Source organism: Herbaspirillum sp. B65 (genome assembly GCF_000333555.1).
Classification (GTDB): domain Bacteria; phylum Pseudomonadota; class Gammaproteobacteria; order Burkholderiales; family Burkholderiaceae_D; genus Herbaspirillum; species Herbaspirillum rubrisubalbicans.
Map to the genome: position 1 here is coordinate 1 of NZ_BADI01000775.1, position 57,243 is coordinate 57,243.

46 protein-coding genes and 4 pseudogenes (1 of these 50 only partly in view) are annotated in these 57,243 nt (G+C 63.5%); 22 read left to right on the forward strand and 28 right to left on the reverse strand.

From position 1 onward, the window contains the following. Nucleotides 1–27: 27 nt before the first annotated feature. Together lgt and I5W_RS18300 are read right to left on the reverse strand one after the other, a co-directional pair. On the reverse strand, nucleotides 28–864 hold the full coding sequence (gene lgt, locus I5W_RS18295) for a prolipoprotein diacylglyceryl transferase (RefSeq protein ID WP_044530298.1): 837 nt from the start codon (nucleotides 862–864) through the stop codon (nucleotides 28–30). 89 nt (nucleotides 865–953) lie between these two features. Further along, entirely contained in the window at nucleotides 954–1,856 is a 903-nt protein-coding gene (locus I5W_RS18300; protein ID WP_199901764.1) for a LysR family transcriptional regulator, read from the reverse strand. Between the two features lie 232 nt (nucleotides 1,857–2,088). Between I5W_RS18300 and I5W_RS18305 the strand changes: the two genes are divergently transcribed. The 3 genes from I5W_RS18305 (at nucleotide 2,089) to I5W_RS18315 (ending at nucleotide 3,157) form a co-directional block, all read left to right on the forward strand. Further along, nucleotides 2,089–2,403, forward strand: a complete 315-nt coding sequence (locus I5W_RS18305) for a c-type cytochrome (RefSeq protein ID WP_044530300.1) — start codon at nucleotides 2,089–2,091, stop codon at nucleotides 2,401–2,403. A gap of 140 nt (nucleotides 2,404–2,543) precedes the next feature. Continuing rightward, nucleotides 2,544–2,837, forward strand: coding sequence for a type II toxin-antitoxin system RelE/ParE family toxin (locus tag I5W_RS18310; RefSeq protein WP_044530301.1), 294 nt, complete (start codon nucleotides 2,544–2,546; stop codon nucleotides 2,835–2,837). Nucleotides 2,838–2,851: 14 nt separating this feature from the next. Beyond that, entirely contained in the window at nucleotides 2,852–3,157 is a 306-nt protein-coding gene (locus tag I5W_RS18315) for an addiction module antidote protein (protein ID WP_044530302.1), read from the forward strand. Between the two features lie 35 nt (nucleotides 3,158–3,192). On the opposite strand, the gene I5W_RS18320 is transcribed toward I5W_RS18315, so the two are convergent. The 5 genes from I5W_RS18320 to I5W_RS18340 form a co-directional block, all read right to left on the reverse strand. After that, complete coding sequence (locus I5W_RS18320; RefSeq protein WP_017453819.1) at nucleotides 3,193–4,197, reverse strand: transketolase family protein; 1,005 nt, start codon at nucleotides 4,195–4,197, stop codon at nucleotides 3,193–3,195. Continuing rightward, on the reverse strand, nucleotides 4,194–5,039 hold the full coding sequence (locus tag I5W_RS18325; protein WP_017453820.1) for a transketolase: 846 nt from the start codon (nucleotides 5,037–5,039) through the stop codon (nucleotides 4,194–4,196). The genes I5W_RS18320 and I5W_RS18325 overlap by 4 nt, the downstream gene beginning before the upstream one ends. Nucleotides 5,040–5,074: 35 nt before the next feature. Continuing rightward, nucleotides 5,075–6,931: a TRAP transporter large permease gene (locus I5W_RS18330; RefSeq protein WP_017453821.1), complete on the reverse strand. Its 1,857-nt coding sequence runs from the start codon at nucleotides 6,929–6,931 to the stop codon at nucleotides 5,075–5,077. Continuing rightward, on the reverse strand, nucleotides 6,928–7,974 hold the full coding sequence (locus tag I5W_RS18335; RefSeq protein ID WP_044530303.1) for a TRAP transporter substrate-binding protein: 1,047 nt from the start codon (nucleotides 7,972–7,974) through the stop codon (nucleotides 6,928–6,930). Before I5W_RS18335 ends, I5W_RS18330 begins: the two co-directional genes overlap by 4 nt. A 68-nt stretch (nucleotides 7,975–8,042) precedes the next feature. After that, complete coding sequence (locus I5W_RS18340; protein ID WP_017453823.1) at nucleotides 8,043–8,792, reverse strand: SDR family NAD(P)-dependent oxidoreductase; 750 nt, start codon at nucleotides 8,790–8,792, stop codon at nucleotides 8,043–8,045. 213 nt (nucleotides 8,793–9,005) lie between these two features. Here I5W_RS18340 and I5W_RS18345 point away from each other — a divergent pair, with 213 nt between their 5' ends. Further along, nucleotides 9,006–9,893 (forward strand): LysR substrate-binding domain-containing protein, encoded by an 888-nt coding sequence (locus I5W_RS18345; protein ID WP_044530304.1) that lies wholly within the window; start codon nucleotides 9,006–9,008, stop codon nucleotides 9,891–9,893. 18 nt (nucleotides 9,894–9,911) lie between these two features. Here I5W_RS18345 and I5W_RS18350 read toward each other — a convergent pair whose 3' ends face one another. The 3 genes from I5W_RS18350 to I5W_RS18360 form a co-directional block, all read right to left on the reverse strand. Next, on the reverse strand, nucleotides 9,912–10,826 hold the full coding sequence (locus I5W_RS18350; RefSeq protein WP_044530305.1) for a hypothetical protein: 915 nt from the start codon (nucleotides 10,824–10,826) through the stop codon (nucleotides 9,912–9,914). Nucleotides 10,827–10,850: 24 nt separating this feature from the next. Next, complete coding sequence (gene cls, locus I5W_RS18355) at nucleotides 10,851–12,287, reverse strand: cardiolipin synthase (RefSeq protein ID WP_044530306.1); 1,437 nt, start codon at nucleotides 12,285–12,287, stop codon at nucleotides 10,851–10,853. Nucleotides 12,288–12,520: 233 nt separating this feature from the next. Continuing rightward, entirely contained in the window at nucleotides 12,521–15,076 is a 2,556-nt protein-coding gene (locus tag I5W_RS18360; RefSeq protein ID WP_044530307.1) for a PepSY domain-containing protein, read from the reverse strand. 77 nt (nucleotides 15,077–15,153) lie between these two features. Here I5W_RS18360 and I5W_RS31470 point away from each other — a divergent pair, with 77 nt between their 5' ends. Together I5W_RS31470 and I5W_RS18365 are read left to right on the forward strand one after the other, a co-directional pair. After that, nucleotides 15,154–15,381: a hypothetical protein gene (locus I5W_RS31470; protein WP_148289145.1), complete on the forward strand. Its 228-nt coding sequence runs from the start codon at nucleotides 15,154–15,156 to the stop codon at nucleotides 15,379–15,381. A gap of 144 nt (nucleotides 15,382–15,525) precedes the next feature. Continuing rightward, complete coding sequence (locus tag I5W_RS18365) at nucleotides 15,526–15,939, forward strand: XRE family transcriptional regulator (RefSeq protein ID WP_044530308.1); 414 nt, start codon at nucleotides 15,526–15,528, stop codon at nucleotides 15,937–15,939. Between the two features lie 89 nt (nucleotides 15,940–16,028). On the opposite strand, the gene I5W_RS18370 is transcribed toward I5W_RS18365, so the two are convergent. Continuing rightward, complete coding sequence (locus I5W_RS18370) at nucleotides 16,029–16,874, reverse strand: alpha/beta hydrolase (RefSeq protein WP_044530309.1); 846 nt, start codon at nucleotides 16,872–16,874, stop codon at nucleotides 16,029–16,031. A gap of 40 nt (nucleotides 16,875–16,914) precedes the next feature. Further along, nucleotides 16,915–17,829, reverse strand: a complete 915-nt coding sequence (locus I5W_RS18375; RefSeq protein WP_044530310.1) for a LysR family transcriptional regulator — start codon at nucleotides 17,827–17,829, stop codon at nucleotides 16,915–16,917. Between the two features lie 254 nt (nucleotides 17,830–18,083). Here I5W_RS18375 and I5W_RS18380 point away from each other — a divergent pair, with 254 nt between their 5' ends. From I5W_RS18380 to maiA, 4 genes are read left to right on the forward strand one after another with little or no spacing between them, the layout of a single operon-like run. Continuing rightward, nucleotides 18,084–19,427, forward strand: a complete 1,344-nt coding sequence (locus I5W_RS18380) for an MFS transporter (protein WP_044530311.1) — start codon at nucleotides 18,084–18,086, stop codon at nucleotides 19,425–19,427. Beyond that, entirely contained in the window at nucleotides 19,424–20,761 is a 1,338-nt protein-coding gene (gene hmgA / locus I5W_RS18385; RefSeq protein WP_044530312.1) for a homogentisate 1,2-dioxygenase, read from the forward strand. Before I5W_RS18380 ends, hmgA begins: the two co-directional genes overlap by 4 nt. After that, nucleotides 20,758–22,104, forward strand: a complete 1,347-nt coding sequence (gene fahA, locus I5W_RS18390; protein ID WP_044530313.1) for a fumarylacetoacetase — start codon at nucleotides 20,758–20,760, stop codon at nucleotides 22,102–22,104. The genes hmgA and fahA overlap by 4 nt, the downstream gene beginning before the upstream one ends. 12 nt (nucleotides 22,105–22,116) lie before the next feature. Continuing rightward, nucleotides 22,117–22,764 (forward strand): maleylacetoacetate isomerase, encoded by a 648-nt coding sequence (gene maiA, locus I5W_RS18395; protein ID WP_017453836.1) that lies wholly within the window; start codon nucleotides 22,117–22,119, stop codon nucleotides 22,762–22,764. A gap of 18 nt (nucleotides 22,765–22,782) precedes the next feature. On the opposite strand, the gene I5W_RS18400 is transcribed toward maiA, so the two are convergent. From I5W_RS18400 to I5W_RS18440, 9 genes are all read right to left on the reverse strand, one after another. Next, on the reverse strand, nucleotides 22,783–23,238 hold the full coding sequence (locus I5W_RS18400) for a MaoC family dehydratase (RefSeq protein WP_017453837.1): 456 nt from the start codon (nucleotides 23,236–23,238) through the stop codon (nucleotides 22,783–22,785). Nucleotides 23,239–23,384: 146 nt separating this feature from the next. After that, nucleotides 23,385–25,406, reverse strand: a complete 2,022-nt coding sequence (gene fliD, locus I5W_RS18405; RefSeq protein WP_044530314.1) for a flagellar filament capping protein FliD — start codon at nucleotides 25,404–25,406, stop codon at nucleotides 23,385–23,387. Between the two features lie 309 nt (nucleotides 25,407–25,715). Next, entirely contained in the window at nucleotides 25,716–26,210 is a 495-nt protein-coding gene (locus I5W_RS18410) for an Lrp/AsnC family transcriptional regulator (RefSeq protein ID WP_017453840.1), read from the reverse strand. Between the two features lie 144 nt (nucleotides 26,211–26,354). Further along, complete coding sequence (locus I5W_RS18415) at nucleotides 26,355–27,731, reverse strand: aspartate aminotransferase family protein (RefSeq protein ID WP_044530315.1); 1,377 nt, start codon at nucleotides 27,729–27,731, stop codon at nucleotides 26,355–26,357. A gap of 177 nt (nucleotides 27,732–27,908) precedes the next feature. Then, complete coding sequence (locus I5W_RS18420) at nucleotides 27,909–28,829, reverse strand: GNAT family N-acetyltransferase (protein WP_017453843.1); 921 nt, start codon at nucleotides 28,827–28,829, stop codon at nucleotides 27,909–27,911. Between the two features lie 36 nt (nucleotides 28,830–28,865). Next, nucleotides 28,866–30,347: an NAD-dependent succinate-semialdehyde dehydrogenase gene (locus I5W_RS18425; RefSeq protein ID WP_171940170.1), complete on the reverse strand. Its 1,482-nt coding sequence runs from the start codon at nucleotides 30,345–30,347 to the stop codon at nucleotides 28,866–28,868. A gap of 42 nt (nucleotides 30,348–30,389) precedes the next feature. Continuing rightward, complete coding sequence (locus I5W_RS18430) at nucleotides 30,390–31,682, reverse strand: NAD(P)/FAD-dependent oxidoreductase (RefSeq protein ID WP_044530317.1); 1,293 nt, start codon at nucleotides 31,680–31,682, stop codon at nucleotides 30,390–30,392. A 191-nt stretch (nucleotides 31,683–31,873) separates the two neighbouring features. Further along, nucleotides 31,874–32,800 (reverse strand): 2-hydroxyacid dehydrogenase, encoded by a 927-nt coding sequence (locus tag I5W_RS18435; protein WP_044530318.1) that lies wholly within the window; start codon nucleotides 32,798–32,800, stop codon nucleotides 31,874–31,876. 19 nt (nucleotides 32,801–32,819) lie between these two features. Beyond that, complete coding sequence (locus I5W_RS18440; protein WP_044530319.1) at nucleotides 32,820–33,707, reverse strand: GNAT family N-acetyltransferase; 888 nt, start codon at nucleotides 33,705–33,707, stop codon at nucleotides 32,820–32,822. Nucleotides 33,708–34,272: 565 nt separating this feature from the next. Between I5W_RS18440 and I5W_RS18445 the strand changes: the two genes are divergently transcribed. The 5 genes and pseudogenes from I5W_RS18445 to I5W_RS18465 form a co-directional block, all read left to right on the forward strand. Beyond that, nucleotides 34,273–34,941 (forward strand): haloacid dehalogenase type II, encoded by a 669-nt coding sequence (locus I5W_RS18445; protein WP_017453848.1) that lies wholly within the window; start codon nucleotides 34,273–34,275, stop codon nucleotides 34,939–34,941. Between the two features lie 186 nt (nucleotides 34,942–35,127). Then, nucleotides 35,128–36,750 carry an ABC transporter substrate-binding protein gene (locus tag I5W_RS18450; RefSeq protein WP_017453849.1) on the forward strand — a complete coding sequence of 541 codons (1,623 nt, stop codon included), beginning with the start codon at nucleotides 35,128–35,130 and terminating at the stop codon, nucleotides 36,748–36,750. Nucleotides 36,751–36,847: 97 nt separating this feature from the next. Then, nucleotides 36,848–37,804, forward strand: a complete 957-nt coding sequence (locus tag I5W_RS18455) for an ABC transporter permease (protein WP_017453850.1) — start codon at nucleotides 36,848–36,850, stop codon at nucleotides 37,802–37,804. After that, a complete protein-coding gene (locus I5W_RS18460) occupies nucleotides 37,801–38,700 on the forward strand; it encodes an ABC transporter permease (RefSeq protein WP_017453851.1) in 900 nt (299 codons plus the stop codon). The genes I5W_RS18455 and I5W_RS18460 overlap by 4 nt, the downstream gene beginning before the upstream one ends. Before the next feature lie 4 nt (nucleotides 38,701–38,704). Further along, nucleotides 38,705–39,688 (forward strand): annotated as a pseudogene (locus tag I5W_RS18465) (ATP-binding cassette domain-containing protein); the annotation flags it as partial. Here I5W_RS18465 and I5W_RS30160 read toward each other — a convergent pair. Beyond that, nucleotides 39,678–39,899, reverse strand: a pseudogene (locus I5W_RS30160) (GGDEF domain-containing protein); the annotation flags it as partial. The pseudogenes I5W_RS18465 and I5W_RS30160 overlap by 11 nt on opposite strands. A 119-nt stretch (nucleotides 39,900–40,018) precedes the next feature. Beyond that, nucleotides 40,019–40,213, reverse strand: coding sequence for a hypothetical protein (locus I5W_RS18470; protein WP_044530320.1), 195 nt, complete (start codon nucleotides 40,211–40,213; stop codon nucleotides 40,019–40,021). A gap of 260 nt (nucleotides 40,214–40,473) precedes the next feature. Here I5W_RS18470 and I5W_RS18475 point away from each other — a divergent pair, with 260 nt between their 5' ends. From I5W_RS18475 to I5W_RS18490, 4 genes and pseudogenes are all read left to right on the forward strand, one after another. After that, nucleotides 40,474–42,435, forward strand: coding sequence for a putative bifunctional diguanylate cyclase/phosphodiesterase (locus tag I5W_RS18475; protein WP_252717102.1), 1,962 nt, complete (start codon nucleotides 40,474–40,476; stop codon nucleotides 42,433–42,435). Between the two features lie 112 nt (nucleotides 42,436–42,547). Then, nucleotides 42,548–43,567 (forward strand): annotated as a pseudogene (locus I5W_RS18480) (bifunctional enoyl-CoA hydratase/phosphate acetyltransferase); the annotation flags it as partial. Continuing rightward, nucleotides 43,564–44,745: an acetate/propionate family kinase gene (locus tag I5W_RS18485; RefSeq protein WP_044530322.1), complete on the forward strand. Its 1,182-nt coding sequence runs from the start codon at nucleotides 43,564–43,566 to the stop codon at nucleotides 44,743–44,745. The pseudogene I5W_RS18480 and the gene I5W_RS18485, both read left to right, overlap by 4 nt. Beyond that, on the forward strand, nucleotides 44,742–45,902 hold the full coding sequence (locus tag I5W_RS18490; RefSeq protein WP_044530323.1) for an alpha/beta fold hydrolase: 1,161 nt from the start codon (nucleotides 44,742–44,744) through the stop codon (nucleotides 45,900–45,902). The genes I5W_RS18485 and I5W_RS18490 overlap by 4 nt, the downstream gene beginning before the upstream one ends. On the opposite strand, the gene I5W_RS18495 is transcribed toward I5W_RS18490, so the two are convergent. Continuing rightward, nucleotides 45,899–46,594, reverse strand: coding sequence for a TetR/AcrR family transcriptional regulator (locus tag I5W_RS18495; RefSeq protein WP_044530324.1), 696 nt, complete (start codon nucleotides 46,592–46,594; stop codon nucleotides 45,899–45,901). The two genes, I5W_RS18490 and I5W_RS18495, sit on opposite strands and share 4 nt — an antisense overlap. Before the next feature lie 204 nt (nucleotides 46,595–46,798). On the opposite strand from I5W_RS18495, the pseudogene I5W_RS18500 reads away from it, so the two are divergent. From I5W_RS18500 to I5W_RS18510, 3 genes and pseudogenes are all read left to right on the forward strand, one after another. Continuing rightward, a pseudogene (locus tag I5W_RS18500) lies at nucleotides 46,799–47,880 on the forward strand (efflux RND transporter periplasmic adaptor subunit). Beyond that, nucleotides 47,877–51,020: an efflux RND transporter permease subunit gene (locus I5W_RS18505; protein ID WP_044530325.1), complete on the forward strand. Its 3,144-nt coding sequence runs from the start codon at nucleotides 47,877–47,879 to the stop codon at nucleotides 51,018–51,020. Before I5W_RS18500 ends, I5W_RS18505 begins: the two are co-directional and overlap by 4 nt. Next, a complete protein-coding gene (locus tag I5W_RS18510; RefSeq protein WP_044530326.1) occupies nucleotides 51,020–52,492 on the forward strand; it encodes an efflux transporter outer membrane subunit in 1,473 nt (490 codons plus the stop codon). Before I5W_RS18505 ends, I5W_RS18510 begins: the two co-directional genes overlap by 1 nt. Here I5W_RS18510 and I5W_RS18515 read toward each other — a convergent pair whose 3' ends face one another. From I5W_RS18515 to I5W_RS18530, 4 genes are all read right to left on the reverse strand, one after another. Next, nucleotides 52,493–53,344: a carbohydrate ABC transporter permease gene (locus I5W_RS18515; protein WP_044530327.1), complete on the reverse strand. Its 852-nt coding sequence runs from the start codon at nucleotides 53,342–53,344 to the stop codon at nucleotides 52,493–52,495. A gap of 20 nt (nucleotides 53,345–53,364) precedes the next feature. After that, nucleotides 53,365–54,288 carry a carbohydrate ABC transporter permease gene (locus I5W_RS18520; protein WP_017451882.1) on the reverse strand — a complete coding sequence of 308 codons (924 nt, stop codon included), beginning with the start codon at nucleotides 54,286–54,288 and terminating at the stop codon, nucleotides 53,365–53,367. A 95-nt stretch (nucleotides 54,289–54,383) separates the two neighbouring features. Beyond that, a complete protein-coding gene (locus I5W_RS18525) occupies nucleotides 54,384–55,631 on the reverse strand; it encodes an ABC transporter substrate-binding protein (protein WP_044530328.1) in 1,248 nt (415 codons plus the stop codon). A gap of 155 nt (nucleotides 55,632–55,786) precedes the next feature. Further along, nucleotides 55,787–57,243, reverse strand: the 3' portion of a protein-coding gene (locus I5W_RS18530) for a beta-galactosidase (RefSeq protein WP_044530329.1). 517 nt of this gene lie beyond the right edge of the window; 1,457 of the gene's 1,974 nt are visible here — the last part of the coding sequence; the start codon falls outside the window, past its right edge; the stop codon is at nucleotides 55,787–55,789.

Sequence of the window (57,243 nt, forward strand, 5' to 3'; positions counted from 1 at the left end):
GCCCTTTCCTTTTCCTGCTTTTACTTTTTATTCCTTGGCCGTCACTGCCGGCACAACCGGCCCCTGCGCCTGCTGCTTCAACTTGTAAGCCAGCACCAGCAGGATAATGCCCAGCACGATCATGGGCACCGACAGCATCTGTCCGGCCGAGATGGTGATGCCGCCGAAGTGCACTTCATAGTCCGGCACGCGGAAATACTCGGTGAAGAAGCGCGCGCAGCCGTACAGCAGCGAGAACATGGCCGCCACCGCCATGCGCGGGCGGGCGTGGCGCGCGTAGATCCACAGGATGATGAACAGCAGGATGCCATCGACCAGCATCTGGTAGATCGGCGAGGGATGGCGCGGGATGTTGTCCACATTGGGCCAGATCATGGCCCAGGGCAGCGAAGGATCGGCCGGACGGCCCGGCAGTTCGGCATTGATGAAGTTGCCCAGGCGGCCGGCTGCATAGCCCAGCGGCACCAGCGGGGCGATGAAATCCATGATGTCCATCAGGTTGCGTCCGCGCTTGCGCCCCCACAGGTACATCGCCAGCAATACCCCGAGGAAGCCGCCATGGAAGGACATGCCACCCTTCCAGACCGCGATCATGTCAGCCGGATGGGCGAAATAATAGGCCGGGTTGTAGAACAGGATCTCGCCCAGCCGCCCGCCCAAGACGACCCCGAGCACGCCATAGAAGAGCATGTCGTCCAGGTCTTCCTTCTTCCAGCCCACCGCGGCGATATGGGGTTGCTTGATGCGCAGGCGGCCCACGGCGATGAATTGGGCGAACGCCAGCAGGTACATGAGGCCGTACCAGTGGACGGCCAGTGGCCCGATGTGGAAGGCAACCGGGTCGGGCATGGGATGAACGAGCATGAGTTTGATCTTTCTGTTGTTGGGCGGAACGGCGGTTGGAACGCGGCCGACGGCGCAAGTTCGCCGGCTCCGGTTCCCAGGCGGCGGGATCAGTCCGGGGCGTCCAGCAATTCCAGCAGCGCACGCAACACGCCAGAGGGGTTGTCACGACGCCAGGCCAGGCCGGTCTGGATGGACGGTGCCGCGTCCGAGAGCCGGCGATAGTCCACGCCCGGGCGTTTCAGATTCGACACGGATTGTGGCACAAGCGCCATTCCCATGCCAGCCGACACCAGGCCGACGATGGTCTGCATCTGGATCGCTTCCTGGCCGATGTGAGGCGTCACCCCGGCATCGCGAAAGCAGGACAGGATGGTGTCATGGAAGGCCGGGGCGATGCGGCGCGGGAAGATGATCAGCGGCAGCTCGCGCAGGCTCTTCAAGGAGACCGGCCCGCGTTTCCTGACGGCGCCTTCGGGCAGGGCGGCAATCAGTGGCTCCGACAGCACCGGCCGCACATCCAGCAGCGCGGCGGCTTTTTCCGGCAGCGGCGGCAACAGCAGGCCGGCGTCGATCTTGCCCTGGACCAGGTCGTCGAGCTGGATATCGGTGGTGGCTTCGCGCAATTCGATCTGTACCTGCGGATAACGCGCCCGAAAGCGCTGTAGTAGTGGGGGCAGGATGCTGTAGTCGGCGCTGGATATGAAGGAAAGTGACAAGAGCCCCGAGGCCCCGCTGGCGGCGCGCCGAGCCAGGTCGGGCAGGGCGGCGGCCTGTTGCAGGATGCGTTGCACCTCGGGCAGCAATGCGGCGCCGGCCGGGGTCAACGCGACGCTGCGCTTGGTGCGCTGGAACAGTGGTGTACCCAGTTGCTCTTCCAGCGCGGCGATGGTCTGCGACAGCGGCGGCTGGGTCATGTGCAGGCGGGCAGCGGCGCGGCCGAAATGCTTTTCCTCGGCCACGGCGGCGAAGTAGCGTAGCTGGCGCAGTTCCAGGCGGGGATGGTCGGACATGGACTGATAGCAGATCCGAATGAGTCGGGCGTCCATGATATCCCCGGCATTGGCCAGCGGCAAGACAGGGGGGGGCATGAGTTATTTCCCTCATGGAATTTGATCTATGACAGATATACGCCACGGCAGATAGGGGGGCGCACGGCAAGCCGGGTAGAATAGCCCCGCCTGTGAAGCGCCTTGAGAATGCTGCCGCAGGCCAGTCCGTTCACCGCTTGCTGAGGAGCCCCTAATGAAATACCTGTTGTTGATCGCCACCCTGGTGGCCGGATCGGCCATGTCGACCCAAGCCATGGCCAATGAGCAGTTGGCCAAATCCAAGAATTGCATGGCCTGCCACTCGGTGGATGCCAAGATCGTCGGCCCCGCCTACAAGGAAGTGGCCAAGAAGTATGCCGGCCAGAAGGATGCCGAAGCCAAGCTGGTCAAGAAGGTGCTCGAAGGCGGCAGCGGCAGCTGGGGTGCGGTAGCCATGCCGGCCAACAAGGGCCAGGTGACCGAGGCCGAGGCTCATCAGTTGGTGAAGTGGATCCTGAGCCTGAAGTGAGAATTCATCACATGGATTGAACAAGGAGACTGCGGTCTCCTTTTTTATTTTTTCCTTCCTCTCTTTTGCGACACGCGCCGACCGGCGGAAATCAAAGATTGAATCGATGTAATCGTTCGATTACAATCAACGCATGTAGCATGTATATCGCGCGCCCGCTTCCCCAATTTCTCGACTGGCTTCAAGGCATCCAGGACGATGCAAGCCGAGCCGTCATCTCCGCAAGGATCCAGCGGCTCGAGCGTGGATTGATCGGTGATGCCCAATCCGTTGGAGATGGTGTGTCCGAGTTGCGTATCCATTTCGGCTCGGGCTGGCGAGTGTATTACACCCAACGCGGCAGGCATATCATCATCCTGCTGGCTGGAGGTTCGAAAAGAACGCAGGCGAGTGATATCAGGCGTGCCAAAGCATTGGCCGCATTGCTTGATTAACAGAGGGAAGAAAAATGACCAAACGTATAAAAATTGCAGATCTACCGGACTTCGACGCTGCTCCGTTCCTTGACAGCGAAGAGGCCATTGCTGCCTACCTGACCGATATCCTCGCTGCCAATGATGCCGGCCTGCTGGCAGCAGCGCTCGGCGATATCGCCCGTGCCCGCGGCATGAGCGAAATTGCACAGGCAGCGGGGATTACCCGCGAGGCACTCTACAAGGCACTGCGTCCTGGTAGTGCGCCTCGCTTCGATACCGTCAATCGTGTGTGCGCAGCGCTAGGGGTCAGACTTGTGGCTCAGCCGATGGGGAACTGAGCGCCGCGCAGATCTACCTCCTGCTGGCGCGAGGTTTATTTCAACCACCCCTTGATCCGCCCACTCAACACCTCGCAACTGATCCCATACCGATCATGCAAGGTCGGCAGCGCCCCCGCATCGAGGAAGGCATCCGGCAAGCCCGCCATCTGGAAGCCGCTCGGCTGCACGCGGTGGCGCATCAGGGTGGTGGCGACGATCTCGCCCAGGCCGCCGATGACCGAATGGTTCTCGGCCACCACCACCAGGCGATTTTTCTTCCTGACCTGCTCGACCACCGTGGCTTCGTCGAAGGGCTTGATGGTCGGGCAGTGCAGCACGCCCACGCTGATGTTGTCAGCCTCCAGCGCCTTGGCTACTTCCAGCGCGCGCATGGTCATGAAGCCACTGGAGATGATGAGCACATCATTGCCGTCGCGGATTTCCTTGGCACGGCCCAACTCGAACCGGTAGTCGTATTCATCCAGTACCAGCGGCACGTTGCCGCGCGCCAGGCGCATGTAGACCGGACCCTGGTGCGCCGCGATCTGCGGCACCGCCTGTTCCAGGTCCAGCGCATCGCAGGGGTCGACGATGGTCATGCCCGGAATGGCGCGCATCATGGCCAGGTCTTCGGTGGCTTGGTGGCTGGGGCCGTAGCCGGTGGTCAGGCCGGGCAGGGCGCAGCAGATCTTCACGTTCAGGTTTTCTTCGGCGATCACCTGGTGGATGAAGTCGTAGGCGCGACGGGTGGCGAAGACTGCATAGGTGGTGGCGAAGGGCACCAGGCCTTCCTTGGCCATGCCGCCGGCGGTGGCCATCAACAACTGCTCGGCCATGCCCATCTGGAAGAAGCGCTCGGGATAGGCTTTCTGGAACAGGTGCAGGTCAGTGTACTTGGCCAGATCGGCGGTCAGGCCCACGATCTCGGGACGGTCGGCGGCGTATTCCACCAGTGCCTTGCCGAACGGCGCCGCTTGCACGCGCTGCCCCTCGGCGGCGATGGAGGCGATCATGGCCGAGGTGGTCAGGCGCGGTTTCTTTTCTGCGACGGTGTTCATGCTTGGCTTCCTTGTTGATAAGACTGGTCGAGGATGGAGAGCGCCTGTTGCCATTCGGGCGGATCGACACGGATGAAGTGGTTCTTCTCGCGCTGCTCCAGGAAGGGCACGCCCTTGCCCATCAAGGTATCGAACAGGATCACGCGCGGCTTGGTTTCCTTCAGGTTGCGCGCATGGTCGAAGGCTTGCACCACGGCCGCCAGGTCATTGCCATCGACCCGTTGCACATGCCAGCCGAAGGCCGCCCATTTGTCGGCCAGCGGTTCGAAGCCCATCACCTTGCTGGAAGGACCATCGGCCTGCTGGTTGTTGATATCGACCAGGCAGATCAGGTTGCCCAACTGGTGGTGCGCCGCGCCCATGGCCGCTTCCCAGGTCGAGCCTTCATCCAGCTCGCCATCGGACATGGAGTTGTAGACGAAGGCCGGATTGTTGTTGTAGCGCAGGCCCAGCGCCATGCCCACGCCGATGGCCAGGCCCTGGCCCAGCGAGCCACCGGAAATTTCCATGCCCGGCGTATAGGTGGCCATGCCCGACATGGGCAGGCGGCTGTCATCGCTGCCATAGCTTTCCAGTTCTTCGTCGGGGACGATGCCGGCCTCGATCAGGGCTGCATACAAGGCGATGGCATAGTGACCGTGCGAGAGCAGGAAGCGGTCACGTCCACTCCACTCCGGGTCGTCCGGGCGCAGGCTCATGGCGTGCTTGTAGGCCACCGCCAGCACGTCGGCCCAGCCCAGGGCCTGGCCGATGTAACCCTGGCCCTGGACCTCGCCCATGCGCACGGCATTGCGGCGGATGCGGTATGCGCTGGCGCGCAGGTTTGCCAAATTGTCAGACATTGCGAATCCTTGCTAGATGAATGAATGCGTAAAAATCACAGGAAACCGATGGAGAACCAGGGCACGAAGGCCACGATCAACAGGCCCAGCACCAGCGCACCGAGATACGGCCAGATGCGCTTGACTGCCACGTCTGGATGCACGCGGCCGATGGTGCAGGCGGCGTAGTAACCCAGGCCGAAGGGTGGCGCGAACAGGCCCACGCCCATGGACAGGATGATGACCATGGCGTAGTGCACCTCATGCACGCCGATGGCCTTGGCCACCGGGAACAGCAGCGGCGCAAACAGCACCATGGCAGGGATGCCTTCCAGCACGCTGCCCAGCACCACGAAGGCGGCAATCGAGACCAGCAGGAAGCCGTACTTGCCGCCCGGTACGCTGGTCATGGCCTGGGCCAATGCGTGCGAGAAGCCCGACTGCGTCAGTGCCCACGACATGCCGGTGGCCGTGCCGATGATGAACAGGATGGCGCCCGACAAGGCGGCGGTGTCGACCAGCATCGGATAGAGCCGCTTCCAGTCGAATTGGCGATAGACCAAGAGACCCGCCACCACCGAATAGGCGATGCCGATGGTGGAGACTTCGGTGGCCGTGGCGACACCCTCGACCACGGCAGTGCGGATGAGGATCGGCAGCAGCAGCGCCGGCAGGGCGATGATCATGGTACGCAGCACCACGCGGCCGGGGGCGCGCTGGATGCCTTCCATGATCTCGGCACTGCGCCAGCGCGCCAGCATGGCCAGCAGCACGGCCAGCACGATGCCCGGCATGATGCCGCCGGTAAAGAGCGCCGCAATCGACACGCCCGCCACCGAGCCGATGGTGATCAACACCAGTGACGGCGGGATGGTCTCGGCCATGGCGCCCGAAGCGGCCAGCAGCGAGATCAGCTCACCCTCGTGATTGCCACGGCGCTTCATCTCCGGCAGCAGCACCGGGGCGACCGCCGCCATGTCGGCGGTCTTGGCACCGGAGATGCCCGAAACCAGCAGCATTGCACCCAGCAGCACGTAGTTCAGGCCGCCGCGCACGTGGCCCAAGAGCGAAGCCAGGAAGTCCACCATGGCCTTGGCCATGCCAGTCATTTCCACCAGGTGGCCCAGCAGGATGAACAGTGGCACCGCCAACAGGATCAACGAAGACATGCCTTCATCGAAGCGCCCGGCCACCACTGCCAGCGGGCTGCTGGTCACGGTCAGCATGAAGGCCACCGTGGCCAGGCCGAAGCAGAAGGCGATGGGAATGCCCAGCAGCACCGACACCGCCAGCACCAGGCCGAAGAACACCACCAGGTTCCAGTTGCCGATCGCTTGCAGCCAGTCCGAACCGAAGTACATGGCGGCCGCCACGACCGCCAGCAAGACCAGTACGCCCACCAGGTCCACCAGCTTCTGGCGCGAGATGCGCAACAGCGACAGCACGATCATCAGCGCCGCGCCGACGCCCACGGCGGCGGCCCGCACGGTATTGGGCCAGCCCAGTGCCGGGGTCTGCACGAACATTTCATCTTCGGCGTATTCCCACATCGGGTGGATCAGGATCAGCAGCATCACGCAGGGCGCAATGATGGCCAGTGCTTCGGCCCACGCTTTGCCACGTTCGCTCATGAAGCCCACCAGCACCGTGGTGCGCATGTGGGTGCCGCGCCGCAGGGCCACGGCAGCGCCCAGGTTGGCCAGCCACAGGAAGAGAATGGAGGCCAGTTCATCGGCCCAAGGAATGGGACTGTTGAAGATGAAGCGCATGATCACGCCCGCCAGCAGCACTGCCACCTCACCCACCACCAATGCCGCGGCGGGGATTTCGATGGCCAGGCCCAGCCAGTGTTCAAGACGCGCAGCCAGCGAGCGTTCGTCCATCACCGGCTGCTCCAGCGACAGGGCGCTCATCCCAGGCTCCCAACGGCGTTTTGCAGCAGCTTCCAGGCATCGTCACCGAACTTGGCGCGCATGTCCTTGTAGAAGTTGGCCTGGGCCAGGGCTTGTTTGAAGGACGCCTTGTCGGCTTCGATGATCTGCAAGCCCTTGCCCTGCAACTCATTGCGGGCGAAGCCGGCCAGCGCGGCGATGTCGGCGCGCTCATCGGTGGCGGCCTGGTCCAGTTCGCGGCGCACGATTTCCTGGATGTCCTTGGGCAGCTTTTCGAAGGCACGACGGTTGCCCAGGATCCAGTAGGCATCCCACACGTGGTTGGAGATGGTGCAGTACTTCTGCACTTCGTACAGGCGCGCAGTGCTGATGATGGCCAGCGGGTTTTCCTGGCCTTCGACCAGTCTGGTCTGCAGCGACGAATAGACTTCGTTGAAGTTGATCGGGGTCGGGCTGGCGCCCAGTGCGGTAAACAGCGAGGTCAGCATGGGTGCGGCCGGCACGCGCAGCTTCAAGCCCTTCAGATCGGCTGCCGTCTTGATCGGCTTGGTCGAGGTGGTGATCTGGCGGAAGCCGTTGTCCCAGGGTTTGGACATGGTCAACAGGCCCACCTTTTCGATCTGTGCTCGCACGTAGGCACCCAGGGCGCCATCCATGGCTTGCCAGACTTCCTTGTAGTCATGGAAGGCGAAACCGGTGTTGACGATGCCGGCCGCCGGTACCAGGGTCGACAGCACCACGCTGGCCTGGTTGAAGAACTCCACGCCGCCATTGCGGATCTGCGACATCAGGTCGGTATCCGAACCCAACTGGTTGGCCGGGAACAGCTTGATGTCCAGACGACCATTGGTGGCTTCGCGGATGCGGTCGATGGCTTGCTGCGCACGCTTGTTGACCGGGTGCGACGGATCCTGGCCGGTGGCGAACTTGTAGTTGAACTCGGCCGCGTTGGCCGGACGGCTCATGATGGAAAACAGCGGCAGTGCGGCGCCGACAGCACCGGCCTTGAGCAGTTGGCGGCGGCTCAGGGTGGTCTTGCCGGGTTTGCTGTGGTCTTGGGTCATGTCAGGTCTCCTGTTTGTTCTGATGTCGGAAAGATGCCGGTCAGGCCGGCGCGGGCATTAAGCTGCGTTTAATGAATCAGCATTCCACCATTCACGTCCAGTGTAATGCCGGTGCAATACTGCGACAGCTCGCTGCCCAGGAAAACGCAGGCGCCGCCAATGTCATCGGCCCGGCCCAGGCGGGCCAGGGGGATGGTCTCGGCGATCTCGGCCTTCTTTTCTTCGGTCAGCTTGCCCTTGATGATGTCGGTGCCGATCAGGCCGGGGGTGATGCTGTTGACGCGGATGCCTTCCGGGCCGAACTCGCGCGCCATGGCACGGGCCAGGCCCAGCACGCCAGCCTTGGCCGCCGAGTAGTGCGGACCACCGAGGATGCCGCCGCCGCGCTGGGCCGACACCGAAGAGATGCAGATGATGGAACCGCTCTGCTGCTGGCGCATGGCCGGCAGCACCGCCTGCGACATGTAGAGCGTGCCGCGCAGGCTCACATCCAGGATGCGGTCGTAGTCGGCACCGGTGATTTCCAGTGTCTTGACCGGCTGCGTGATACCGGCATTGTTGACCAGGATGTCGATGCGGCCGAACTGTTTGAGGGCGGCCGCGATGGCAGCTTCGCAGGAAGCCTTGTCGGTGACGTCGGCCACTAGGCCCAGATGCTGGCTGCCGATGCGTGCCGCCGCCGCAGCCGGTTCGGCCTGGGCCAGATCCAGCACCACCACGCGGGCGCCTTGCTCGGCCATCAGGCGCGCCGTGGCATAACCCAGACCGTTGATTCCTGCACCGCCGGTGATGACGGCAACCTTGTCCTTGAGCAGCATGTCGTGTTCTCCAGATGTTTGCGTTGATATGCGGAACAGCAGGAGACAGAGCAGACGCGCAGGTGCGCAGATGCTGCCGTGCAGCAGGCAGGGCAGATGAGCATGTCTCCGTTTTTGTTCTGATGCGCATGGTCGAACATCCCTCGCCTGACGACAAGCGAAGTCTCGTCATGTTAAAGTGACGGATTATCATCTTAGCTGGATCGCCCATCCATGGCCGTTCTTCCGCCCCTGCCCAATCTCCAGGCCTTCGAAGCGGTGGCCCGGCGCAAGAGTTTTGCGCTGGCCGCGGCCGAACTGCATCTGACAGCCTCGGCGGTGAGCCACCAGGTGGCGCGGCTGGAATCCTACCTGGGCATTCGGCTGTTTGAACGCAGCGCCCATGGGGTGCGCATCACCACGGCCGGGGAGAGTTACCTGGCCCGCATCCAGGGGGCGATCTCGGCCATCACGGCGGCCTCCGTGGACGTGCGCCAGGGGGTGAACAACACGCTCTACATCCATAGCGCCCCCAGCATTGCCAGCCTGTGGCTGATGGCGCGCCTCAATGATTTTGCGCGCAGCTATCCGGCCATCACCTTCAATCTGTCGGCGGCGCATTCGCAAAGCAATTTTGAACTGGGCGAGGTGGATATCGACATCCGCTATGGCATCCCCAACTGGCCGGGGCTGGTGGTGGAGCCCTTGTTCGAGGAGCGCATCGTGCCGCTGGCCAGCCCCGCCTTCATCCGTGAAAACAAGCTCAGGAAGCCGGCTGACCTGCTGGGCGTCAAACTGATCCGCAGCAATGTGAGCGTGGTGCAATGGGCCGACTGGTTCGGGGAGTTTGCCCAGGTGCGCGCGCCGGAACAGTTCGCGGTGCGTTTCGACCGCGCGCAGATGTCACTGGATGCGGCCACGCAAGGCTTGGGCGTGGCGCTGGAAAGCGCCACCGTGGCGGCGCGGCACATCGAGGAAAAGAAACTGAAACCCATCTTCGGGCTGGAGCGCGCCATCAAGGTCAAGGCCCACTTCGCGGTCTATCCGGCGCACCATGCGCGGCGGCCGGCGGTGGCGGCCTTTCTGGAATGGCTGCGCGAGCAGGCTGGCTGTCAGCTCTGATCGGGCCGGCTGGAAAATCTAATTGCCGTCCTTTTGCTGGCGCGCTACTTCCTTGCGCTTCATGGATAGATAGTCGTCGCGGCTGACTTCGTGCAATTGGCGGGGATATTGTTCGGTAGCGTCATACCAGTGCGCCAGGCGTTTTTCCAGTTGCTCTGCGGGTGCCGCTTGCTGTGCCGACAGATAGGCATCGATGGCCAGGTAGTAGCGCATGGTATTGCGCTCGACGGTGGCGCGGCTGCCGGATACGTATTGCGGCTGGCCATTGGCGTCGCGCTTGACGATGCTGAAGCCTACCTTGTCGCGGCCCACCGTCATCAGGTAGGCACGCAGCGCCAGCTTGCTGGCCAAGCCATAGGAATAGGCATAGCTGAAGTGCAGGAAGGAGCGTTTCTCATCGACGGGAATAGCTTCGATCTCGATGTGATAATCGGAGGTATCCAGCGGTCCCTTGTCGGCCAGCATCGAGGAAGAAAAATAATCGGCGCCACTGCTCCCACCCTGGTAGCGCAGGTCCACCTGGTAGGTATCCTTGAGTTGCTGTTCGGTCTTCTTGCCGACCTGCATGTGCAGCGTGGTCTTGCCGCCTTCCCGTGCGAGGCGACAGTATTTGGTGTTCAGGTGCAGGATCAGGATGTCGCACCAGTGGTCGGGACTGTCCAGTGCCTGGCGCACTTGCGCAAAGGGATAGTTCATCACGGCAAAGATGTCGCCTTTGGCCGTGCCGTTGTCGTCCCGCGAATTGAGGTAGAGCGCTCGCTGATAGACATTGTGATGGAGTTCGCCCTGCAGTTCCGTGTAGCGCGTTTTCATGGCATTGGCGCCGTTGAGCGTCTGTGCCTGACTCCAGCCTGAAACCAGCAGCGCCAGTGCGACCGGNCCGATGCAGCGGGAAATGAAACGGGGAATAAAGCGGGACAGCTTGCTTGGCACGGACAACTCCTTGATGAATGAGGATCACAGCAGGCGCGCCCACAGGCTGGCGCCGAATTCTTTCATTCTTTCACTGATCGGACGTGGGCCCCATTGTTCCTTGGTGATTTTCACGCGAGGCGCCAGGTCGCGCTCGAACATGCTTTTCATCTGCACGCCGAAGGCCGGGCTCAGGATCACCGCATTGATTTCCTGGTTGTAGACGAAGCTGCGCCAATCCAGGTTGGTCGATCCGATGGTGGACCAGACGCCATCGATGAGCGCGGTCTTGGAATGCAGCAGCGCATCCTGACGCTCATAGATGCGAATGCCCGCCTCCAGCAGTTCGGCATAGAAGGAGCGCGAGGCATACAGCACCAGCGAGGAGTCGCTGTGGGACGGCAGGATCAGGCGCACATCCACGCCCCGTCTGGCCGCGGCCTTGAGTGCATCGCGCAGTTGCGGGTCGGGCACGAAGTAGGCATTGGTGAGATAGATCGTACTTTCGGCATGTTGGATGGCCGAGATGAAGGTGGCGTAGATGACGCTGTAGGGATCATCGGGCGAGCTGCCGATGGCGCGCACGATTTCATTGCCGGCCGCAGCCACCTGCGGGAAGTAGCGGTGTTCGCCCAGGTCCGGGCCGCGCTGCTGCTGCCAGGTGTTGATGAAGAGCTTCTGGAATTCCAGCGCCACCGGACCATCGATGCGCACTTGCGTATCGCGCCAGGGGATCTGTTGGCCTTGCGGGTTCACACGCGGTTTTTTCTGGCGGGAACTGAAGGAGCCGCTGGAATAGACGCTGCTGATGTTGATGCCGCCGACGAAGGCGGTCTTGCCATCGACCACCAGCAACTTGCGATGGTCGCGCTGGTTGACTTCCCAATCCTTGCGTAACTGGGTGGGATTGAGCGGGTTGTATTCCAGCACGTGGATGCCGGCGTCGATCATGGGCTGGAAGAATGCGCGCGGGGTGTTGAGCGCGCCCACGCTGTCATACATCAGGTTGACCTGGACGCCTTTGTTTTGCATGGCGATGAGCAGGTCGGCGAACTGGCGGCCGACCTCATCGTCTTCCATGATGTAGGTCTCCATGTTGATGTGGTAGCGCGCAGCCTGGATGGCCTGCTGCATGGAGGCATAGGTGGCGGGGCCGTCGATCAACAGCGTGACCTTGTTGCCGGTCACCAGGGGTGAGCCGGTGATGGCGCCTTCGATGGCTACGTGGCGGTCCAGGATGGTGTTGTCGGCGTTCTGTGCGCGCAGCTTGTCCAACACCGCCTTGGACTGCGCTGCACTGAGCACGCCACGGCCACCCTTCATCTGGATGGTGCGCGCCGACTGCGTGTCCATGTCGGGCACGATGGTGGGCAGTGAACTGCAGGCTGCCAGCGTCAGTGACAGCAGTACCAGAAGCAGCCAGGCCGGCCCGCAGCGCCGTGCGGGAGACTGGTGTGGATCATTGATCTTGTTATCGCGCATGGAAGGATCCCGGTTGGGCGCTGCCATGGTCCGGGAGGCTGTCCGGCGTCGGGAAGGCAACGCTGTGCGGTCGAGTATATGCCCGGCCATCGACGCATTGGAGTGCGCCGATGCATGAACCGGCGCTGTCCTACAAAGGAAAGCGAGAGCTGCCTACAGGAAGGGGCGCGGTTGTTGCATGGGCGCAGAAGGAGGGAGGCGGATAGGCCGGCTGGCCCATCCGGTCAAACGCATCAATAGACGTCGCGGCGATAGCGGTTCTGTTCGATCAGTTCATGCACGGTCTGTTCGCCCAGGGTGGCGTTGAGCACCGCATCCACGCCGGCGGCCATGCCTTCCAGGCTGCCGCAGACATACAGCACTGCGCCCTGTGCGATCCACTGGCGCAGTTCCGGCGCGGCTTCACGCAGGCGATCCTGTACATAGAGGCGTTCGGCCTGGTCGCGCGAGAAGGCCAGGTCCAGGCGTGCCAATTGGCCTTGCTCCAGCCACTGAAGCAATTCCTCGCGGTAGAGGAAATCGTAACGTTCGTTACGTTCGCCAAAGAGCAGCCAGTTGCGCTTCTGCCCAGCCTGCACGCGTGCGCGCAAATGGCTGCGCAGGCCGGCCAGGCCGGAACCATTGCCGATGAAGATGGCGGGGGCATCGGTGTCGAGCGGGGCGAAGCCGGCATTGTCCAGCAGGCGCAATGGCAGCGCTCCCTCGAGGGGGGCGTATTCGGTCAGCCAGCCGGAAGCCAGGCCCAGGCCGTCTTCATGCTGCACCTGGCGCACCAGCAGGTGCAAGGCACCATCCTGGGGCACCGAGGCCACCGAATAGGAACGTGCGGCCAACGGCTGCAACTGGTCGGCCAGGGCTTGCGCCTCGTTGGCCGGATGCGGCGGCAGGATGCTGCCGGCCAGGGCCTCGGCCAGCGTGCACTCGGCGCCCTGGTGGCGCACCCGCGTAGCGCCATCGAGCTGCAGTCGTTGCAGCAGCAGGGCGATGCGATCGGGGGCATGGCGCGGTTGCACCTGCACCAGCGCACCGGCTTGCCAGGCGGGCAGGGGGCCGCTTGGCGGTTGCAGTTCCAGGTGATACAGCGGTTCGCCCTGGCTGCCCGGATTCATCAGTACGCGACGGCGCAGGGTCCAGCTCTGCCAGGTCGGCGCGCTAGTGGGCAGGAGCTCGGCCACGTTGGCTTGCAGGCCGTGGGCGGCCAGTTCGCTATCCCATTTGCGCAGCGCCGAGGCGGCCATGCGGTCTACTTCCACCAGCGGGAACAGGGGCGTGGCGCCGCACTGGCGCAGGCCGTGCTCGAGCGTGTGGCCAAAGCCGCAGAACTGGGCGTAATGGCGATCGCCCAGCGCCAGGATCGCGTACTGCACATGGGACAGCGATTGCCCGGCCGCCTGGCGCAGACGCTTTTCGAAGCCGCGCGCGCTGTCGGGAGCATCGCCTTCGCCAAAGGTACTGGCGATGAAGAGGATGCGGCGATGATGACGCAAGCTCTCCAGCGTGGTCTGCGCCAGCGCTTGCAGGCTCACGGACAGGCCGCTGCGGCGCAGGCCGGCAGCGGTATGCAGGGCGATGCGCTCGGCCTGGCCGGTTTGCGAGGCGTGTACCACCAGCACTGGATCGCCCTGCGTGGCGTCGGCCGCGTTGCGGGTGGCCTCGCCCAGGCTTTCGCGTTCAGCGCGCAGGGCCGCCTTCTTGCGGCGACGGTCCAGGTAGAGCATCCAGCCGGTGATGCCGAAGAGCGGCATCATCAGGCTGGCGATGGCCATGATGATGCGGCCCGGCAGGCCGAAGTAGGTTCCCATGTGCAGCGGATAGATGGCCGTGAGCAGCTTGCCGCCACGGCTTTTGTCTTCGTAGCGCTCCAGCTGCTTGACCTCGCCGGTTTGCGGCAGCACCACCATACGGTTGCGCGCCCGCTCATGCGGCGCATCGTGGTCGAGGAAGAAGATCTGTAGCGGTTGCGAACCCTGCTCGGGCAGGCGCAACTGGGCGTTCTGATAGTCCGGGGCCAGCGCCAGGAAACTATTCCAGGCCTGGGTCAGCTCCAGCGGTACGGCGACATGTGCTGCCTCTTTCTTCTTGCCGGCGTCGCGCTGCATGGGCGCTCGGCGGCTCTCGCCGGCCAGCGTGTTGAGGCCATCCTTGAACCAGTCCAGCGCCCAGTAGGCGCCGGTAGTGGCCAACAGCACGTAGATCACCAGCAACCAGGTGCCGATGACCGAATGCAGGTTCCACAAGAAGGAGCGCCCCTGCAACTGCCAGTCCAGCCGCAGCCAGGCGCGCAGCGACCAGGGCCGGCGCGGCCAGCGCAGGTACAGACCCGACAGCGCCAGCATCAGCAGCGACAGCGCCAGCGTACCCAGTACGATCTTGCCGATCTCGGTGGGCAGCAGCAGCCAGCGGTGGAAGCTTTCGGTGAATTCAAAGAACGCGGCCCCCTTTAGCGGCGGCAGCAGTGCGCCGGTATAGGGATCGACATAACGTATCTCGCCCCGACGTACGCCCGCTGGCGGCGCAAATATCACGCGCACCGCGGCCCCCGATTCCGAGGACAGCAGCATGTTGGTCACACGTTGCTCGGGCCTTGCCTGGCGCAAGCCATCCAGGATCTGCTGCGGCGTGAGCGTGGCCTGCTGGCGCAGCTGCACGTGCATCACGCCGGGGTTCAGGGTTTCCAGGATTTCCTCGCGGAAAGCCAGCATGGCGCCGGTCACGCCGATGGTCATCAACAGGGTGCCGGCAGTGATGCCGATGAACCAGTGCAACTGGAACCAGATTTTCTTGAACATGTATCAGTAGGGCGGCGGGCGCGGGGGCGCCTTGTTGATCTTGTCTGCCGTGCCGCAGGGGAGCGGCCGGCGTGTCAATGACCGCCAGCGCGGGCTGGGTGGGTCAGCCCGGTATTATAGATCAAATGAAAATGATTCTTATTGATATCTTGGGGGGTGAAGTCACTCGCATGGTCTGGTCCGAAAGGCTTCAATTTTCGGTGGAAATTTCTTTATGGCAAGATTTTGGTTCCTCCGAGCTTGCTACTCTTGCCCCCCAATCAGGTGCAGGTCACGTCCAAGATTTGCTCGGGTGCAGACAATGATTCTTTTAACGGAATATTCCTTGGGGGGAATATGGAAGTGCGATGCGAAGACAGGCAATAAGCATTGGTATGAGACATATGTGCCGTTAGCGGACAAACTGTACGAGCTCCATCTCAAGATATTGACAAAGGAGGCAGGCGGAAATGGCAAAAAAGTTTAGCGAATTGCGCGCGGCCATGCGCCCGGAAGCGCAAATACAGGCACAGGCTAGAAGCGACTCACTGCAGACCAGTATCAAATTGCAAGCGCTTCGGAAGAGTCTGCACATCACGCAGGCGAGTCTGGCGGAAAATCTGCAGGTGCAGCAAGCGGCCATCTCCAAGATGGAAAGCCGCGATGATTTGTTGGTCAGTAGTGTGATGGACTTTGTACGCGGACTGGGCGGGCAGTTGGTATTGACTGCCACCTTCCCTGGAAACAAGACTTTCGACCTGACGCCGGAACCGGTGACGGTGCGGCGCTCCAGTATCGCTCTTGCGGAAAAGCCTCGAACCAGCAACCGGAGAGTCAAGCAAGGTAACGGAACCAGACGCGTTTCTGTCAGAGGCGCCGTATAAGTTTGGGTGAGACTTAAAGGTTTGTTTCGACATTGCTGTCCTGATGGCGATCAGCCTAGGGCCTGTTCGCACTTAATCGCACTCGCAGATTAAATGTAAACAGGCCCCAGCATCATCTTCACCATCGTGCGCGTCAGTACGCTGTGCGCATCCGCAGCCACATCCACCACGTCCAGATGATGCGCCTGCGGCAGCGGCACCACTTCCACTGCATGACCGGACTGGCGCAGCGTGGCCGCATAGAGGTCGCGCTGGCGCTGGAATTCTGCGGATTCCTGACCTCCGGCGCACAGCAGCGCCTGCACGCCATTGGGCAGGGCCAGCAATTGCGGGCTGGCTTGCAGGGCGTCCGAGGGCGACAGGTGCAGCACTTCGTTGAGGTAGGACAGGCGCACCGGTTCCAGGTCGTAGATGCCGCTGATGCCGCACAGGCCCCGCACCGGTGCTGCGCCCAGCGAGGCGATCAGGGCCGCCAGATGGGCGCCGGCCGAGTGGCCCATGAGCCAGATGGCGTCCGGGTCGAAGCGCAGCGCCGCCGCCTTGGCGTATAACAGGCGTAGCGCACGGCCGCAGTCGGCGGCGATGTCGCCCATCCTGACCTGCGGCGCCAGGCGGTAATTGATGAGGGCTACGTTGATGTCCTGCGCCAGGTAGGGCAGCGCCACCTGGCTGAACTGGTGCTTGTCCAGCGAACGCCAGTAGCCGCCGTGAATGAAGACCAGCAGCGGTCGTCCATTGCTGCGACCAGGGAAGAAATCCAGGGTCTGCAGTGTGTCCTCGCCATAGGGGACGTCCGCCAAGTGCGGATGTGCCTGGCGCGCAGCCTGGCCTTCGCTAGCGAAGCGGTCGAAGTAGGCCTGGAAATCGCTGATGCCCAGGCGCACGTTGTATTGCCGGTCCAATGCCTCGCGGTCATAGTCGCGGTAGATGTTCATGCCTCTCCTCCCTTGGCCTTGCAGGCCCGTTCTTATCGGTTCATTCAGCGAAATGCTCGGAAATCAGGTTGCGCAGCCAGACATTGCCTTCGTCCTGATTGTAGCGGCGATGCCAGAACATGTTGGTCTGCAGGGCCGGCAGGCGTAGCGGCGGTTTGATGTAGCGCAGTCCGAAGGGGGCGGCGGCGCTCTCGGCCAGCTTGCGCGGCACCGTCACTACCAGCGCGGTGCTGCTGACGATGTAGGGCACGGCCGTGAAGTGCGGCACACGAAAGCGCACGCTGGGCAGGATGCCGGCTTTTTCCAGGTTCTGGTTGATGCGGTCGTAGGGACTTTCCTGCGACGACACCATCAGGTGCTCGGCGGCAAGAAACTCCTTCAAGCTCACCTCGCCGCGCTTGTCCAGCGCATGGCCGAGGCGAAACATGCTCACGTATTCCTGGCGGAACAGCCGTCGCTGGTAGAGTGCTTCCGAGAGATTGTCGAAGGCGCCGATGGCCAGGTCCACCCGTCCGGCTTCCATCTCGCTCTTGAGGTCGATGTTGCCGGCCCGCACCGTGGAGAGGCTCACCCCGGGCGCCACGCAGGCGCAAGCCTCGATCAGGCGCGGCATGAAATAGACCTCGCCGACATCGGTCATGGCGATGGTAAAACGTCGCTCGCTGTCCTGCGGCGCGAAGCCTTCCTGTAGATTGAGAGCGCGTGCCACCTGTTGCAGCGCCGCAGCCACCGGCTCGGCCAGGTGCTCGGCAAAGGGCGTGGGCTGCATCCCCTGGGCGGTGCGCACAAAGAGCTCATCGCCGAAGCTGCGCCGCAGTCGGGCCAGGGCATTGCTCACCGCTGGCTGCGACAGGCCCAGCCGGCGCGCCACGGAGGAAATCTGGCGTTCCTGGAAGACTTCCTGGAAGACCACCAGCAGGTTGAGGTCGATATCGCGCGGTTCGATGAGGGCCATGGTCGGGGCAGCTCGGCAGTGGGCTTGCGTGCGCTGCAATATTCATGAAATGAATGGATCGTATTTTCGTATTTATATCGTAAAAGATGGGCGATTGCACTACAGTGACGTCGCCAGTCATACCAGCAAGAGCCACGCGGCCCGCCCCGCACAGACGGCCACGCAGACTGCGCAAACTGCCATTTTCAGCCGCATCGGCGCGCAGAGGGCAGACAAAAAACTAAAACAATGTAAAGACAGACGAGGAGCAAGACATGAGTATCCACGCAAGTGGCGCTCTCCCCACGGTCCATGTGGACCAGGTGGTGGAGCAGGGCCGGTTTGGCGCTTTCCAGTTCAGCCTGTTGCTGCTGTGCGGCCTGTGCCTGATCATCGATGGTTTCGACGTGCAGGCCATGGGCTACGTGGCCCCGGCCATCATCGCCGACTGGGGCGTGAGCAAGGCCAGCCTGGGACCGGTGTTCGGTGCCGGCCTGTTGGGCATGTTGCTGGGTTCGCTGGTGCTGACCCCGGTGGGGGATCGCTATGGCCGGCGCCCGGTCCTGATCGTGTCCACGCTCTTCTTTGCCGTTTGCATGTTGGCCACGCCCCTGGTGAGCAGCCTGGATCAACTGCTGGTGGTGCGCTTCATCACCGGCTTCGGGCTGGGCAGCATCATGCCCAATGCGATGGCGCTGGTGGGGGAGTTCAGTCCTTCGTCTTCACGCGTGACCCGCATGATGCTGGTGTCCTGCGGCTTTACCGTGGGGGCTGCTGCCGGTGGCTTCGTCAGTGCCGCGCTGATCCCGCACCACGGCTGGCATTCGGTGTTCTGGGTCGGTGGCGCGGTGCCGCTGGTGCTGGGCCTGGCCATGCTGGTCTGGCTGCCCGAATCGATCCAGTTCCTGGTGTTGCATCGCCGCCCGCGCGCCCAGGTGGCACGCTGGTTGCGCAAGCTCGATCCGGCCATCGTCATCGATGACAAGAGCGACATCGTGGTCAAGGAAACCAAGGCCGAAGGGATGCCGGTGGCCGCCCTGTTTCGCGATGGCCGCGCCGGGGTGACCGTGCTGCTGTGGGTCATCAGCTTCATGAACCTGATCAACCTGTATTTCCTCTCCAACTGGCTGCCCACGCTGATCCATGACGCCGGCTATTCCACCCGCACGGCGGTACTGATCGCTACCTCGCTGCAAGTGGGCGGCGTGATCGGTACCTTGTCCCTGGGCCGCTTCATCCATCGCTTCGGCTTTACCCGCGTGCTGGGTGTGTGCTTCCTGCTGGCCTGCCTTTCCATTGCTCTGATCGGCAAGGTGGCTGCGATCCCGGAACTGCTGTTCGTGGCGGTGATCGTGGCCGGTTTTTGCATCGTCGGCGGCCAGCCGGCCGTCAATGCGCTGGCCGGTACCTTCTATCCGACCACGCTGCGCTCCACCGGCATCGGCTGGGCGCTGGGCATCGGCCGCATCGGTTCGGTGGTGGGGCCGGTCATCGGTGGTCAATTGATCGCCTTGCAGTGGAGCAATGGATCGCTGTTCATCGCCGCCGCCGTCCCGGCCCTCATTTCAGCGCTGACCATCACGCGCTTGCATCGTCGTTCCCAAGGAGTTTCTGCATGAATACCGTCACCGATTCTGCCGTCAGCCATCACGTGCATACCCGCGGCTACCAATCCGGCTTCGGCAATGAGTTCGCCACCGAAGCGCTGCCGGGCGCCTTGCCGGCGCACCAGAATTCGCCGCAGCAGGTGGCCTACGGCTTGTATGCCGAACAGATTTCCGGCACCGCCTTCACCGCCCCGCGTGGCCACAATCGCCGCTCCTGGTTGTATCGCATCCGGCCGGCAGCCGTGCATCATCCCTTCGAGGCGATGCCGCGCGGCCTGCTGGTGAGCCACTTCGACGACGTGGCAGCGCCGCCCAACCAGTTGCGCTGGGATCCGCAGCCCATGCCCACGGTCCCCACCGATTTCATCGAAGGCCTGGTCACCGTGGCCGGCAATGGCTCGCCGCAGGCGCAGAGCGGCTGCGCCATCCACCTGTACGCGGCCAATTGTTCGATGACTGATCGCTTCTTCTATTCGGCCGATGGCGAGTGGCTGATCGTGCCGCAACTGGGGCGCCTGCAATTGCGCACCGAGATGGGCGTGCTCGATATCGAACCGCAGGAAATCGCCGTCATCCCGCGCGGCGTGCGTTTCCAGGTGCGCCTGCCGGATGGTGAGGCACGCGGCTACATCTGCGAGAACTTCGGCGCGCTGCTGCGCCTGCCCGATCTCGGCCCGCTGGGCTCCAACGGCTTGGCCAATCCGCGTGATTTCGCCACCCCGCACGCCTGGTACGAAGACCGCGAAGGCGACTTCCAGTTGATCGCCAAGTTCGGCGGCAACCTGTGGCAGGCCCGCATCGGTCATTCGCCGCTGGACGTGGTGGCCTGGCACGGCAACTACGCGCCCTACAAGTACGACCTGCGTCACTTCAACACCATCGGCTCGATCAGCTACGACCATCCCGACCCGTCGATCTTCCTGGTGCTGCAATCGCAGAGCGACACCCCCGGGGTGGACAGCATCGACTTCGTGATCTTCCCGCCGCGCTGGCTGGCCGCCGAACACACCTTCCGCCCGCCCTGGTTCCACCGCAACGTGGCCAGCGAATACATGGGTCTGATTACCGGGCAATACGACGCCAAGGAAGGCGGCGGCTTTGTGCCCGGTGGCGGCAGCCTGCATAATTGCATGAGCGGCCATGGACCGGATGCGACCACCTTCGAGAAAGCCAGCCGCATCGATACCACCCAGCCGAACAAGGTGGACCACACCATGGCCTTCATGTTCGAGACCCGCAACATCCTTTGCCCGACCCGCCATACCCTGGACACGCCGACCTTGCAGCGTGATTACCAGGACTGCTGGCTGGGCATCCAGAAGAACTTCAACCCGGAGCGCGCATGAGCCTGCCTAGCCTGAAACTGAACGAAACCCACGACACCGAGCTGCGTAGCTGGGTAGAGAGTGCCAATGCGGAAAACTGTCCTTTTCCGCTCCAGAATCTGCCTTACGGCGTGTTTCGCCGCACTGGCAGTGAAGAAAACTTCCGGGCTGGCGTGGCCATCGGCAACCAGATCCTGGACCTGCCCGCGGCCCAGGCCGCCGGTGCCTTCTCCGGCTACGACGAAGCCACCCGCGCCGCCGCCCATGCAGCTTGCAGCGGCAGCACCCTCAATGCGCTGATGGCCCTGGATACGGCAGCCTGGTCGGCCCTGCGGCTGGCGCTGTCGCGCCTGCTGCGCAGCGGCTCGCCGCACCAGACCGAACTGGCTGCCTGCCTGGTGCCGCAAGCCCAGGCCGAGTACGACGTGCCGGCGGCCATCGGCGACTACACCGACTTCTACACCTCGATCCATCACGCCACCACGGTGGGCAAGCTGTTCCGTCCTGACAATCCACTGTTGCCCAACTACAAGTGGGTACCCATCGGCTATCACGGCCGCGCCTCCTCCATCGCCATCTCTGGCCAGCAGTTCCGCCGCCCGGTGGGCCAGACCAAGGCGCCCGATGCCGATAGCCCCAGCTTCGGTCCCTGCAAGCGGCTGGATTACGAATTGGAAATGGGTATCTTCATCGGCACAGGCAATGCCCTGGGTGAGCCGGTACCGATGAGCCAGGCCGAGGACAAGGTGTTCGGCCTGTGCCTGTTGAATGACTGGTCGGCACGCGATGTGCAGGCTTTGGAATACCAGCCGCTGGGGCCCTTCCTGTCCAAGAGCTTCGCCTCCACCATCTCGCCCTGGATCGTCACGCTCGAAGCGCTGGCGCCCTACCGCTGCGGCTGGACCCGCCCGGCCGGCGATCCGCAACCCTTGCCCTACCTGGATGCGCCGACCCTGCGCGAGAGCGGCGCCTTGGATATCGAACTGGAAGTGCTGATCCAGACCGCGGCCATGCGTGAAGCCGGCACTGCGCCGCAGCGGCTGTCGCTGGGCAACTATCGCGATGCCTACTGGAGCGTGGCGCAACTGGTCACGCATCACACCGTCAATGGCTGCAACCTGCGTCCGGGCGACTTTCTGGGCACGGGGACGCTGTCCGGTCCCCAGCCCGAAGAAGCAGGATCGCTATTGGAACTGAGCACCGGCGGCAAGGCGCCACTGACCCTGGCCAATGGCCAGCAGCGCGTGTTCCTGGAGGATGGCGACACCATCATCCTGCGCGCGGCGGCACGTCGCGCAGGCCGACCCATCATCGGCTTTGGCGAAGCGGCCGGCACCGTGCTGCCCGCACGCCACCTGGATTGAGGAAGCACGCGCATGACTACCCTGTACAGCTATTTCCGCAGCTCGGCCTCCTACCGGGTGCGTATCGCCCTGAATCTGAAGGGCGTGGCCTACGAGACGGCCGCGGTGCACCTGTTGAACCAGGGCGGCGAGCAATTGCTGCCGGCCTTCACGCAAGTCAATCCGCACGCCCTGGTGCCGGTGCTGGCTGATCAAGGGCGCTTGCTCACGCAATCGATGGCCATGCTGGAATACCTGGAAGAGCGCTATCCGGCGCCTGCGCTGCTGCCGGGCGACGCCTTTCAGCGTGCCCACATCCGCGAACTGGCCCTGGCCATTGCCTGCGAAATCCATCCGCTGAACAACCTGCGCGTGCTGCGTTACCTGAAGCACCAACTGGCGGTGGACGAAGCCCAGAAAACCGCGTGGATCCAGCACTGGATCAAGCTCGGCTTTAGCGCGCTGGAGCAGCAGCTGGCCGCTGACACCACGCGCGGTCATTTCTGTGTGGGCGATGCCCCGACCATGGCCGATTGCTTCCTGGTGCCGCAGATCTTCAATGCCCGCCGCTTCGAGGTGGACATGGCGCCATACCCCACGCTATGCGCCATCGACGCCGCCTGCAATGCCTTGCCGGCCTTCCAGCAGGCGCATCCGGCGCAACAGCCGGACGCCGCCTGAGCGCGCTGTGGGCCGCGTTCAGCCCTGGGGGCGACGCGGCACCAGCAGGTTGCCGGTCATGATCAGCACCGGCTCATCGTGCTGGTTATAGGTCGTCACGCGGTGGTTGAGGAAGCCTTGCTTGGGTTTGGATTGCGAGGTCTGGATGGCCAGCACCTCGGCTTCCAGCCGTAATACGTCACCGGGCCGGGTCGGACGCGGCCAGCGGAATTCATCGAAGCCGGCACCGATCAGCCCGCCCTGGATATGCAGGGTATCGACCAGCAGGCGCATGGTCAGCGCGGCGGTATGCCAGCCGCTGGCGGCCAGTCCCCGGAAGAAGCTCTGCTGGGCCGCCTGCTCATCCAGATGGAAGGGCTGGGGATCGAACTGGGCGGCGAATTGCTTGATGGCGTCGGCCTCCACGGTGATTGTGCCCGGCGAGCGGAACACCTGGCCGGGGTGGAAGTCTTCCAGATGGTTGAGTGCGTTCACTGCGTCTCCCTTGGCGTTACGCATGAGGACATGCTTGTTTTGTGAGTGAGGCAGGGGCCAGTATAACGACACACAGGAAAAGCAACAGGCCGCAGCGGACTTCTCCGCTGCGGCCTGTTGGCCTTTTGCTCCCGACGCAGTGACGATCAGGACGACTTGGACAACTTGCTCAACTGCTGCGTCAGATAGCTCTGGCGCGATTGCATGGTGGCCAGGGTGACGTTGAGGCGGTTGAACTGGTTGGTATAGGCATCCTTCAGGTTCTGCAGGCGCGTATTGGCAGCGGTCTGCTGGTCGGTCACGATCTTGAGGCTGTCCTGCAGCCCCTTGGTCTTGGTGGCCAGCGTGCCGTTGTCGCCCAGGATCGAGTCCATCAGCTTCTGCAGCTTGGGCACCACGCCGCCGCTGCCAGTGAAGAGCTTGCTGACCCCTTCGAAGTCCTTGCCCGCCGCGGTGGTCAGCTTGCTGGCGTCCAGCGCCAGCGTGCCATCCTTCTGGAAGGAAATGCCGACCTGCGACAGGTTGGTGCCGCCATCATCGCCCAGTGCGCCCAGCATGGTGCTGCGGATCTGGTTCATCATGCTCAACACCGAGGATTCGGCCGCCAGCGGCGAACCGGTGCTGGCCTGGCCCTTGGTGGTGGATGGGGTCTGCTTGGTCAGGCCGGCCACCGCCTTGGCCAGCGTGTTGTAGGCGCTCACGAAGTTGTTGGCCGCAGTGGACACGCCGCTGGTGTCATTGGTGATGGCCAGCGTGAAATTGTCGGCCGAGGTGGTGACCTTGCTCAGGTTCAGGGTCACGCCCGAGATGGCATTGCTGACCTTGTTGCTGGTGCTGGTCACGGCCACGCCATCGATGGTCAGCTTGGCATCCTGCGCCTTGGCCAGTTGCCCCATGCTGCTGCCCACCAGATCGGCATAGTCGTTGTTGCCGGTCAACTGGATGGCGTCGGTGCCGGTGGGAGTGAGCACCAGATGGTCCTTGCTGCCATCGTTGCTGATGCTGGCGGTCACGCCCGTGTTGGCGTTGTTGATGGCCTTCATCACGTCATTGAGGCCGATGGCGCCGCTGCCATCGAGGTCGGTAGGGGTGATGGTAAAGGACTTGTTGCCCACCTGCAGGGCCAGGTTGCCGTTGCTGTAGGTCTTATTGGTATCGACGCCGGTGCTGGTCACCGTGCCGCTGGGGTCGAAGTTGAACACCGAGAAATTGCCCGTGCCGCTGACCCGCAGGTTGTTGGCTGCGCCAGTGTCTTTGGCAGTCAATACCAGGTGATCGTTGGTGCCATCGCTGACGATGGAGGCATTTACGCCGGCTTCACTGGCATTGATCGCATCGCGCACGCCGGCCAGGGAATTGGTCTTGGGCTGGATCAGCACGGTCGAGCCGTTGCCGGTCTTGATGGCCAGCACCCCATTGTCGAAGGTGCTGCCGGGGGCGATGGCGGCCGAGCTGACCTTGACCGCCTGCGCCAACTGGCTCACCCCGATGCTGTACTTGCCGGCGGCAGCCTTGGTGGCATCGCGCGGCGCCTGGATCTGGGTGGTCGAGCCGGCCACGCTGGGATCGTAGCTCAGGTCCGACATACTGTTGTTGGCGCTGACCTTGATGGTATTGGCCGTGCCGGTGCTATTGGACTCCAGCACCAGGTGGTCGCCATTGGCATCGGTAGTGATGGAAGCCGTCACGCCCGCCTTGGAGGCATTGATCGTATCGCGCAGCCCGGCCATCGTGGCATCGGCCTTGAGGGTAATGAAGGTGGGCTGGTTGGTGCCGATCTTGATGGCAATCGTGTCGCCCGAACTGAAGGTGGTGTTGCTGGAATAGCCACGCGACTGCAGCTTTTGCGCCAGCGCCTTGGTCGAGTCGTCGCTGTTGGCGTCGGCCGTGAAGGGATCGGTGGTCAGGTTGCTGCCGGTGCCGGCGTTGGTCAACGTGCTCTTCTGCGCGCTGAAGCTGGCCGCGGTCATCGCCTTCAAGGCGGTCTGGTAGCTCGACAGGGCGTTCTTCAACGACCCATAGGCCGAGATGAGCGTGTTGAAGCCGCTCTCCTTGGTCTTCAGCGGTGTGAGCTTGGACTTGCTTTCGACGGCGATAAGCTGGTTGACCAGCGTCGATACATCGAGCGGACCGGCCGATGTCGAGATGGTACCGGTAGAAGTTGCCATGAATGACCCCTGAACAATGATGAGCTTTTCTTGTATTTTAAGAATCTGACGAAGCGTCAGATTCCCGAAGGTTAACGGCAGCTCTTTACAAAAGTAAAGGGTGAGTTTGCTGACAAAAAATGACTTTTGTCTGCAGTTTTGATGGAGATTCGATGGAGATTGGGCGCGCGAGCCCGTCAGCAAAGGCCGGTAGCGCGATGGAGGGAGGGGGCGCAGAGCACCCGGCAGGCAAGAAATAAAGCGAAAAGTGTACAAAACTTCACGTCATGCCCGGAAATACCGATGGCAGGCCGGTGCCTGCCAGCCGGTTTAGCTCTGTATGAACTTTTCCAAAGGATAGTGATGCTTGACGAAGGGCGACTTGATGACGATGTAGCTGAAATACTTCTCGATGCGCAGGTTCTGTTCCAGCAGCGACTCGATCACGCTCTGGTAATGCACCACGCTACGGGTCATGAACTTGAGCAGGTAATCATAGCCACCGCTGACCAGGTGGCATTCGATGATTTCATCGACGTTGCGGATATAGGACTCGAACTTGGCAAAGTCTTCGCGGCGATGGTCCGACAGCGTCACTTCGGTAAACACGATCTGCACATCGGCCAGTTTTTCCAGCCGGATGTAGGCGCCATAGCCGCTGATGTAGCCGGCTTTTTCCAGGCGCTTGACGCGGATCAGGCAGGGACTGGGCGACAGGCCCACGGCATCGGCCAGGATCACATTGGTAATGCGGCTATTCTGCTGCAGGTGACACAAAATCCTCAGATCGATCCGGTCCAGTTTCAACGCGCCATTAGTCATCATCTTGCCTCGGGTTATTCGACAGCACCGGCCTGACTTGCTGGGATGGCGTCCACAGCACAGGCAGGCCGGTTGTTGCAGGGCATTTTAACCCCTTAAGCCCGTATTGCTGCATCCGGTCAGGGGCTTCACTCGCATTCAGGCGTCTTATTTGACGGCCTGGCGCACGTCGGGCTGGGCCAGCACTTCGTCGAGGATGGCGCGCAGGCGCGCAAACATCAGGGCAAAGTCTTGCTCGGTGTAGCACAGCGCCGGCGCAAAGCCCAGGATGTTATCGCCAAAGGCACGGAAGATCAGGCCGTGGCGATAGGCCACCTGGAAGATGCGCTCATGCAGCTTGAGCTCGGGTGCAAAGCGCGCCTTGGTGGTCTTGTCGGCCACCAGTTCCAGCGCGCCCAACAGGCCACGGCTGCGGGCGTCGCCCACCAGCGGATGATCCAGCAGCGCGCGCAGGCCGCCGGCAAACACCGGCTCCAGGCGCCGACCGTTTTCCAGCAGGCCGCCTTCTTCGTACAGGCGCAGCACTTCCAGCGCCACCGCGGCACTGACCGGATGGGCCGAGTAGGTCTGGCCGTGGCCCACCACCGTGCTCATCGGCGCGCCATCGGCGATGCCCTGGTAGACGCGGTCCGACATCATCACCGCACCCATGGGCGCATAGCCGGCCGTCAGACCCTTGGCCATGGTCATCAGGTCGGGCTGCACATCTTCGTCCAGGCAGGCGAACATGGGGCCGGTGCGACCGAAGCCGGTGATGACTTCATCCACCACGAACAGGATGTCCAGTTCATTGCAGGCCAGTTGCATGGCCTTGAGCCAGCCCTTGGGCGGCACCACCACACCGCCCGAGCCCTGGACCGGTTCGCAGAAGAAGGCGGCCACGTTGTCGGCGCCCAGTTCGGCGACCTTCGCGCGCAGTGCCTGCACCGAGGCCGCGATGATCGCTGCATCGTCCTGCAGTTCGCTGCGGTAGGGATAGGGCGAGGGCAGGTAATGCTGGGTCGGCAGCGGCAGGTCGAAATGGAAATGGAAATTGGGCAGCGCCGTCAGGCCGGCACCTACCGAGGAAGAACCGTGATAGCCGCGCTGCAGCGAGATGAAGTTCTTCTTGGTGGGCTTGCCGATGGAGTTGTGGTAGTGCGTGATGTAGCGGATAGCCGCGTCCACCGCATCCGATCCGCCCAGCGTGAAGTAGACGTGCTGCAGCGATGCCGGGCTGATGTCCACCAGTTTCTTGGCCAGCAGGATGGCCGGCTCCGAGGCGAAGTGGAAATAGCCGGTGGCATAGGGCAGGCGTTGCATCTGCTCGGTGGCGGCGCGGATCACGCTCTCTTGTCCATAGCCGGTATTGACGCACCACAGGCCCGAGAAGGCATCCAGCAACTGCTTGTCCTGCTGGTCGGTCAGGTAGGCGCCGTGGCCGGACTTGAGGATGATGGGCCCCAGTTCTTCATGCTCGCGGAAGCTGGCAACAGGGTGGATCAGGTGGCTGCGGTCAAGGGCGGCCAGGGAAGAAGTTTGCATAGAAGAGGACTCGCTGAGGATGGCGTTGAACAAGGCAGTGCAGGTGGCACAACCGGCATGTGTTCTATGCTATGCCGGCCTCATCGCAGGCGCTGCGCAAGATGCAGGGCCGAAAAAGCATCTTCATGGGTTTTGCGGGCGGCCATAGCATTTTCTGCGGCAGCCGCCCGCAAGTCTTCAGCCCAGCGCCTGATTGACGATGGAGAACAACTGCATGTCCGGGTTGTGTACCGGCGGGGTGCCCTTGCACATGCGCGTGACGTGGTCCACGCAGGTCACCCCCAGCTTGTCCAGCCAGGTTGGCAGGCCGGTCGATTCGAACACGTCGATGCGGATGAAGGAATCCGAATAGGTATTGATCCAGTGTGCGATCAGCCCCTTGGCGCGTTCGGTGTCGGGCGCTACCACCGGGCCGATCACGCGGCCATGGCCGAAGCGACGCACCAGGGCGAAGCCGAGCATCTCGCCATCGCGATCCAGCGCCACCCCTTCGGAGATTTCCAGCAGCGCCAGCAAGAGCTTGCTGCGGTCCATGCCGCTGGCTTGCGCATCCAGCTCCAACAGCCTGGCGACGTCATTCTTGCCCATCGGCCGTACCCGTTCGCCCGGTGGCAGCGAGACCAGCACCGGTTGCGCCGAAGCGCCCTGGAACTGATGCAGCACATCCTGCTGCACGAAGCCCAGTTGCTTGTACAAGGGCATCCCGGCGGCCGTGGCATTGACCATCAGGCTGTGCGCACTGACCTGGCTGGCCGCATGTTGCATCAGGCGCCGCCCCAGGCCGCGCCGTTGCAGCTCGGCCTGTACCAGCAGCATCCCGATGACCGCATGGTGCTCGCCATAGGGGGTACAGACCACGCTACCGACGATGCGCAGCGGGGCGTCCGAGGCGGTGTCTTCCAGCAGATAGCCTTGTCCCATCTGCAGCAGGAAGTCCCAGTCTTCCAGTCGGTGCGGCCACTTGAAACGCAGCGAGAGCCGGTGACAGGCCCCCAGGTCATCGGCTGCCATGGGTCGCAACAGCAGGTCCGGCAAGGGCGCGCGGACCTGCTGGGCGATCTGCCCGGGATGGGAGTCAGGGGGGGACAGCGCAGGCATGTGGGCTCCTGTTCGGTTCAATGAGGGAGAGTCGACTCAGAGCTGACCCTGGCAGACGTACTTGGTATGCAGGTAGTCGTCCAGGCCATGCACCGAGCCTTCGCGGCCATAGCCGGATTCCTTGACGCCGCCGAAGGGCGCCGCTTCGGCGGCCAGCGCACCTTCGTTGACGCCGACGATGCCGCTTTCCAGCGCATCGGTGACGCGGTGGATGCGACGCACGTCGGTCGAATAGAAATATGCCGCCAGGCCGAAGGGGGTGGCATTGGCTGCGGCCACGACTTCTTCTTCGGTGGCAAAGCGCGTGATCGGCGCCACCGGGCCGAAGGTTTCTTCGCAGCTGCATTGCATCTGGCCGGTGACATCGGCCAGCACCGTGGGGGCGAAGTAGTTGTCGCTGTCGAAACCCGGACCTTGCAGGCGTTGACCGCCGGTAATGACGCGCGCGCCGCGTTCGATGGCGTCGCGCACGTGCTGGTCGATCTTGGCAATGGCGCGGGCATTGATCATGGGGCCGATCTGCGAGGCCGGATCGGTGGCGGGGCCGACCTTGAGCGCGGCCACGCGTGCGCCCAGCTTGGCCACGAAGGCGTCATAGACCTTCTCTTGCACGTAGATGCGGTTGGGGCTCACGCAGGTCTGGCCGCCGTTGCGGAACTTGGCCGCCATCACGCCATCGATGGCCGCATCCAGGTCGGCATCGTCGAACACGATGAAGGGTGCATTGCCACCCAGTTCCAGCGAGAGCTTCTTCAAGGTGTCGGCAGAGTGGCGCGCCAGGTGCTTGCCCACTGCGGTGGAGCCGGTAAAGCTGATCTTGCGCACGCGCGAGTCGGCCAGCCATACGTCCACCACTTCCGGCGTACGTTCGCGCGAGGCGGTGACGATGTTGATCACACCGGCCGGCACACCGGCTTCCAGCGCCAGGCGGATGATCGCCAGCGAGGTCAGGGGCGTATCTTCGGCCGGCTTGCACACCACGGTGCAGCCTGCGGCCAGGGCCGGGGCGATCTTGCGGGCGATCATGGCCGCCGGGAAATTCCACGGCGTGATGGCCGCCACCACACCCACCGGTTCCTTCAGCGCCATCATGCGGCGACCCGTGACCGGGGCCGGGATGATGTCGCCATTGGCACGCGTGGCTTCTTCGCCAAACCATTCCACGTAGCTGGCCGCATAGGCCACTTCACCCTTGGCTTCGGCCAGGGGCTTGCCCTGTTCGCGCGAGATCAGACGGCCCAGGTCTTCCTGGTGCGCCAGCAGCAGATCGTTCCAGCGCTTGATGATGGTAGCGCGCTGCTTGGCCGGCGTAGCGCGCCAGGCCGGGAAGGCGGCCGCGGCCGCATCGACTGCGGCGCGGGCATCTTCGGCATTGCCATCGGGCACGCTGGCAAACACTTGGCCGGTGGCCGGGTTGCTCACTTCCAGCACGCGACCATCGGCCGCTGCGCGCCATTGGGCGCCGATCAATTGGGTACCGGGCATCAGGTCCGGGCGTTGCAGTTCGAGTGAATTCATGGCGGGCATTCAGTAAAAGTTAATACGGGAGACGAGGAGCATTCAGGCCAGCTTATCCTTGAGCTGGTAATACAGGCCGATCATCGGCAAGAACCAGGGCGGGCCGAAGTGGCCGGGGATGGCCGGCCACTCGCGTTCGCGCCAGGGATTGGCCAGTGCATCGCCGGCCATGACCTGGGCCATGCACTGGCCCATGTGTACCGACATCTGGGTGCCGTGGCCGCTATAGCCCATGGAGTAGTACAGGCCATCGCGTTCGCCGGCCTGTGGCAGGCGGTCGCGCGTCATGTCGACCAGGCCGCCCCAGCAGTAATCCAGGCGCACCTGGCCCAGTTGCGGGAAGGTCTCATGCAGGCCCTGACGCAGGATTTCGCCGCTGGCCGCATCGGACTGCGGGCTGGAAATCGCAAAGCGCGCCCGGCCGCCGAAGACCAGTCGGGTATCGGGCGTCATGCGGAAATAGTGGTGGATATTGGCCACCGTGGTGTAGGTGCGCTGCCGGGCCAGCAGGCTGGCGGCGCGTTCGGCGCCCAGCGGTTCGGTCACCACGATGAAGCTGCCGACGGGCACGATGCGGCGGCGCAGCCAGCCGAAGCTGCCATAGCCGCCGTGGCGGCTGGCGCCGGTGGCCAGCAAGACCTGCTTGGCCAGCACCGTGCCGCGCGCGGTGTGCACGCGATGGCCGTGGGTCTGGCCGATGCGTTCCAGGCGGCGTACTTCGGTGCTGGTGTGGATGGCCGCACCATGGCGCTCGGCGGCCAGCGCCAGGCCATAGGCAAACTGGCCCATGTGCATCTGTGCGCTGCGCTTGTAGAGCAGGCCGCCATGGAAGCGTTCGCTTTGCACCTCGGCACGCACGCGTGCGGCATCCAGGATTTCCACGTCGCGGTCCACGCCATCGGCGATGAGGCGCTCGGCGCTGCGTTGCAGGGCTTCCATCTGGTAGGGCCGGGTCGCCATCTTGAGCTTGCCATGGCGCAGGAAGTCGCAGGCGATCTGTTCTTCCTTGACCAGGCGCGCTACGGTATCGACCGCATCGTCATAGGCGTGATACCAGGCGCGTGCGCGCTCCACACCGACCTTGGCGGCCACCTCTGCATAATCTACCGCCAGGCCATTGTTGACGTGACCGCCATTGCGCCCCGAGGCTTCGGCCGCCACGTGCGGGCCGGCTTCCAGCACGACCACCGAGGCCCCGCGCTTGGCCAGCGCCAATGCGGCTGAGAGCCCTGTGAAACCGCCACCGACGATGGCCACATCGACTTGCGCCGGCAGCTCGCGGGAGGGGGAGATGTAGAGCGGGGCAGAATCGTTCCAGTAGGATTCCAGCTTCATGGTCGGGGCAATCGGGCAGGTAAGTGGATAAAGGGCAGGGCGGTACGCCACAGGACGTAGCGCGCCATACCATCAAGGATAAAACGCCTGCGCCAGACGGGGGGCGCAAACTGCACCCGCCAAGTGGCATGGGATGCCGTTCTTGGCTGGGCAATCGGCATTTTGTTTGCCATGGAGCAGCAGGGTGGGCTTCAGTACCCGCGCTGGCGGTCGATCAGACCCAGCAAGGGCAGGCCGGCCTGATGACGGCGCAGGTTCTCCAGCACGGCATCGACCGCCCCATCGGGCTGGGTCATGCTGGCGATGTGGGGCGTGAGCACGATGTCGGGGTGGCTCCAGAATGGATGGCCGGCCGGCAGGGGTTCGGTCTGGCATACGTCCAGCACGGCCGCACTTAACTGTCCTTCCTGTAGCGCCGCCAGCAGATCATCCTCGACCAGGTGGCCGCCGCGTCCGACGTTGATCAGCGCCGCGCCGCGTGGCAATTGCGCAAACAATTCACGGCAGAGCAGGCCACGGGTGTCATCGGTCAAGGGCAGCAGGCACACCAGCACATCGGTACGCGCCAGGAAGTCCTGCAAGCCCGCACTGCCGCTATAGCAGGTGATGCCCTCCAACTGGTGCGCCGAACGGCTCCAGCCGGCGCAGGGAAAGCCCAGTCCCTGCAACTGCTGCAGCACCGCGCGGCCCAGCATCCCCAGGCCCAGCACGCCGACCCGGCAAGCCGAGGCCGGCCGCACGCGATGGGCTTGCCACACCTGTTGGCGCTGCTGGCGCGCGTAGAGGTGGGCCTCGCGATGCAGGCCCAGCACGGCGTGGGTGACGTACTGCACCATGCCGGCGACGATGCCCGGCTCGGTCATGCGCACCACCGGCAACTCCGGGGGCAGGATCGACATGTCGAACTGGTCGATGCCGGCGCCCACCGAGAACAGGATCTCCAGGTTGGGGAAGCGCTGCGCGATATCGTCCGGTGGCGTCCAGGCGGCCAGGTAGCGCACGCTGGCGCCATCGCCGTCATGCGGCCAGATATGGAAGGGCAGTTCGGGCGCCTTCTGGGCAAACAATTGTGCCCATTCGGCGCCACGTACCGGGTCGGCCTTGTAGAGAAAAGTCATGATGTCTGGCGCGCGCCTTTCAGCCCAGCGCCTGGTTGATGATGGAATAGGTACGCCATTGCGCGTGCGCCTGCGGCGGCGTGCCGCGGCACATGCTCACCACGTCGTCCACGCAGACCAGGCCGATCTCCTGCAGCCAGGGTTTGAGGCCGCTCCTGCCGGGCACGTCAATGCGCAGGAAGCTGCCGGGATACTGGTTGACCCAGAAGGCGATGAGCGTCTTGGCGTCATCCACATTGCTGGCGATCACCGGGCCGATCACGCGACCGCGACCGAATTCGCGCAGCATCGCCACGCCCTTGACCTGACCATCCTGTTCCAGCACCGCCACCTCAGCAAATTGCAGCAGGGTCTGCAGCAGGGTGCTGCGGTCCATGCCGCTGGCCTGGCGGTCCAGCGCCAGCAGGGCGGGGACTTCTTCTTGTCGCAGCGGTCGGATCTGCACCCCCGCTGCCAGCGTCAGCGGCGCCTTGGCACTGTTGCTCTGGTGCTGGCTCAGGGTATCGGTGACCACGAAGCCCAATTTCTCATAGAGCGGGCGACCTGCTTCGGTGGCATTGAGCAGCACGCTGCGGTTGCCGGCATCGCGCAGCAACTGCTGCATCATGGCGCGGCCCAGGCCGCGGCCCTGCAGCGCATCGGCGATGATGACCAGTCCCAGTGCAGCGTGATCGGCACCGGCTGGGCACAACATGCCGCTGCCGGCCACCGTGCGGCTGCCATCCGCTTCTTCCAGTTCGACCGTCCAGCTGCGGCTGACGCGATGGTGGAATTGCCAGTCAACCAGCCGGTGCGGCCATTTCAAGTGTTGACTCAAGGCATGGCAACTGGCCAGGTCGGACTCGCGCATCGGGCGCAACGTGGCCTGGGCGCTGGGTGGGGCGGGGTGGGTGCTTGCAGCTTGCATAAAGCGTGTCCTTGTCCTTGTATAAGTGCTGGGTAAGGTGCAATGCCGGTGATGCTGCCAGGAGCTGGGCAGCATTGCCGGAGCATCGGATATACCCCAGCGATGATGCGCCTTGCGTGGCATCGCGCGGTGGTTTTCGATGGCGCCAATTCGCAATCTTATGGCGATCTGCCCCCCGTTCTCGGCACAAAATTGGGCGCTATCGGCGGTAGCATGGTGCAGCCCCCGCAGGCTCTCCATACTGACTCACTGTGGGGTGTGCGCGATTGCCTGTGTTGGCCTGCCTGCGCAATTGGCATCCAGGGGATGTGCCGGCAGCGCAGAAAAATTCCGCACCAGCTTGGTGAAAATGCCCCAAAGCAGCGCAAGCGGTTCGTATTGCTGCACTGCTCGGCAAGCTATGCTGATTGGATCGTCGAAAACACATATTTCTGTTTCGTGACCCGGTCAAAAAGGAATAAATCGCAGGTTTCGCTATGTTGTAATCCTTCCCATGCATTGAACCGATTCACCCGAACCCGCCGCAACCCTACGCAGGAATATTTTTTAGACAGGACGATTTTTCATGAGCACTTTCAAGCCCAAATTCATCACCTTCGACTGCTACGGCACCCTGACCCGTTTCCAGATGTCGGAAACCGCGCAGAAGATCTACGCCGACCGCGTCTCGGCAGAAGATATGCCATTTTTCCTGCGCCAGTTCGCGGCCTATCGCTTGGATGAAGTATTGGACCAGTGGAAGCCCTACGAACAGGTCTGCAAGAATGCCATCACCCGCACCTGTGAACGTTGGGGTATCAAGACCAATGACGAAGAAACCGGCGCCTTCTACAAGGCCGTGCCGACCTGGGGTCCGCACGCCGACGTGCCCGAAGGCCTGTCCAAGGTAGCCAAGGAATTCCCGCTGGTGATCTTCTCCAACGCCGACGACAGCCAGATCATGCACAACGTCGAGAAGCTGGGTGCGCCTTTCCACAAGGTCTTCACCGCCCAGCAGGCACAAGCCTACAAGCCGCGCCTGCGTGCCTTCGAATACATGCTCGACAACCTGAACTGCAACCCGGAAGATGTGCTGCACGTCTCTTCCAGCCTGCGCTACGACCTCATGCCGGCTTCCGACATGGGCATCAAGAACAAGGTCTTCGTGGCACGCGGCCATGAACCCTCGACCCCGTACTACGGCTACACCGAGATCAAAGACATCTCCGGCCTGCCGGGCGTGCTCGGTCTGTAAGACTGGCGGGGGCGCAGCAGCTCCCGTGCCGTATCAGTATTTCCCCGGTCACCACGCGCTGGTATCCAAGTTGTGAGACAGTGACCGGGCCCATCAGGTGGCTTGCCCCGACGGAGGGATCTGCGGCAGCAGACGGCAGGGCCGGCCAGTGGTCTTCGTGGTTGAACTTTTATCGTGAGGCTTTTCATGAGCAAGCAGGAAAACGGACGACACCCCCAAGAGGGCTCCATCATTGCCGGCGATATGCTGGAACACGCGCACGGCGGCTTCACCCGCCGCGACATGATGCGCACCCTGCTGGCCGGTAGCCTGATGACAGTGGGCGGCACAGGTCTGCTCACCGCCAGCGGCAGCGCCATGGCGCAGACCGGCAAGCGCGGTGGCAAGATGCGCATCGCCACCCAGACCAGTTCCACCGCCGACACCCTGGACCCGGCCAAGACCGCGCACTCCACCGACTACACCCGGGTGCACATGTTCTACAACGGCCTGACCAAGCTCGATGGCAAGCTGGCCCCGCAGATGGTGCTGGCCGAGGAAATGATCACCACCGATGCCATCACCTGGACCGTCAAGCTGAGGAAGGGCGTGGTGTTCCACGATGGCAAGCCCTTGACCCCGGCCGACGTGGTCTATTCCATCATGCGCCACAAGGACCCGGCTACCGCCTCCAAGGTCAAGGTGGTGGCAGATCAGTTCGAATCAGTCAAGGCCACCGGCCCCAACGAAGTCCAGATCAAGCTCACCAGTGCCAACGCCGACCTGCCGGTGATTTTGGCCACCGCGCAGTTCCTCATCATCCGTGACGGCACCACCAACTTCAGCACCCCCAACGGGACCGGCGCCTTCAAGCTCAAGGAATTCACTCCCGGTGTGCGTACCATTGCCGTGCGCAACGAGAATTACTGGAAGCCGGGCCTGCCCTACCTGGATGAAGTTGAACTGTTCGGCATTCCCGACGAAGCTGCACGCGTCAATGCCCTGCTCTCCGGTGACGTTCACTGGATCAACGACGTCAATTCCCGTTCCACCGGTCGCGTCAAGAGCACGCCGGGCTATACCGTCATGGAAACCAAGTCGGGCCAGTACACCGACCTGGTGATGCGCCAGGACGTGGCCCCAGGCAGCAGCATGGACTTCACGCTGGGCATGAAGTATCTGTTGGATCGCGAACAGATCAAGATGGCCGCCTTCCGTGGCTATGCCGTGATCGCCAACGACCAGCCGATCGACCCCACCAACCGCTTCTACTTCGCCGGCCTGCCGCAGCGTCCCTATGACCCGGACAAGGCCAAGTTCCACCTGCAAAAGGCTGGCGTGCTGGGCAGCACCATTCCCGTCGTGGCCTCGGTGGCCGCCACCGGTTCGGTCGACATGGCCGTGCTGATGCAGCAGAGCGCCGCCAAGATCGGCCTGAAGCTGGATGTGAAGCGCGTGCCGGCCGATGGCTACTGGTCCAACCAGTGGATGAAGGTGCCGGTGGGCTTTGGCAACATCAACCCGCGTCCCAGCGCCGACATCCTGCTGACCCAGTTCTTCAAGTCCGACGCTCAGTGGAACGAGTCCGGCTGGAAGAATCCGCAGTTCGACCAGTTGGTAGTGGCGGCCCGCGGCGAGACCGACTTCAACAAGCGTAAAGCCATGTATGCCGACCTGCAGACCATGATCCATGAGAAGTGCGGTCTGGGCATCCCGGTGTTCATCATCAACCTGGAAGGCATCAGCACCAAGGTCAAGGGCATCGACCCGGTGCCGCTGGGTGCGTTCATGAACTACACCTGTGCCGAGTACGTCTGGCTGGACGCGTGAGAACGGGAAAGTCTCACCTCTGACCGTTGTCAGTGCAAGTCGTGCGGGACCGCTCAGAAATACCCAGCGGTCCCGCCCCGTGTTACCGAGGAAAGCTATGAATGGAATGGTCCTGCGTCTGATCGGGCGCCGCCTCTTGCAGGCGGTGCTGACGCTATTGCTGGTGTCGGCCGGCGTGTTTTTCATCACCAACCTGTTGCCGGGCGACGCCGCCCAGACCGCCCTGGGCCAGGCCGCCACGCCCGAGACGGTGGCGGCGCTGCGCCTGCAGTACGGCCTGGACCTGCCAGCGCCGGTACGTTATGCCCACTGGCTGGGCAACCTGCTCTCGGGCAATCCCGGCATGTCGCTGGTGAACAATGTGCCGGTGGCGCAGATGATCGGTGGTCGCCTGCCGGCTTCGCTGATGCTGGCCGCCGTCACGGCCCTGGTCTCGGTGCCGCTGGCGCTGTTCCTGGGCATCTTCTCGGCCATGTATCGCGGCTCCTTCTTTGACCGCGCCGTCAACGTCAGTGCGGTCTCGATGGTGTCGGTACCGGAATTCCTGGTGGCGACGGTGGCGGTGATGATCTTCGCCGTCAAGCTGCGCTGGCTCTCGGCGCTGTCGCACGCCGGCGATGCTGCCACCATAGGCGCCTTCATCAAGGCCTATGCCATGCCGGTGCTGACCCTGTGCTGCGTGATCGTGGCCCAGATGACGCGCATGACGCGCGCCGCCGTGATCGACCAGTTGCGCTCTTCCTACGCCGAGATGGCCTTGTTGAAGGGCGTCAAGCGCACCCGCATCGTGCTGCGCCATGCCCTGCCCAACGCCATCGGCCCGATTGCCAATGCAGTGGCCTTGAGCCTGTCCTACCTGCTGGGCGGCGTCATCATCGTCGAGAGCATCTTCAATTATCCCGGCATCGCTACCCTCATGATCGATGCCGTGACCACCCGCGACATGCCGCTGGTGCAAGCCTGTTCGATGATCTTCTGCGCCGGTTACCTGTTGCTGGTGCTGACCGCAGATGTGCTGGCCATTGTTTCCAATCCAAGGTTGAAGACCCGATGAAAGCCCTCCACGACACCACCGCTACCGAGGCCGCAGGCTCCACCCCTGCCGCCGCCGGCGCGCCCGCGCCCACCTCGCCGCCCAAGCGCGTGCGGCGCCATTCGACCATGGCCTGGATCGGCATGGCCATCGTCGGCTTCTGGATCCTGATGGCCATCCTCGGCCCCAGCATCTCCCCTTATGACGCCACCGCCATCGTCGACACGGACGTGTTCACCGGCATGAGCCACAAGTTCCTGCTGGGTACCGACTATCTCGGGCGCGACATGTTGAGCCGCATCCTCTTCGGCACCCGCGCCACCATCGGTCTGGCGCTGGTGTCGACGGTGCTGGCCAGCCTGTCCGGCACCGCCATCGCGCTCTTTGCCGCCTTCTCGGGTGGCTGGCGCGATGCCATCATCAGCCGTGCGCTCGATGCCCTGATCTCCATTCCCAGCAAGATGTTCGCGCTGATGATGGTGGCCACCTTCGGCTCTTCCATGTGGCTGCTGGTGCTCACCGCCGCCATCACCTACATGCCCGGCGCCTTCCGCATCGCGCGCTCGCTGGCGGTCAACGTGCAGGCCATGGAATACGTGCAGGCCGCCCGTGCTCGTGGTGAAGGCGTGTGGTACATCATGACCGTGGAAATGCTGCCCAACATGATCCGCCCGGTGCTGGCCGACTTCGGTCTGCGCTTCGTCTACGTGGTGCTGCTGCTGTCGGGCCTGAGCTTCCTCTCGCTGGGCGTGCAACCGCCGGACGCCGACTGGGGCTCGCTGGTGCGCGAAAACATTTCCGGCCTGGGCGAAGGCGCCCTGGCGGTGATCATGCCGGCCCTGGCGATTGCCTCGCTGACCATCGGTGTGAACCTGTTGATCGATAACCTGCGCGGCAAGCGCGCTGCCAAGGAGTAAGCCTGTGAAGCAATTCGATATCTTCCTCGGCAAGGAAAGCGGCGCCGGCACTGGTTCCGCAGGGGGCGGCGCGACGCTGCGCCCACTGGTGGAGGTCCAGGGCCTGCGCGTGAATGCACGCAAGGATGACGGTAGCCAGGTCGAGATCGTCAAGAACGTCAACTTCACCGTGGCGCGGGGCGAAGTGCTGGCCCTGATCGGCGAATCCGGTTCCGGCAAGACCACCATTGCGCTGTCGCTGCTGGGCTATGCGCGCTCCGGTTGCCACATCGCCGGTGGCCAGGTGCGTATCGGCCAGCGCCAGATCGACCAGATGGATGAAAAGGCCTTGCTGGCCATGCGCGGCCATCACGTGGCCTACATCGCCCAGAGTGCCGCCGCGGCCTTCAACCCGGCACGCACATTGATGGACCAGGTCATCGAGAGTGCCCTGCAGCATGGCGTGATGGACAAGGCCAGTGCCATGCGCAAGGCGGTCGAACTGTTCCGTGCGCTGGCCCTGCCCAATCCCGATCATATCGGTGCGCGTTATCCGCACCAGGTCTCCGGTGGCCAGTTGCAACGCGTGATGGCGGCCATGGCCCTGATTACCGACCCGGAACTGGTGATCCTGGACGAACCCACCACGGCGCTGGACGTGACCACCCAGATCGAAGTGCTGCGCGCCTTCAAGAACGTGGTCAAGAAACTGGGCACCACTGCTGTCTATGTCTCGCACGACCTGGCGGTGGTGGCGCAGATGGCCGACCGCATCATCGTGCTGCGCGATGGCGCCGTGCGCGAGATCGGCGCCACCGAGCAGGTGCTGCACGCACCCGCCGACAGTTATACCCAAAGCCTGATCGCCGCCGCCTCGCCGGCTGCGCGCGTGGTGCAACTGCGCGAGATCCTGCCCGACACGGTGCCGGCCGAAGCCAAGGCACCGCTGCTGCGCATCAGCGGCCTGGTGGCCGGTTATGGTGCGCCGGATCGCCTGGTGCTGCGATCAGCAAGCCATTGGCAAACCAGATGCCGACCAGCAGGTAGCCGCGCGAGCGCAGCAGGGCCAGGAAGGAGCCCAGGGTGATGATGGCAAAGCCGCTGCTCCAGATCAGCAGCGAGCGTTCGCGCACCACGCTCCACTCCACCGCCAGATAACAGGCGGCGCTGGCGGCCAATGCGATGGTGAGGATGAGCAGGGTGGAAGGGTCGAGAGCCATGAGGTGTTGCGTCGCCCGTGAGGGCGCAGTACGAATGGCTGACATTGTAGCCTTCGTCGCCCTGCTCGCAGTGTTGTCCTTCGGCAACGCGCGCAATGGCGCTCGCTAGGCGGGAATGCTTACGTTGTTTTTGCTTCCACCGGCGGGGGCGTGGTCGTGGCCGCTGCGGAGGTCGGTTTGGGCTCATCCCTGCTCGCCTGTTCGGGCGAGAACAGCGGCAGTTTCTTCTTCACCAGCGGCAGGTTGACGCGTTCGGTGCCGTCCGGCAATACGGCTTGTTCGGCTGATAGCCAGTTGCCATTGTCAGTATTCATGAGTTTCTCCTTGGGATGGAGCGCCCAGCTTGTCGTTTTCTTGCGCCAGACTCGTTGATACAACTCAACCGGGCCATTGTTTTGATGAGAATTCTTCTTGTTACGTAGATAATGCAGACCGGCTCGCGTACTATGCTTCCCATCCGGAAGCCACGCCGGGCCAGCCTTCTCGGGCGGTCATTCCTTGACGCAACAGGAACAAGATGTCATACCAGCAGAATTCGCATGTACCCGCCCAGGACGCGGGCAATGCTCCGTCCATGATGAAATTGATCCGGGCCGACCAGCTCATGGCCCTCCGCAAGACGGTCTTGCTGTCGATGCCGGTCAACATGTTGCTGGGGCTTATTTCCACCTTCGTCGCCTGGCGTGCGGACAAATTGCCCATCGCCTTGCTCTGGCTGGCCTGCTCAGGTGTGGTCAATGTCTTGCGCATCCTGGCGTGCCGCATTCCGGTGGAGCGTCTGGCTGCGCTCCTGCCTTGGCTGGGACAAGGCCAGCAGCCTGATCCCCAGGTTGATCCGGCCACCGAACTGAACCTGCGCCTGCACTGGATGCTGGCCTTGCTCTCGGGCATCGTGTGGGCCGGGGTGCCCCTGCTGTGCGAAGGCTATACCACACCGGAAACCCTGTTCTATCTCACTTGCGTGTGCGGCATCACGGCCGGCGCAGTCACGCACGGCTTTGCCTTTGCGCGCATCCCGATCTGTTTCATCACGCCGCCGCTGCTGTCCATCATTGGCTGCCTGGCTGGCATCCAGACCGATTCCACCCGCCTGGCGCTGGCAGCAGCGGTGCTGCTGTACCTGGCCGCGCTGATCCGTGGTTCCAAGGTCAGCGAGGGCCTGGTGTCCCACGCCAGCGCGCTGAAGAACCAGGCCACCGCTGCCAACCAGGCGCTGGAACTGGCGCACCAGGACTTGCATCGTTTCGCCCAGCGGATGCAGTACCAGGCCGAGCATGATCTGCTGACCGGCTTGCTGGGCCGCGCCGGTTTCATGGAGGTGGCGCCACGCATGGTGGCCCGCCAGGAACATGCGCTGTGCATGATGTTTCTCGACCTCGATGGCTTCAAGGTCATCAATGACGCCTACGGCCACGAGGCCGGCGACCAGGTGCTCATCGAAGTGGCGCGGCGCCTGCACGATTGCATCCCGGCCGAGGCCACGCTGGCGCGGCTGGGCGGGGATGAATTCGTGGTCCTCTATGCGTTGGCACCCAAGGCCGAGCTGCCCGAGCACCTGGCGCGCCGTCTGATCGACGCCGTGCGCCAACCCTTCGCGCGGCTGGCGCATCGCCATATCGGGCTGAGCCTGGGCATCACCGTCACCCGCAGCGAAGACATCAACGAAATGCTGGTCTGTTCGGATGCGGCCATGTATGAGGCCAAGCGCCGCGGGCGCAACCAGTTCTGTCTCTTCAACGACAGCCTCAATGCCCATCTGCAGATGAAGCGCGATGTCGAGCGCGACCTGGCCCATGCGCTCACGCAGCGCCAGCTGGAGGTATGGTTCCAGCCCATCGTGCATCACGATGGACGTACCCTGGATGGCTTCGAGGCGTTGCTGCGCTGGCACCACCCGCGTCATGGCGATATCGCCGCCCCTGAACTGATTGAGATCGCAGCGCTGGCCGGTCTGTCGGAAGAACTGTTGCGTTTCATCATCGGCGAGGTGGCCGAGATGATTCGCTCCCTGCAAGCCAGCGCCCGCAGCGATCTACGGGTGTCGATGAATATCTCTCCGCGCGAGATGGAACGCCTGTGCATCGAGGAACTGGTGATGGCCACCTTGAAGACCTATCGCGTGCCGGCCCAGATGCTGGAAATCGAGATCACCGAAGAAACCGCGCTGGACCTGCAAGCCGCCACCCAGACCCTGGTGTCGCTATCCATGCAGGGCGTGAGCATTGCCATCGATGACTTTGGGGTGGGCTATTCCTCGCTGGGTTTCCTGCGCCAGATGCGGGTCTCGCGGGTGAAGATCGACCGCAGCTTCGTCACCGGCCTGGCCGGACAGACCGAGAACCAGGCGCTGGTGGCGGCCATGTTGCAACTCTCAGGCAGCCTGGGCTTCCAGGTGGTGGCCGAGGGTGTGGAGAGCGAGCAAGACCTGCATACGCTGCAAGCCATGGGGTGCCATGCCATGCAGGGCTATTACTTCTCGCCACCGATGCCGGCGCGGCAGGCGTGTGAGATGGCCAAGGCGCAGGGCCGGAGTTAAGCGTTTCCTGACAGGTTTTCCCCAAAGTTGAAGCAGATCAAGCTTTCTCTGATCTGCTGCACTTTGGGACTGACCAGCAATTGAGTTCGCTCCGACCTGGGGCTATGCTGCAACACAGCAAGAAGGCATGAGCACGCTCGCTCTCGCGCCATCCCACACCCAGGAGGACGACATGTTTCCACCCACGCAGGCCACGCCTGCAGAGCGCTACGGTCAACTCATTCGCGATGCCATCGGCGCCCAGCCGATGCGGGTCGCGGTGGTCCATCCCTGCTCGGTCGAGGCCTTGCAGGGCGCGCTGGAAGCGCGTGACGAGGGCTTGCTGGAGCCGTTGCTGGTGGGGCCGCAAGCGAAGATACGGCGCATTGCCGAGCAAGCCGGGCTGTCCCTGCAGGGCTTGCTCATCGAGGATGTCGAGCATAGCCACGCGGCGGCGGCGCGGGCCGTCGAACTGGCCATCCAGGGCCAGGTCGGCGCGCTCATGAAGGGCAGTCTGCACAGCGACGAATTGCTCGGCGCCGTGGTGGGAGCCGGCTCGGGCCTGCGCACCGAGCGCCGCATCAGCCATGTCTATGCCATGGCCATCCCCACCTATGCCAAGCCGCTCATCATCACCGATGCGGCTATCAACATCGCCCCCACGCTGGCGCACAAGCGCGACATCTGCCAGAACGCCATCGACCTGTTGCATGTAATGGGCGTGCCGCGTCCGCATGTGGCGGTGTTGGCCGCAGTGGAAACGGTCAACCCGGCCATGCCCTCGACGCTGGATGCCGCGGCCCTCACCGTGATGGCCACGCGTCACCAGATCACCGGCGCGGTAGTCGATGGTCCACTGGCCTTCGACAATGCCATCAGCCTGCAATCGGCTGCCATCAAGGATATCCAGTCGCCGGTGGCGGGTAGCGCCGACATCCTGCTGGTACCCGATCTCGAAGCCGGCAACATGCTGGCCAAGCAATTGATCTATCTGGCGCAGGCCGAGGCGGCCGGCCTGGTGCTGGGTGCGCGGGTGCCGGTGATTCTCACCAGCCGCGCCGACAGCCTGCGGGTACGACTGGCTTCGTCGGCGCTGGCGCGGCTGTTCGCCTCGCGCAGCAAGCTGCAGGCCGTGGGCAAGGAGGCGGCATGAATCGCTGGCTGCTCACTTTCAATGCCGGTTCCTCCACCATCAAGCTGGGGGTGTTTCGACTCGACGGTGCGCACGCCGAGAAAATCGGCCAGGGCCAGCTCGACCTGCATCTTACGCCGCTCAAACTGCGGCTGGATATCGAAGGTGTGCGCTCGTCCATGGACATCGATGCCGATCCCGCCGCGTCCATGGACCAGGTGCTGGAGCGGGTGCTGCATCAACTGGAAGTGGGTCACGAGCAAGGTGCGCTGTGCGCGGTAGGCCATCGTGTGGTGCATGGCGGTTTGCACCTGGCGCAGTCGGTGCTGCTGGATGAACGCATCGAGCAGGAACTGGAAGCCTTGGCGCCGCTGGCCCCGCTGCACCAGCCGCAGAACCTGCGCCTGATCCGCGCCATTGCGCGGCTACGCCCGGGCCTGCCGCAAACCGCTTCCTTCGACACCGCCTTCCATGCCAATCAGGATGCGCTGGCACGCCGCTTCGCCCTGCCGCGCAAGCTGCACGACCAGGGTGTGCTGCGCTATGGCTTCCACGGCATTTCCTACAGCTACATCGCCGCCGAACTGCGCCGGCGCAATCTGCCCGAGGCGCATGGCAACGTGGTGGTGGCGCACCTGGGCAATGGCGCCAGCCTGTGCGCCATCCAGAATGGTCGCAGCCTGGACGCCAGTACCGGTTTCTCTACCCTCGAAGGCGTCCCCATGGGCACGCGTTGCGGCGCGCTCGATGCCGGCGTGCTGCTGTACCTGTTGCAGCAAGGGATGACGCCGGCGGCACTGGAGAATCTGCTGTATCACCAGTCCGGCTTGCTCGGTGTGTCAGGTATCAGTGCCGATGTGCGGACCTTGCAGCAGAGCAGTGAGGCGGCCGCCCGCGAGGCGCTGGAATTGTTCGCCCTGCGTTGTGCCGGCGAAGCCGCGCGCCTGGCGACCACCCTGGGTGGCCTGGATGCGCTGGTCTTCACGGCCGGCATCGGCGAGCACGATGCCCACATGCGTGCCGCCATCTGCGCTCGGCTGGATTGGCTGGGAGTGCGTCTGGATGAAAGCGCCAACGAGCAGCACCTCGAATGCATCAGCCACCAGGCCAGCCGCTTGCGTGTGCTGGTCATTCCCACCAATGAAGAACAGGTCATTGCCGACGATGCGGCAAGACTGATCACCGGGAGTTGCGCATGACGACTTCATCTGCCAGCCACACCGGCCCTGCCCCCCACGATGCCGCTGCGGTCAGCCCTGGCTGCGTGCCCTTGTTCTGGCCGATGATGCTGGCCACCCAGGTATTTCGACAGGGGCAGGAGGTGGTGGACAAACATCTACGCTTTCTGGAAGAAGAAGCCAAGCTGCACGCCATCCATCATCCCCGCATGGCCACTGCCAACCACGAGCGCCTGAAGCTGCGCACGCTGACCCTGCGCGAATATGGCAAGCCCGCTGCAGCCGCTGCCGTGCCCACTCTGGTGGTGGCACCCTATGCCGGTCACTCTTCGGTGATTGCCGACTATTACCATGGCCAGAGCCTGGTCGAGACGCTCATGGCGCATGGCCTCTCGCATGTGTGTCTGACCGACTGGCACAGTGCCAGCGAAGACATGAAAGACCTGGAGATCGACAACTACCTGGCTGACTTGTGCGTGGTGATCCAGGAGCTGGGTGGTCGCGTCAACCTGGTCGGCTTGTGCCAGGGCGGCTGGATCTCGGCCATGATCGCGGCGCGCTTCCCGCCTATGGTGCAGCGCCTGGTGCTGGCCGGTTCTCCCATCGATGCCGGTGCCGGCGATGGTCCCTTGAAGCAGATGGTGGAGCGCACCCCGATCCGCTTCTACGAAGACCTGGTACGTACCGGCGGCGGACTCATGCGCGGCAGCTTCATGCTGCAGGGCTGGAAGAACATGCATCCCGATGAGCACTACTTCACCGAGCACCTGGACCTGTTCCAGCACATCGACGACCCCGTCTACCTGGCCAAGCGCGAGACCTTCTCGGCCTGGTACGAAACCACGGTCGACCTGCCGGGGCGCTGGTATCTCCAGGCTATCCGCAACATCTTCAAGGACAACCTGCTGGCGCGCGGCAAGTATGTGGCGCTGGGCAAGCAGCTTGATCTCAAGGACATCCACTGCCCGCTGTATCTGCTGGCCGGCGAGCGCGACGACATCACCACTGCCGAACAGGTGATGAACGCCGCCACCCTGATGGGCACGCCCGCTACCCACATTACGCAACGGGTGGTGCCGGGCGGGCATATCGGTTTGTTCATGGGAAGCCGCACGCTGGCCGAGACCTGGCCGCAGATTGCGCAGTGGTTGATGGCACCCTTGACGGCGGGTGCCTAGGCGCCAGCGGTTTTCTTGCGGGTGGCGGGTTTGCGTACCGCCTTGCTGGCCGATGGCTGCGCTGGCGCATTCTCCGGCGCCACTACCATGACAGCCGCCTTCAGGAACCAGGCCAGCACCGACTCGGCCGTCTTGCCATCGACGATATGCGGCACGCAGCGGTAGGAGAAACTGACCCCTTCGCATAGCGCCATGAGGCCGATGGCGATCTCGCGCGGCGGCGCGGTGGGGGCAATGCCGGTCAATTGGCAATAGGCTTGCACGAAGCGGGTGATCTGGCTGTAGCGCTCTTCCAGGAAGGCATCGAGCTGGCTGCGGAACTTCTCATCGCGCAGCGCCACGATGCGGGCTTCCATCCACAGCAGGCTGCACTTGTCATCGCGATACAGCGCCGAATATTGCGTGGCCAGGGCGTCGCGCAGCGCACCCGGCGCGGTCAGGCCGCCATCGAGCAGGCGCTCGAAACCGCGGTCGATAGTTTCCCCCTCGCGGCGCAGCAGCTCGAAGAAGAGCTGCGTCTTGTCATCGAAGTTGGAATAGAAGGCGCCGCGCGAGTAACCCGCTGCGGCGCTGATGTCTTCCACGCTGGTCTGCGCATATCCCTGTTGCATGAAGACCGCGTGCGCTGCCTCCAGCAGCCTTTCGCGGGTCTGCTCACGGCTTTGCTCGCGGCTGAGTCGTTGGCGTGTCATGGGGCAGGATTCTAGCATCCTTGTATTCAAATACAGTATTGCATCTGAATTCATATGTGAATTAGAATCGCTGAAGTTTTGTAAGGATCACTCTCCAGGATGCGGAACGCCAGACGATCCGACACTCCCTTTCCCGAAAGGAATGCTGTGAAGCCCGTTTTGTTCGTTTCGTCTGTTCTGTCCGTCCGACGTGCGCCCCTGGCCTTGCTGATCGTGTCGTTTGCGCTGTTGCTGTCGGCCTGCAGCAAGCCGGCCCCGGTGGTCGAGGCGCTGCGCGAAGTGGTGGTATTGCAGGCACAGGAGCGCGCCAGCAGCCTGCCGCTGCAGCTGCCGGCCGAGGTGCAGTCGCGCTATGTGACTTCATTGTCCTTCCGCGTGGCCGGCCAGTTGGTGGAACGCCGCGTGCACCTGGGTGACGTGGTACGTCGTGGCCAAGTGCTGGCCCGTCTCGATCCGGCCGACGCCGACCAGAACGCCGTCTCGGCGCGGGCTGAGCTGGCCTCCGCCCGCCAGCACCTGGAGGCGGCCGAAAAACAATTGCAACGCGACACCGAGCAAGCCCGCGAACAACTGATCAGTACCCAGCAACTGGAACAAAGCCAGGACGCCCACGCCGCTGCCCTCTCGCAGTTCAAGGCAGCGCAGGCGCGTGCGGCCGTGGCCGGCAACCAGCGCGACTACACCACCCTGGTGGCGCAGCATGACGGCGTCATCAGCGCTGAACAGGCCAATACCGGCGACGTGCTCAGCGCCGGCCAGGCGGTCTATGCGCTGGCCTGGTCGGGGGCGATGGACGTGGTCACCGATGTGGCCGACCGTCAGTTGGCCGGCTTGCAGCCGGGCGCTGCCGCGACCGTCACGCTCGCCGCATTGCCGGGCAAGCGTTCCAGGCCCGGGTGCGTGAAGTCAGTCCTGCTGCCGATCCGCAAAGTCGTACCTATCGCGTCAAGCTCACGCTGGAACAGCCCGAGCCCAGCGTGCGCCTGGGCATGATCGGCGAAGTGGCCATCACGCCGCATTCCGATGCCAATGCCGCCCAGGTGATGCTGCTGCCGGCCACTGCCCTGTTCCACCAAGGAGGGAAGCCGGCGGTATGGATCGTCGGTGCCGAAGGCAAGCTGGAACTGCGCCCGGTCACCATCGCCGCCTATGGCGAACGTAGCATTGCCCTCTCGCAAGGGGTGGCGGCCAATGACAAGGTGGTGGTGCAAGGCGTGCATACCCTTACGGTGGGCGAGAAGGTCAAGCCGGTGGCGCCGCTGCACGCCGAGGACTTCGCCCTATGAGCGCGCCCGGTCGCTTCAATCTTTCCGCCTGGACCCTGAAGCACCAGGCGCTGGTGACCTTCATCCTGGCGCTGGTGACCTTGCTGGGCATCGGATCGTATTCGCGTCTGTCGCAATCCGAAGATCCACCCTTCACCTTCAAGGTCATGGTGATCCAGACCGATTGGCCGGGCGCCACTGCGCGCCAGGTGCAGGAACAGATCACCGACCGCATCGCCCGCAAGCTGCAGGAAACGCCGGACGTCGATTTCCTGCGCAGCTATTCGCGCCCCGGCCAGTCGCAACTGTTCTTCACCATCAAGGACACGGCGCCAGCCTCGCAGGTGCCGCAGACCTGGTATCAGGTGCGCAAGAAGGTCGGCGACATGGCGGCCACCTTGCCACAGGGCGTCAAGGGGCCTTACTTCAATGACGAATTCGGCGATGTCTACACCAACATCTACGCACTGGCCGGCGATGGCTTCACGCCCGCGCAACTGCGCGACTATGCCGACCAGTTGCGCGCCGAACTGCTGCACGTGCCGGGCGTGGCCAAGATCGATTACTTTGGCGATCGCCAGGAGCACATCTACATCGACATCGGCAATGCCCGCATGACGCGCCTGGGCATCAGCCCGCAGCAATTGGCCGACGCCATCGGCGGCCAGAATGCGGTGGTGCCGGGCGGGCTCATCACTACCGGCAGTGACCGCGTCTACGTGCGTCCTACCGGACAGTTCGAGAACCTGCGTGCGCTGGAAGAGAAGATCATCCACATCAACAACCGCAATTTCCGCCTGGGCGATATCGCTACCATCCACCGTGGCTACGATGAGCCGCAGGAACAGGAAATGCGCGCCAACGGCCAGCCAGTGCTGGGCATCGGCGTGACCATGCAACCGGGGGGCGATGTGATCCGCCTGGGTAAGGCGCTGGATGAACGAACTGAACAATTGCGCAAGCGCCTGCCGGCAGGCCTCACGCTGACGGCGGTTTCCAGTATGCCGCACGCAGTGGAAAAATCAGTAGATGAATTTTTGGAAGCAGTGGCCGAGGCGGTGGCCATCGTGCTGGTGGTGAGCCTGCTGTCGCTGGGCATACGGACCGGCATGGTGGTGGTGATCTCGATTCCCATCGTACTGGCAGTCACTGCGCTGTTCATGTACCTGTTCGATATCGGTCTGCACAAGGTGTCGCTGGGCACCCTGGTGCTGGCGCTGGGCCTGCTGGTGGATGACGCCATCATTGCCGTGGAAATGATGGCGGTAAAGCTGGAACAAGGCTGGAACCGTCACCGCGCCGCCGCCTTCGCCTATACCAGCACCGCCTTCCCCATGCTGACCGGCACCCTGGTCACTGTGGCGGGCTTTTTGCCCATCGCCCTGGCCAAGTCCGGCACGGGCGAATACACGCGTTCCATCTTCGAGGTCTCGGCCATTGCACTGCTGCTGTCCTGGCTGGCGGCGGTGGTGTTGATTCCGCTCTTGGGCTATCACATGCTCAAGGAAAAACCGGGTGCATTGAGCGATGAACAGATCGCTGCCCAGCCCCATGCCGGACATGATGAAGAAGACCACGATCATCCCATCTACCAGACCCGCGTCTACACCCTGCTGCGTCGTGCGGTGGCTTGGTGCGTGGCATTCCGGGGGCGGGTGGTGATCCTCACCACGGTGCTCTTCATCGGTTCGCTGGCCGCCTTCACGCTGGTACCGCAGCAATTCTTCCCCAGCTCGGACCGCCCCGAACTGCTGATCGACCTGCGCCTGCCCGAGCGCACCTCGTTCGAAGCCACCCAGCGCGAAGCGATCCGCATGGAAGCGCTGTTGAAGGGCCGGCCCCAGGTCGACCACTACGTCAGCTTCGTCGGCGTCGGCGCGCCGCGCTTCTACCTGCCGCTGGACCAGCAACTGGCCAGCGCCAACTTTGCGCAATTCGTGGTCACCGCCAACTCGGTGGAAGACCGCGAAGCCCTGGCACGCGCGCTGGAAGAGCCGCTACGCAAGCAGTTCAGCGGTGCGCGCACACGCCTGACGCGTCTGGAGAATGGCCCACCGGTGGGCTTCCCGGTGCAGTTTCGCATCAGCGGCGAGCAGATTCCCAAGGTGCGCGCCATTGCCGAACAGGTGGCCGCCGAACTGCGCAAGGAAAGTCGCGCCACCAACATCCAGTTCGACTGGGATGAGCCGGCGCAGCGCTCGGTCTCCTTCGAGATCGATCAGAAGCGGGCCGCTGAACTGGGGTTGAGCAGCCAACAGATTTCCAACTTCCTGGCCATGCAATTGTCGGGCTTCACGGTCACCCAATATCGCGAACGCGACAAGCTCATCAGCGTCGACCTGCGGGCCCCGCGCAGTGAGCGCGTCGACCCTGCGCGCCTGGCCACCTTGTCCATGCCCACCACCCATGGCCCGGTGCCCCTGGCGGCGCTGGGTCGGTTCCACGATACGCTGGAATATGGCGTCATCTGGGAGCGCGACCGCCAGCCCACCATTACTGTCCTGGCCGACGTGCGCCCTGGGGTGCAGGGCATCGACGTGACCAATGCCGTCAATCAGAAACTCAATGCCTTGCGTAGCGAACTGCCGGTGGGCTATCGCATCAACGTAGGTGGGCCGGTGGAAGAAAACGCCAAGGCGCAATCCTCGATCTCGGCCCAGATGCCGCTGATGGTCATTGCCGTGCTGCTGTTGCTGATGGTGCAGTTGCAAAGCTTCGGGCGCACCCTGATGGTGGTGATGACCGCGCCGCTGGGCTTGATCGGCGTGGTGGCGGCGCTGCTGCTGTTTGGCCAGCCGTTCGGTTTCGTGGCCATGCTGGGCACCATCGCCATGCTGGGCATCATCATGCGCAATTCGGTGATCCTGGTGGACCAGATCGAGCAGGACATCGCCGCCGGCCGCGGCCGCTTCGATGCCATCTTCGGCGCCACCGTGCGGCGTTTCCGGCCGATCACGCTGACCGCTGCGGCGGCCGTGCTGGCGCTCATTCCGCTATTGCGCAGCAACTTCTTCGGGCCGATGGCCACCGCCCTGATGGGCGGCATCACCATCGCCACCATCCTGACCCTGTTCTACCTGCCGGCGCTGTATGCGCTGTGCTATCGGGTCAAGCCGGATGAAACCCGTCACCGTGACGCTGTTGCGCAAGGGAGCCACTGATGAGCGCCATGCCATCGATCTTCACCCCCCGCCCGCTGGCGCTGGCCGTGGCCTTGCTGCTGTCGGGCTGCGCGCTGGGCCCCAGCGGCGAAGCACCGGCCATGCCGCAGCCGGCCCATTATGCCGTTGAGAGTACGCCCGCCACCCTCGGGCCGCAGGAGGCGCGCCAGAAGTTCGTGCTCGGTCAGCGTGCCGTGCCGCAGTGGTGGCAGGCCTATGGTTCGCCGCAATTGTCGGCCTGGGTGGAAGAGGCCTTGCACAGTAATCACTCACTGGCCCAGGCCGAGCGCAACCTGGCCGGCGCGCAGCTGCAATTGCGCGCACAGGTCGGTGAATCGCTGTGGCCGACCATCGATGCCGTCGGCCAGACCCAGCGCCAGCGCGCCCTGGGCTTGCCCAATATCGGCCCGGCCACCAGTGTCTATAACGTTTTTTCCGGGCAGATCCGCGCCAGCTATACCTTCGACCTGTTCGGCGTGCAGCGTTTCGCCAACTCGGCGCTGGCGGCCCAGGTCGATGCCCAGTCCTACCAGTTCGATGCCGCCCGTCGTACGGTGGCGGCCAACGTGGTCATCAGCGCCATCAACGCCGCCTCGCTGCGCGCCCAGGTGGCGCAGACCGAGCGCCTGGTGGCGCTGGCCGATGCCGATGTGGAGGAGATGCAGCGCCGGCTGGCGCTGGGGGCGGTGTCCTACGACGAGCTCCTGTCCGCACGCGCCTCCGCACAATCATTGCGCGCCAGCCTGCCTGGCCTGAAGGCGCAATGGCAGGGAGCACGTCATGCGCTGGCCGTGTTGATGGGACGCACGCCCGATGCCGCGCCGCCAGACCTGGACATCGCCGCATTGACATTGCCCGCAGAAGTGCCGATGACGGTACCGTCGGACCTGTTGCGCCAGCGCCCTGACATCCTGGCCGCCGACGCGGCGTTGAAGGTCGCCGCAGCCCAGCAGGCGGAGGCCACGGCCGAGATGTTTCCCAGCTTGTCCATCAATGCTTCGTTCGGCCAGTCCGGTTTTTCCTGGGCCAAGGCCACCAGTGGCGTCGGGGCGGTGTGGGGGCTGGGTGCTTCGCTGACCCAGCCGCTGTTCCATGGCGGCGCCCTGCGCGCCAAACGGGAGGCGGCCAAGGAAGCCTATCTGGCCGCCCAATCCCATTATCGCCAAACTGTGTTGAATGCTTTCCAGAACGTGGCCGATAGCCTGGTCGCGCTGACCCAGGATGCCGATGCCTTGCAAGCCTCGGCAGCGGCGCGTACTGCCTCCGAGCAGAGCTGGCGCAATGCGCAACGGCGCGCCCAGCTTGGCGCCTATCCGGCCAGTGCCACACGTGCTGGCGAGCGCCAGTATCTCAATGCCCGGCTGGGTGAGATTCGCGCCACGGCCAGCCGCATGAGCGATACGGCGACCTTGTTCCAAGCCATGGGGGTGGGCCTGGAGGCGCAGGCCCAGCAGAGCGCAGTCCAGCCCTGATCAACCCTTGCTGGCGCCAAAGGTGAGCCCGGCCACGAACTGCTTCTGCATCACGAAGAACAGGATCACCGAGGGTAGCGCCGCCAGGATGGAACCGGCCGAGACCAGGTTCCAGGCGGTGGTCCACTGACCGCGCAGAGCTGCCACGCCGACCGTGATGGGGGCCACGTCATCGCCCTGGGTCAGCACCAGCGCCCAGAAATAATCGTTCCAGACGAAGGTGAACACCAGCACTGCCAGGGCTGCCAGCGCCGGGCGGATCAGCGGCAGCACGATGCGGTAGAACACGGTCCACTCGCTGGCACCTTCGATGCGGGCCGCCTCGATCATTTCGAACGGTAGCTGCTTGATGAAGTTGCGCAGGAACAGGGTACAAAAGCCGGTCTGCATGGCGATGTGGAACAGCATCATGCCGGTGATGGTATTGAACAGCCCCAGCGATAGTGTCAGGTTGCGCACCGGGATCATCAGGATCTGCTGCGGCACGAAGTTGCAGGCCACGAACGTGGCGAAGAGGATCGTATTGCCGCGGAACTGGTAGGTCGATAGCGCAAAGCCGGCCATGGCTGCCAGCGCGATGGCGCCCACCACCGAGGGAATGGTGATGAGGCAGCTATTCCAGAAGTAATGCAGCATGGGCGAGCCGGTCAGGGCTTCGCGGTAATTGTCCAGCATCGCGAAGTCCTGCGGCCAGCCCCAGTAGTTGCCGGCCATCAGTTCGTCATTGGAGCGCATCGAGGTCACCAGTGCGGTCAGCATCGGCAACAGCCAGATCAGCAGCGCCACCGGCAGCGAGGCGCGATACAGCACGCGGTTGAGCGGCTTCCATTTTTCTATCGGCATGGGAAACATGGCGATCCCTCTTTTCTTCGTTAGCGTTCGGCGCGCAGCATACGGCGCAGTTGATAGACGATGTAGACCAGCATGATGGCAAAGAGCGTCACCGCCACCGCCGCCGAATAGCCTTGGCGGTAATACTTGATGGCCTGATCGTAGGCGTAGTAGGCCAGCACGGTGGAACTCTCGTAGGGGCCGCCGCTGGTCATCACCGAGATCAGGTCGAAGCTGCGCAACGCGCCGATGATGCTGACCACGAAGGCCATGAAGGTGGTCGAGCGCAATTGCGGCAGGATCACGTAGCGCAGCATGGACCAGCCCCGCGCACCTTCCATGCGGGCCGCTTCCACCTGGTCATGGTTGAGCGCGGTCAGGCCGGTGAGATAGAGGATCATGCAATAGGCGGTTTGCGGCCACAGGGCGGCGAAGATGATGCCGAAGGTGGCATAGCGCGCATCGCCCAGCACCGGTACGCCATGCCCCAGGATCAGCGACAGCAGGCCGAAGCTGGGATCGTAGAACCAGCTATAGATCAGGCCCACCACCACGCCCGAGAGCACGAAGGGGGCGAAGAAGAGCGACTTCACCACGCGCATCCCGCCCACCTTCTGGTTCAGGTAGAGCGCGATGGCCAGGCCCATGGGCGGGGCCAGCAGGAACATCAACAGCCACAACACGTTGTTCTTCAAGGCCGTGTAGAAGGTCGGCGCATGGAACAGTTCGATGTAGTTGGCCAGGCCCACGTATTTGGGATCGGTCATGCCATCCCAGCTGAAGAAGCTGAGATAGATCGTATAGAAAATCGGGTACAGCACGTAGACCAGCGTCATCACGCAGGCCGGCGCCAGGAACCAGAAGGCGGCGCGGTTGCGACGAGCGGCACTGCGCTGCGGGCCGGTGACCGGCGTGGCAGCCGATGGGGTCGCGGGCGGCTGCGCAGCGGAAGTGGGCGCTAGCATGGCGGGTCTCCTTCATTTTCTGCGGGCCATGACCGCCGCCTGGCAGCGGCAATGGCCCGGATGGACTGCCTGGACGGGCCAGGCATGAACGACGATCAGGACTTCTTGTAGATACGCTTGCGGCTTTGTTCCAGCTCGTTGAGCACGTCATCGAGCTTGCTCGGATCGCTGACGAACTTCTGCATACCCTTCATGCCTTCATCGGCCATTTCCTTGGTCATGTCGCGATCATAGAACTGCGAGATGCCGCCCTTGGCATTGGAGAGGATGTCAAAGCCGATGCGCGAGATCGGATCGGCCGGGGCCGGCGACTTGCTGTTGGCCGGCAGCGAACCCAGACCTTCAGCCAGCTTGGCGCTGATGGCCGGGGTTCCCACGAAGGCGATGAAGCGATGGGCATCAGCCTTGTTGCGGGCCTTGGCCGGGATGTGGATCGATTCGGTCGGACCTTCTTCGGCGGTGGGCACGTTGGCATCGATGATGGGGAACTGGAAGTAACCCATCTCCGGCGCCAGCTTGGCCGGGAAACCCTTGGCAATGAAGGTGCCCATCAACATCATGGCGGCCTTACCCTGGAACAGGAAGGGCTGGGCGCCGTCCAGGTCGTAGGACAGGGCGTTGTCGATGAAGACCTTGTTGTCGATCAGGCTCTTCCAGGTGGTGTAGACCTTCTTGACGCGGGGATCGGTGTAGGCGATGTCGCCGGCCATGAGTTGCTGGTGGAAGGCATTGCCATTGATGCGCAGGTCCAGGTAATCGAACCAGCCGGCCAGGGTCCAGGCATCGCGCCCGCCCACGGCCACCGGTGCGATGCCGGCGGCCTTCAACTTCTTGCAGGCCTCCAGGAATTCATCCCAGGTCTTGGGTTCGCTGGCGATGCCGACCTTCTTGAACAAGTCCTTGCGATAGAACATGCCCCAGGAGTAGTACACGGTCGGGGCCGAATACTGCTTGCCCTGCCAGGACGAGGCTTCCTTGGTGGAAGCGTAGGTGCTGTCCCAGCCGTTCTTCTTCCAGTCCTCGCTCAGGTCTTCCAAGAGGCCGCGGCTGGCATAGAAGGCCATGCGCTCGCCGTTGTGCCAGTTGATGATGTCCGGCGCCTGGGTCGACAGCCAACCCGGCAGTTGCACCTTGTAGGCTTCTTCCTCGATGAAGGAAACCTTCACGTCCACGTCCGGGTTGGCCTTCTTGAATTCATCCACCGTGGATTGCCACACGTTGCGCTGGACCGCGCCCTTGTAGGCGATGTTGACGGCCAGGGTGCCGGCCATGGCGGCGGCGCTCCAGGCGGCCGAGGCCGCCAGGCAGCCGGCGATCACGGTCATGCGAATCATCTTTTTCATTGTTGTCTCCGAATGTTTGGTTCAAACAGCTGGTGTCATGGATCTCGTTGGTTGGTTCTCGCACGCTTTCTTGCGCAGGTTCTCTGCCTGCTTGTGCAGCGGCGGTGCTAGTCATAGCTGCCGTGCTGTCTTCCCGAGTGAGGCTGGCGTCCTTCCTATGCTTGCTGGCTGCGATAGATGGCCACACCCTGTGGCTCCAGCGCCGCCTGTCCGACCAGGAACTGCGCACCCTCAGAATGCGGCAGGGTGATCGGTGCATCGCTGTAGTTGAAGGCGAACTGCAGACCGCCGCGTTGTTGCAGGCGCAGCCCTTCGGGCAGGCGTTGCGGGGCCAGTCCGGCCGCGCGGGCTACCTGTTCGAAGTAGCGCGAGGTCAGCTCGGCATCGAAGATGCTGGCTAGGTAATGGGCGCGCTCCTTCTGCACGATGGCCGGATGGCCGTCGCCGAAACGGGCGATGGTCTGCAAGCCTTCGCCATCGGCTTCGATCAGGTCGCGCCAGTAACGGGCCTGGCCTGGTGCGGTACCGAACTGCACCGCTTCACTGACGTTGGGGCGCATCGATTCGACGCGCCACACACGCATCGGCAGCAATTGCTGCAGCGGTCCCGGGGGCAGGGTCGAAGGGATCTGCAGCGACTTGGTCTTGGAGCCGCTGCGCGGACCGAACACCACCTGTGCGCCGCTTTGCGCGATGCGAGCCGGCAGGTCGTCCGGTACGATGGGCAGCGGCGGCACTACGATCATGGCATAGCCCTGCAGGTCGGCATTGAGCGGCACGATGTCCACGTCCAGGCCGAGCGCGCGCAGGGTCGAGTAGTAGTCGAAGGCAAAATGGGCGTACTCGAAATCGATGCCCTGGAAGTGGATTTCGAAGAGCCACTTGGCATCGTAGTCGAACAGCAGCGCCACCTTGCCACGCGGCTGGGACAGCTCGCCATGGGCCGCTTGCACGGAGTTGATTTCCTGGGCCACCCGTTCGGCTTCCGAGCCGCCGACGTCGAGGCGATTGTCGGGACGGTTCAGGCCGGCGTGCAATTGCTCCTGCGCGAACGGGCATTGGCGCCAGCGGAAATAGGACACGCAACCGGCGCCGTGGGCGAAGGCTTCCCAGCTCCACAAGCGCACCATGCCCGGCAGTGGCGCCGGGTTCCAGTGCGCCCAGTTCACCGGGCCGGGTTGCTGTTCCATCACCCAGAACGGCTTGGCCGACATGCCGCGATAGAGGTCATGGTTGAAGCTGGCAAAGTCAGGATGGCCGGTGCGCAGCCAGCGGGCCTTGGTGTGCGGGTCGAACCACATCACTTCCAGGGCACCCAGCGGATAGCTATCCCAGGTGGCCACGTCCAGATCGGCGGCCACCGGATAGTGATCGAACTCCAGGAACATCTGCATGAAGTTGTGCACCATCAGCCGGCCCGGCGAGAGCGGGCGCAGGATCTCGACTTGCATCCGGTTGTAGCGCACCACTTCGTCCGAGGCAAAGCGGCGATAGTCGAGACGATGCGACGGATGGGCTTCGGTGACGGTGCCGATGGGCGCATCGATCTCATCGAAGCTGCGGTATTCCATGCTCCAGAACACCGTGCCCCAGGCCGTGTTGAGCGCATCGA

Excerpts from the sequence above, each read along its gene's own strand:
- I5W_RS18520 (WP_017451882.1), bottom strand. The coding sequence starts at position 54,288 with ATGCTAGCGCCCACTTCCGCTGCGCAGCCGCCCGCGACCCCATCGGCT.
- I5W_RS18320 (WP_017453819.1), bottom strand. The coding sequence starts at position 4,197 with ATGAACACCGTCGCAGAAAAGAAACCGCGCCTGACCACCTCGGCCATG.
- maiA (WP_017453836.1), top strand. The coding sequence starts at position 22,117 with ATGACTACCCTGTACAGCTATTTCCGCAGCTCGGCCTCCTACCGGGTG.
- I5W_RS18370 (WP_044530309.1), bottom strand. The coding sequence starts at position 16,874 with ATGAACATCTACCGCGACTATGACCGCGAGGCATTGGACCGGCAATAC.
- I5W_RS18330 (WP_017453821.1), bottom strand. The coding sequence starts at position 6,931 with ATGAGCGCCCTGTCGCTGGAGCAGCCGGTGATGGACGAACGCTCGCTG.
- I5W_RS18380 (WP_044530311.1), top strand. The coding sequence starts at position 18,084 with ATGAGTATCCACGCAAGTGGCGCTCTCCCCACGGTCCATGTGGACCAG.
- I5W_RS18305 (WP_044530300.1), top strand. The coding sequence starts at position 2,089 with ATGAAATACCTGTTGTTGATCGCCACCCTGGTGGCCGGATCGGCCATG.
- I5W_RS18525 (WP_044530328.1), bottom strand. The coding sequence starts at position 55,631 with ATGAAAAAGATGATTCGCATGACCGTGATCGCCGGCTGCCTGGCGGCC.
- I5W_RS18505 (WP_044530325.1), top strand. The coding sequence starts at position 47,877 with ATGAGCGCGCCCGGTCGCTTCAATCTTTCCGCCTGGACCCTGAAGCAC.
- I5W_RS18450 (WP_017453849.1), top strand. The coding sequence starts at position 35,128 with ATGAGCAAGCAGGAAAACGGACGACACCCCCAAGAGGGCTCCATCATT.
- I5W_RS31470 (WP_148289145.1), top strand. The coding sequence starts at position 15,154 with ATGACCGCCAGCGCGGGCTGGGTGGGTCAGCCCGGTATTATAGATCAA.
- I5W_RS18420 (WP_017453843.1), bottom strand. The coding sequence starts at position 28,829 with ATGCCTGCGCTGTCCCCCCCTGACTCCCATCCCGGGCAGATCGCCCAG.
- I5W_RS18515 (WP_044530327.1), bottom strand. The coding sequence starts at position 53,344 with ATGTTTCCCATGCCGATAGAAAAATGGAAGCCGCTCAACCGCGTGCTG.
- I5W_RS18345 (WP_044530304.1), top strand. The coding sequence starts at position 9,006 with ATGGCCGTTCTTCCGCCCCTGCCCAATCTCCAGGCCTTCGAAGCGGTG.
- I5W_RS18360 (WP_044530307.1), bottom strand. The coding sequence starts at position 15,076 with ATGTTCAAGAAAATCTGGTTCCAGTTGCACTGGTTCATCGGCATCACT.
- I5W_RS18430 (WP_044530317.1), bottom strand. The coding sequence starts at position 31,682 with ATGAAGCTGGAATCCTACTGGAACGATTCTGCCCCGCTCTACATCTCC.
- I5W_RS18335 (WP_044530303.1), bottom strand. The coding sequence starts at position 7,974 with ATGACCCAAGACCACAGCAAACCCGGCAAGACCACCCTGAGCCGCCGC.
- I5W_RS18325 (WP_017453820.1), bottom strand. The coding sequence starts at position 5,039 with ATGTCTGACAATTTGGCAAACCTGCGCGCCAGCGCATACCGCATCCGC.
- I5W_RS18415 (WP_044530315.1), bottom strand. The coding sequence starts at position 27,731 with ATGCAAACTTCTTCCCTGGCCGCCCTTGACCGCAGCCACCTGATCCAC.
- cls (WP_044530306.1), bottom strand. The coding sequence starts at position 12,287 with ATGCGCGATAACAAGATCAATGATCCACACCAGTCTCCCGCACGGCGC.
- I5W_RS18410 (WP_017453840.1), bottom strand. The coding sequence starts at position 26,210 with ATGATGACTAATGGCGCGTTGAAACTGGACCGGATCGATCTGAGGATT.
- I5W_RS18490 (WP_044530323.1), top strand. The coding sequence starts at position 44,742 with ATGACGACTTCATCTGCCAGCCACACCGGCCCTGCCCCCCACGATGCC.
- I5W_RS18375 (WP_044530310.1), bottom strand. The coding sequence starts at position 17,829 with ATGGCCCTCATCGAACCGCGCGATATCGACCTCAACCTGCTGGTGGTC.
- I5W_RS18485 (WP_044530322.1), top strand. The coding sequence starts at position 43,564 with ATGAATCGCTGGCTGCTCACTTTCAATGCCGGTTCCTCCACCATCAAG.
- I5W_RS18440 (WP_044530319.1), bottom strand. The coding sequence starts at position 33,707 with ATGCAAGCTGCAAGCACCCACCCCGCCCCACCCAGCGCCCAGGCCACG.
- fahA (WP_044530313.1), top strand. The coding sequence starts at position 20,758 with ATGAGCCTGCCTAGCCTGAAACTGAACGAAACCCACGACACCGAGCTG.
- I5W_RS18435 (WP_044530318.1), bottom strand. The coding sequence starts at position 32,800 with ATGACTTTTCTCTACAAGGCCGACCCGGTACGTGGCGCCGAATGGGCA.
- I5W_RS18455 (WP_017453850.1), top strand. The coding sequence starts at position 36,848 with ATGAATGGAATGGTCCTGCGTCTGATCGGGCGCCGCCTCTTGCAGGCG.
- I5W_RS18510 (WP_044530326.1), top strand. The coding sequence starts at position 51,020 with ATGAGCGCCATGCCATCGATCTTCACCCCCCGCCCGCTGGCGCTGGCC.
- I5W_RS18460 (WP_017453851.1), top strand. The coding sequence starts at position 37,801 with ATGAAAGCCCTCCACGACACCACCGCTACCGAGGCCGCAGGCTCCACC.
- I5W_RS18365 (WP_044530308.1), top strand. The coding sequence starts at position 15,526 with ATGGCAAAAAAGTTTAGCGAATTGCGCGCGGCCATGCGCCCGGAAGCG.
- fliD (WP_044530314.1), bottom strand. The coding sequence starts at position 25,406 with ATGGCAACTTCTACCGGTACCATCTCGACATCGGCCGGTCCGCTCGAT.
- I5W_RS18425 (WP_171940170.1), bottom strand. The coding sequence starts at position 30,347 with ATGAATTCACTCGAACTGCAACGCCCGGACCTGATGCCCGGTACCCAA.
- I5W_RS18300 (WP_199901764.1), bottom strand. The coding sequence starts at position 1,856 with ATGTCCGACCATCCCCGCCTGGAACTGCGCCAGCTACGCTACTTCGCC.
- I5W_RS18340 (WP_017453823.1), bottom strand. The coding sequence starts at position 8,792 with ATGCTGCTCAAGGACAAGGTTGCCGTCATCACCGGCGGTGCAGGAATC.
- hmgA (WP_044530312.1), top strand. The coding sequence starts at position 19,424 with ATGAATACCGTCACCGATTCTGCCGTCAGCCATCACGTGCATACCCGC.
- lgt (WP_044530298.1), bottom strand. The coding sequence starts at position 864 with ATGCTCGTTCATCCCATGCCCGACCCGGTTGCCTTCCACATCGGGCCA.
- I5W_RS18495 (WP_044530324.1), bottom strand. The coding sequence starts at position 46,594 with ATGACACGCCAACGACTCAGCCGCGAGCAAAGCCGTGAGCAGACCCGC.
- I5W_RS18315 (WP_044530302.1), top strand. The coding sequence starts at position 2,852 with ATGACCAAACGTATAAAAATTGCAGATCTACCGGACTTCGACGCTGCT.
- I5W_RS18445 (WP_017453848.1), top strand. The coding sequence starts at position 34,273 with ATGAGCACTTTCAAGCCCAAATTCATCACCTTCGACTGCTACGGCACC.
- I5W_RS18475 (WP_252717102.1), top strand. The coding sequence starts at position 40,474 with ATGATGAAATTGATCCGGGCCGACCAGCTCATGGCCCTCCGCAAGACG.
- I5W_RS18310 (WP_044530301.1), top strand. The coding sequence starts at position 2,544 with ATGTATATCGCGCGCCCGCTTCCCCAATTTCTCGACTGGCTTCAAGGC.
- I5W_RS18470 (WP_044530320.1), bottom strand. The coding sequence starts at position 40,213 with ATGAATACTGACAATGGCAACTGGCTATCAGCCGAACAAGCCGTATTG.